50 protein-coding genes (2 of these 50 cut by a window edge) are annotated in these 57671 nt (G+C 59.3%); 18 read left to right on the plus strand and 32 right to left on the minus strand.

Annotated elements, in window-relative coordinates; genetic code table 11:
• The 4 genes in view from ACA044_RS30700 to hflK (ACA044_RS30715) are tightly spaced (each overlapping or abutting the next) and all read right to left on the minus strand, a layout consistent with a single transcriptional unit that may run on beyond the window.
• Nucleotides 1-864: the start of a cation-translocating P-type ATPase gene (locus tag ACA044_RS30700; protein ID WP_497444570.1), read on the minus strand. Its footprint begins 1047 nt before the window's first position; the window shows 864 of its 1911 coding nt (coding positions 1-864); its start codon is at nt 862-864; its stop codon lies beyond the left edge, outside the window.
• On the minus strand, nt 861-1919 hold the full coding sequence (hflK, locus tag ACA044_RS30705) for a protease modulator HflK (protein WP_497444571.1): 1059 nt from the start codon (nt 1917-1919) through the stop codon (nt 861-863). The genes ACA044_RS30700 and hflK (ACA044_RS30705) overlap by 4 nt, the downstream gene beginning before the upstream one ends.
• A complete protein-coding gene (hflC, locus tag ACA044_RS30710; protein ID WP_497444572.1) occupies nt 1916-2965 on the minus strand; it encodes a protease modulator HflC in 1050 nt (349 codons plus the stop codon). The genes hflK (ACA044_RS30705) and hflC overlap by 4 nt, the downstream gene beginning before the upstream one ends.
• Nucleotides 2962-4926: a protease modulator HflK gene (hflK, locus tag ACA044_RS30715; protein WP_497447335.1), complete on the minus strand. Its 1965-nt coding sequence runs from the start codon at nt 4924-4926 to the stop codon at nt 2962-2964. The genes hflC and hflK (ACA044_RS30715) overlap by 4 nt, the downstream gene beginning before the upstream one ends.
• Before the next feature lie 209 nt (nt 4927-5135).
• On the opposite strand from hflK (ACA044_RS30715), the gene lpdA reads away from it, so the two are divergent.
• Nucleotides 5136-6536 (plus strand): dihydrolipoyl dehydrogenase, encoded by a 1401-nt coding sequence (lpdA, locus tag ACA044_RS30720; protein WP_497444573.1) that lies wholly within the window; start codon nt 5136-5138, stop codon nt 6534-6536.
• Nucleotides 6537-6676: 140 nt separating this feature from the next.
• Here lpdA and ACA044_RS30725 read toward each other — a convergent pair whose 3' ends face one another.
• Entirely contained in the window at nt 6677-7150 is a 474-nt protein-coding gene (locus ACA044_RS30725) for an Lrp/AsnC family transcriptional regulator (protein ID WP_038980472.1), read from the minus strand.
• A 145-nt stretch (nt 7151-7295) separates the two neighbouring features.
• Between ACA044_RS30725 and ACA044_RS30730 the strand changes: the two genes are divergently transcribed.
• The gene (locus ACA044_RS30730; RefSeq protein WP_497444574.1) at nt 7296-7925 is read left to right on the plus strand and encodes a LysE family translocator; all 630 of its coding nucleotides are present in this window, start codon (nt 7296-7298) and stop codon (nt 7923-7925) included.
• A 9-nt stretch (nt 7926-7934) separates the two neighbouring features.
• On the opposite strand, the gene ACA044_RS30735 is transcribed toward ACA044_RS30730, so the two are convergent.
• The 7 genes from ACA044_RS30735 to ACA044_RS30765 form a co-directional block, all read right to left on the minus strand.
• Nucleotides 7935-10067, minus strand: a complete 2133-nt coding sequence (locus tag ACA044_RS30735) for a hypothetical protein (protein WP_497444575.1) — start codon at nt 10065-10067, stop codon at nt 7935-7937.
• Nucleotides 10054-11247, minus strand: a complete 1194-nt coding sequence (locus ACA044_RS30740) for a DUF3142 domain-containing protein (protein ID WP_497444576.1) — start codon at nt 11245-11247, stop codon at nt 10054-10056. The genes ACA044_RS30735 and ACA044_RS30740 overlap by 14 nt, the downstream gene beginning before the upstream one ends.
• A 65-nt stretch (nt 11248-11312) precedes the next feature.
• Nucleotides 11313-12140 carry a class I SAM-dependent methyltransferase gene (locus tag ACA044_RS30745; protein ID WP_497444577.1) on the minus strand — a complete coding sequence of 276 codons (828 nt, stop codon included), beginning with the start codon at nt 12138-12140 and terminating at the stop codon, nt 11313-11315.
• Nucleotides 12134-13288 carry an acyltransferase family protein gene (locus ACA044_RS30750; protein WP_497444578.1) on the minus strand — a complete coding sequence of 385 codons (1155 nt, stop codon included), beginning with the start codon at nt 13286-13288 and terminating at the stop codon, nt 12134-12136. Before ACA044_RS30750 ends, ACA044_RS30745 begins: the two co-directional genes overlap by 7 nt.
• Nucleotides 13285-14178: a class I SAM-dependent methyltransferase gene (locus ACA044_RS30755; protein ID WP_497444579.1), complete on the minus strand. Its 894-nt coding sequence runs from the start codon at nt 14176-14178 to the stop codon at nt 13285-13287. The genes ACA044_RS30750 and ACA044_RS30755 overlap by 4 nt, the downstream gene beginning before the upstream one ends.
• Nucleotides 14175-15479, minus strand: a complete 1305-nt coding sequence (locus ACA044_RS30760; RefSeq protein WP_497444580.1) for a glycosyltransferase — start codon at nt 15477-15479, stop codon at nt 14175-14177. Before ACA044_RS30760 ends, ACA044_RS30755 begins: the two co-directional genes overlap by 4 nt.
• Nucleotides 15473-17038: a glycosyltransferase gene (locus tag ACA044_RS30765; RefSeq protein WP_497444581.1), complete on the minus strand. Its 1566-nt coding sequence runs from the start codon at nt 17036-17038 to the stop codon at nt 15473-15475. Before ACA044_RS30765 ends, ACA044_RS30760 begins: the two co-directional genes overlap by 7 nt.
• Nucleotides 17039-17469: 431 nt before the next feature.
• Here ACA044_RS30765 and ACA044_RS30770 point away from each other — a divergent pair, with 431 nt between their 5' ends.
• From ACA044_RS30770 to ACA044_RS30805, 8 genes are read left to right on the plus strand one after another with little or no spacing between them, the layout of a single operon-like run.
• Complete coding sequence (locus tag ACA044_RS30770) at nt 17470-18384, plus strand: GDP-mannose 4,6-dehydratase (protein WP_497444582.1); 915 nt, start codon at nt 17470-17472, stop codon at nt 18382-18384.
• The gene (gene gmd / locus ACA044_RS30775; protein ID WP_497444583.1) at nt 18381-19352 is read left to right on the plus strand and encodes a GDP-mannose 4,6-dehydratase; all 972 of its coding nucleotides are present in this window, start codon (nt 18381-18383) and stop codon (nt 19350-19352) included. Before ACA044_RS30770 ends, gmd begins: the two co-directional genes overlap by 4 nt.
• A gap of 3 nt (nt 19353-19355) precedes the next feature.
• Entirely contained in the window at nt 19356-20798 is a 1443-nt protein-coding gene (locus ACA044_RS30780) for a mannose-1-phosphate guanylyltransferase/mannose-6-phosphate isomerase (RefSeq protein WP_497444584.1), read from the plus strand.
• Complete coding sequence (locus ACA044_RS30785; RefSeq protein ID WP_497444585.1) at nt 20799-21596, plus strand: ABC transporter permease; 798 nt, start codon at nt 20799-20801, stop codon at nt 21594-21596. It abuts the gene before it with no gap.
• Nucleotides 21596-22849 carry an ABC transporter ATP-binding protein gene (locus ACA044_RS30790; protein ID WP_497444586.1) on the plus strand — a complete coding sequence of 418 codons (1254 nt, stop codon included), beginning with the start codon at nt 21596-21598 and terminating at the stop codon, nt 22847-22849. The genes ACA044_RS30785 and ACA044_RS30790 overlap by 1 nt, the downstream gene beginning before the upstream one ends.
• On the plus strand, nt 22846-24210 hold the full coding sequence (locus tag ACA044_RS30795; RefSeq protein ID WP_497444587.1) for a glycosyltransferase family 4 protein: 1365 nt from the start codon (nt 22846-22848) through the stop codon (nt 24208-24210). Before ACA044_RS30790 ends, ACA044_RS30795 begins: the two co-directional genes overlap by 4 nt.
• Nucleotides 24194-25324, plus strand: coding sequence for a glycosyltransferase family 4 protein (locus ACA044_RS30800; RefSeq protein WP_497444588.1), 1131 nt, complete (start codon nt 24194-24196; stop codon nt 25322-25324). The genes ACA044_RS30795 and ACA044_RS30800 overlap by 17 nt, the downstream gene beginning before the upstream one ends.
• Nucleotides 25325-26467: a glycosyltransferase family 4 protein gene (locus tag ACA044_RS30805; RefSeq protein WP_497444589.1), complete on the plus strand. Its 1143-nt coding sequence runs from the start codon at nt 25325-25327 to the stop codon at nt 26465-26467.
• An 82-nt stretch (nt 26468-26549) separates the two neighbouring features.
• Here ACA044_RS30805 and ACA044_RS30810 read toward each other — a convergent pair whose 3' ends face one another.
• From ACA044_RS30810 to ACA044_RS30830, 5 genes are all read right to left on the minus strand, one after another.
• Complete coding sequence (locus ACA044_RS30810; RefSeq protein WP_497444590.1) at nt 26550-27539, minus strand: aspartate-semialdehyde dehydrogenase; 990 nt, start codon at nt 27537-27539, stop codon at nt 26550-26552.
• A 53-nt stretch (nt 27540-27592) separates the two neighbouring features.
• Nucleotides 27593-28522, minus strand: a complete 930-nt coding sequence (gene rarD / locus ACA044_RS30815) for an EamA family transporter RarD (RefSeq protein ID WP_497444591.1) — start codon at nt 28520-28522, stop codon at nt 27593-27595.
• The gene (locus ACA044_RS30820) at nt 28519-29265 is read right to left on the minus strand and encodes an iron-containing redox enzyme family protein (RefSeq protein WP_497444592.1); all 747 of its coding nucleotides are present in this window, start codon (nt 29263-29265) and stop codon (nt 28519-28521) included. Before ACA044_RS30820 ends, rarD begins: the two co-directional genes overlap by 4 nt.
• A gap of 93 nt (nt 29266-29358) precedes the next feature.
• Complete coding sequence (locus ACA044_RS30825) at nt 29359-30153, minus strand: HalD/BesD family halogenase (RefSeq protein WP_497444593.1); 795 nt, start codon at nt 30151-30153, stop codon at nt 29359-29361.
• A 73-nt stretch (nt 30154-30226) separates the two neighbouring features.
• Nucleotides 30227-31453, minus strand: coding sequence for a cation:proton antiporter domain-containing protein (locus ACA044_RS30830; RefSeq protein ID WP_497444594.1), 1227 nt, complete (start codon nt 31451-31453; stop codon nt 30227-30229).
• Between the two features lie 416 nt (nt 31454-31869).
• Between ACA044_RS30830 and ftrA the strand changes: the two genes are divergently transcribed.
• On the plus strand, nt 31870-32865 hold the full coding sequence (gene ftrA / locus ACA044_RS30835) for a transcriptional regulator FtrA (RefSeq protein WP_497444595.1): 996 nt from the start codon (nt 31870-31872) through the stop codon (nt 32863-32865).
• A gap of 616 nt (nt 32866-33481) precedes the next feature.
• Here the strand turns inward: ftrA and ACA044_RS30840 are convergent.
• Nucleotides 33482-34147 carry a GntR family transcriptional regulator gene (locus tag ACA044_RS30840; RefSeq protein ID WP_497444596.1) on the minus strand — a complete coding sequence of 222 codons (666 nt, stop codon included), beginning with the start codon at nt 34145-34147 and terminating at the stop codon, nt 33482-33484.
• A gap of 255 nt (nt 34148-34402) precedes the next feature.
• Between ACA044_RS30840 and ACA044_RS30845 the strand changes: the two genes are divergently transcribed.
• The 7 genes from ACA044_RS30845 to ACA044_RS30875 all read left to right on the plus strand — a co-directional run bounded on the left by ACA044_RS30845 (nt 34403) and on the right by ACA044_RS30875 (nt 44187).
• Complete coding sequence (locus ACA044_RS30845; protein WP_497444597.1) at nt 34403-35635, plus strand: NRAMP family divalent metal transporter; 1233 nt, start codon at nt 34403-34405, stop codon at nt 35633-35635.
• Nucleotides 35636-35663: 28 nt separating this feature from the next.
• A complete protein-coding gene (locus ACA044_RS30850) occupies nt 35664-36434 on the plus strand; it encodes a LamB/YcsF family protein (protein ID WP_497444598.1) in 771 nt (256 codons plus the stop codon).
• Nucleotides 36431-37237, plus strand: coding sequence for a putative hydro-lyase (locus ACA044_RS30855; protein ID WP_497444599.1), 807 nt, complete (start codon nt 36431-36433; stop codon nt 37235-37237). Before ACA044_RS30850 ends, ACA044_RS30855 begins: the two co-directional genes overlap by 4 nt.
• 9 nt (nt 37238-37246) lie before the next feature.
• On the plus strand, nt 37247-38866 hold the full coding sequence (locus ACA044_RS30860; protein WP_497444600.1) for a 5-oxoprolinase subunit B/C family protein: 1620 nt from the start codon (nt 37247-37249) through the stop codon (nt 38864-38866).
• Complete coding sequence (locus ACA044_RS30865) at nt 38863-40602, plus strand: acetyl/propionyl/methylcrotonyl-CoA carboxylase subunit alpha (protein ID WP_497444601.1); 1740 nt, start codon at nt 38863-38865, stop codon at nt 40600-40602. Before ACA044_RS30860 ends, ACA044_RS30865 begins: the two co-directional genes overlap by 4 nt.
• Nucleotides 40603-40755: 153 nt before the next feature.
• Nucleotides 40756-41997 carry an OprD family porin gene (locus ACA044_RS30870; protein ID WP_497444602.1) on the plus strand — a complete coding sequence of 414 codons (1242 nt, stop codon included), beginning with the start codon at nt 40756-40758 and terminating at the stop codon, nt 41995-41997.
• Between the two features lie 306 nt (nt 41998-42303).
• On the plus strand, nt 42304-44187 hold the full coding sequence (locus tag ACA044_RS30875) for a methyl-accepting chemotaxis protein (RefSeq protein WP_497444603.1): 1884 nt from the start codon (nt 42304-42306) through the stop codon (nt 44185-44187).
• Between the two features lie 749 nt (nt 44188-44936).
• Here ACA044_RS30875 and glmS read toward each other — a convergent pair.
• From glmS to ACA044_RS30945, 14 genes are all read right to left on the minus strand, one after another.
• Nucleotides 44937-46769, minus strand: coding sequence for a glutamine--fructose-6-phosphate transaminase (isomerizing) (gene glmS / locus ACA044_RS30880; protein WP_497444604.1), 1833 nt, complete (start codon nt 46767-46769; stop codon nt 44937-44939).
• Between the two features lies 1 nt (nt 46770).
• On the minus strand, nt 46771-47547 hold the full coding sequence (locus ACA044_RS30885) for a DeoR/GlpR family DNA-binding transcription regulator (RefSeq protein ID WP_497444605.1): 777 nt from the start codon (nt 47545-47547) through the stop codon (nt 46771-46773).
• A gap of 201 nt (nt 47548-47748) precedes the next feature.
• Complete coding sequence (glmU, locus tag ACA044_RS30890; RefSeq protein WP_497444606.1) at nt 47749-49116, minus strand: bifunctional UDP-N-acetylglucosamine diphosphorylase/glucosamine-1-phosphate N-acetyltransferase GlmU; 1368 nt, start codon at nt 49114-49116, stop codon at nt 47749-47751.
• A 118-nt stretch (nt 49117-49234) separates the two neighbouring features.
• Nucleotides 49235-49660, minus strand: a complete 426-nt coding sequence (locus tag ACA044_RS30895; protein ID WP_010465460.1) for a F0F1 ATP synthase subunit epsilon — start codon at nt 49658-49660, stop codon at nt 49235-49237.
• Nucleotides 49661-49705: 45 nt separating this feature from the next.
• The gene (gene atpD / locus ACA044_RS30900) at nt 49706-51085 is read right to left on the minus strand and encodes a F0F1 ATP synthase subunit beta (RefSeq protein WP_150630634.1); all 1380 of its coding nucleotides are present in this window, start codon (nt 51083-51085) and stop codon (nt 49706-49708) included.
• Nucleotides 51086-51112: 27 nt separating this feature from the next.
• Nucleotides 51113-51973, minus strand: coding sequence for a F0F1 ATP synthase subunit gamma (atpG, locus tag ACA044_RS30905; protein WP_007934344.1), 861 nt, complete (start codon nt 51971-51973; stop codon nt 51113-51115).
• A 50-nt stretch (nt 51974-52023) separates the two neighbouring features.
• Nucleotides 52024-53568 carry a F0F1 ATP synthase subunit alpha gene (atpA, locus tag ACA044_RS30910; RefSeq protein ID WP_008007884.1) on the minus strand — a complete coding sequence of 515 codons (1545 nt, stop codon included), beginning with the start codon at nt 53566-53568 and terminating at the stop codon, nt 52024-52026.
• A gap of 21 nt (nt 53569-53589) precedes the next feature.
• Nucleotides 53590-54126: a F0F1 ATP synthase subunit delta gene (locus ACA044_RS30915; protein ID WP_054594854.1), complete on the minus strand. Its 537-nt coding sequence runs from the start codon at nt 54124-54126 to the stop codon at nt 53590-53592.
• Between the two features lie 12 nt (nt 54127-54138).
• Nucleotides 54139-54609 (minus strand): F0F1 ATP synthase subunit B, encoded by a 471-nt coding sequence (locus ACA044_RS30920; protein WP_008073637.1) that lies wholly within the window; start codon nt 54607-54609, stop codon nt 54139-54141.
• A 57-nt stretch (nt 54610-54666) separates the two neighbouring features.
• Nucleotides 54667-54924, minus strand: coding sequence for a F0F1 ATP synthase subunit C (atpE, locus tag ACA044_RS30925; RefSeq protein WP_002555987.1), 258 nt, complete (start codon nt 54922-54924; stop codon nt 54667-54669).
• A gap of 133 nt (nt 54925-55057) precedes the next feature.
• A complete protein-coding gene (gene atpB, locus ACA044_RS30930) occupies nt 55058-55927 on the minus strand; it encodes a F0F1 ATP synthase subunit A (RefSeq protein ID WP_258618470.1) in 870 nt (289 codons plus the stop codon).
• A gap of 16 nt (nt 55928-55943) precedes the next feature.
• Entirely contained in the window at nt 55944-56351 is a 408-nt protein-coding gene (locus ACA044_RS30935) for a F0F1 ATP synthase subunit I (protein WP_497444607.1), read from the minus strand.
• A gap of 148 nt (nt 56352-56499) precedes the next feature.
• On the minus strand, nt 56500-57372 hold the full coding sequence (locus tag ACA044_RS30940; RefSeq protein WP_305424387.1) for a ParB/RepB/Spo0J family partition protein: 873 nt from the start codon (nt 57370-57372) through the stop codon (nt 56500-56502).
• 9 nt (nt 57373-57381) lie between these two features.
• Nucleotides 57382-57671 carry the 3' portion of a ParA family protein gene (locus tag ACA044_RS30945; RefSeq protein WP_497444608.1) on the minus strand. 508 nt of this gene lie beyond the right edge of the window, so only the last 290 of its 798 coding nucleotides appear in the window; its start codon lies off the right edge, out of view — the gene reads right to left on this strand; it ends in the stop codon at nt 57382-57384.

Here is a 57671-nt window from a genome sequence, read left to right on the forward strand (position 1 = left end):
CAGCGCACAAGGGCAAGCGGCCACCAACACCGCGAGCATCGCTTGAGCATCGTTGGTGATGAACCAGGTCACGGCGGCCAGTAGCAGCACCAACACCATGTAACTGCCGGCATAGCGTTCCAGCAAACGCGTGATCGGTGGTTTGGAACGCTCCGCGCTTTGCATCAACGCAATGACTTTACCCAAGGTCGATTCGTGGCCCGTGCGGGTCACTTCAATGCGCAGCAGGCCATCGAGGTTAATCGCCCCGCCGAACACCGACATGCCCACACCAGTATCTATTGGCACCGACTCACCGGTGATCGATGCGGTGTCGAGGCTTGCCTGACCAGACAGCACCCGACCATCCGCCGGCACTCGATCACCGGCACGCACCTCCACGAGGTCACCGGCCTTGAGCGTGCCGTTGTCGACTTCGACGACGGAGCCGTCAGCCTGGATCTTTCGCGCATGGCTGCGCGTCAGTTTGCCGAGGGCGTGAATCGCTTCCTGGGAACCGATCACGCTGCGCTCTTCCAGCACGTGACCGAATATCATGATGATCGGAAGCAGTGCCGCGGTGAGCAGATCGCCTGTGGCCCAGGCACCGAGCATGGCCAGGGCAATCAGCTGATCGGTGATCCCGTGCAGGCTCGGATAACGCAGGCTGTACCACGCCGAGCGCATGACCGGTACGGCCACCAGCAAAGAAGCAAAACCCAACAGCAATTGGCTGACACCGGTCTGCTCCGGTGACAACCAGCGCCAGGTCAGGCCCAACGCAAGCAAGCCCAGAGCAAGCATGGCCAAGGTCAACTGGCGCGCGGCGCTACGTTGTTCTGCCGAGGACAACATGCTTGGTGCGGCGGCGGTGTGGGCAGTCATTGTGCAGCTCCCTGAATGATCAGGCGCGAATCGTCTTTCGGATCGACCGTGGTCACCGAACCGGCCTGACCAAGAATCTTCGGCATTCGCTCACGGTAAATACGCAGCAGCATTTGCGGGTCGATGCCCTGCTGTTGCGCCTTGGTCAAACCCAGCACAGTGGCAGTGTCGGCGGAGGCTTTGGCCAGTCGTTCGCTGGCTTGAGCGTGAGCCACTTGCAGCGCGCGGTCGGCTTGTTCGTTGGCGCTCTGGGTCAGTTTCTCGGCTTCAGTGCGTGCATTGGCCACGGCTTTATCAGCTTGCTGGCTGGCGGTTAATACCGCGTTGAAAGCGTTCACCGCAGGGCCGGGCAAACTCGATTGCACATCGACCCGCGCCACTTCGACGCCCAAGCCCTGCCCGGTCGCCGTCAGTTCGGCCAAGCGTTGATTGATACCCCGCACCAGATCGCCACGCAGACGTTCGCGACGCTCCGCCGCCTGATTGTCGGCGCCGATCAGTTCCGGTCGAGCCACCAGAATGGTGTCCAGGTCTCGCGCGGCGGTGAGCGCCACGGCACTGCGGGTCACCAGCCGATCCAGTGCCGGCAACACATGTTCACCCTGAAGAACGAAGGCATAAGGCTCGGTGACTTTGTAGAACACCCGCACATCCAGTTGCACCACGCCCGCATCACCGGTCAACAGATAACCGGAACCGGCGAGCGCATCGCTGATGGGCGTGGCGAAACTCGCGACTCGATCCGCCTGCAATGCAGCATCCGTGCGCAGCAGATTTTCCACCCGACGCTCGATCACCCGATCCGCCGCAGGCAACAAGATTACCTGCTCGAACGGACGCGGCCATGCCAACAATAAACCGGCATTTTGAATGCGATCCAGTGCGCCGAAGTGCAGCACCACGGCACGATTTTGCGGGTCGATTTGCCGCACATTGGAAAATGCCCACGCCAACGCAGCCAGCACGGTCACGGCGTAAAGCGCCAAAAAAGCCAAGCGCCCGGCCTGAATCCAGGGGCTGCTCAACTCATTTGTTCCACGTGGAACTAAACTCATGGCTGCGACCCGGACTTGTTATCGAGCGTCGGCGGGCCGTCAACCAACACCCGAAACGGCGCGGCATCGGTGCGCAAGATCAGTTTGGTGCCCGGCGTGACGATGGTGCCCAAGGTGTCGAGAGAACGCAGCAAGTTGTAGAGCTGCGGTGAACCGGCGTAGGCACGGCCGTAAATCTGCGCAGCTTCGACGCGGGATTGGGCTTCGATGTCCGCGGCTTTCACCGTCGCATCGGCTTGCACGATTCGCGCATCACGCTCGGCCGCGGAGCGGATTTGCGCGGCTTCGCGCTTGCCGATGGCCGTGCGTTCAGTCGCGATGGTTTCACGCTCGGCGCGCATACGATCGACAGTCGCGGTGAGCGTCACCGACGGCAGGGTTAAACGCTCGATGCCGACTTGCAGCACTCGCACGCCATAAGTGGTGAGCAACTGTTGATCGATCTGCTGACGCAGTTGTGCTTCGAAATCGGCGATGTGCACCTGGTTGGCGTCGGTATTCACCAGGTTGGCCAGATCAAAACTGCTGGCGGTGGTTTCCAGCGCCGAGCCGACAAAGGTGCGGATCTGCCGCGCCGCTTCGTCCGGCTGGTTCTGGACGGCGCGCATAAAGCGTTGCACGTTGTCCGGATCACCCTGCACCTGCCAAGCCACGTAGGCTTGCACGATGATGCGCAGACCATCGCGCGTGCCCACATCCTGCAAACCACTGGAGGTGGTACGCAGCCGCAGATCCACCGGGATCGCCGCTTCGAATGGTGCCGGCCAGCGCCAGCCAAGACCCGGTTCCAGCAATACCCGCGATGGATTACCGAAGCGAGTGATCACCGTGGCCTCTCCCGAACGCACTTGCACCAGGCTCGCTGCCGCAATGGCAAACGCCACCAGCAACGCCGCCCAACCCATTCGCCGCCACGGGAAAGAGCCAGCTTCGTATGGATCACCGTGGTGATGATGGTGATGACCGTGGAGATGTCCGCCATGGCCGTGATCGTGGCCGGCGTGATCATCGTGATCGCGATTGTGTGTAGGCGTCGGCTGGCTCAATGGACGGCTCCTGGCAGAACGGTATTACGCGATGGCGCAGGGTCAGCCGGCAGCGTAAATGTACGTAGGTCGATGGTCGGCGCATTACCGCTGCCGCCCAGACGATGATCGAGAACCAGCAGCTTGGCGTTGGCCAAACCTTGGGTCAGTTGACTGAGGTATTGCTCCAGCACAAAGGCCTGGCCGGCGCTGGAAAAAGCCTTTCGCTCGGCGGCAAATTTCAGGTCGGCGGCCTGAGCGCTCGAGTTGATTTCATGCGCACTGGCCGTGGCTTGATCGCGAGCGATGCTGGCCTGCAACTGCGCCTGGTTGGTCGCCTCCGCCGCTGCACCGCGCTCACGGGAAATTAATGCCTGAGCACCAATCTGCGCCGCTTGCACGCCGTGATAAGCGTTGGCCGCCCCCGCTGGCGGGTGGATGGCTTCGACCACCGTGGCGAGAATTTCCACGCCGCTGTCGAGTTTTTCAAGGTCCACCTGCACGGCACGACCGATCTCTTCGGCAAGCCCTACCCTGTCCTCGCCGAGCAAACCATCAAGGGTTCGCGAGGCGAAGTCGTGAACCAGAATCCGGCTGGCGGTGCTGCGGATCAACGTTGGCACGTCGGCGCTGTTGTAGGTCGCGGCCAGCGCCGCCTGATCATTCAGGCCGATGCGATAGACGAAGCGCACGTCCATATTGACGATCTGAAAGCTCTGTTTGTCGGCGCGGCTGCTGGCGATGACTTGGGATTTGTCGTTCACATGGCTGGCGTCCCACAAGCGATTGGCAATCGCTGGTGCCGGGCCTTCGGCTGGTTCGGCCGCGACCTGTGCTGACGTTTCGCCCACGCTGGTAGCCAACTCGTGGACCACACCGTTTTCGACGCTCAGCACGCGGCCCAGCGGCCACGGCAAACCGGCGTGCAAACCAGGACCGAAAACCTCCACCGGTTTGCCGAAACGCTCATAGATACCGCGCCCTTGCAGCGCAATTTCGTGAATGCCGGTGAGCGACCAACCGACGATAGCCACCACCGCCAGCACCGGCAAAAACGCCCGGCGCATGTAGGTGAAGGCCCAGATTTGTCGCAGGTCGATACCGAAGCGGTTGTGCAGTTCGTGCTGCAATGCGAGCAAAGGCTGCGGCGGCCAGCGCAGCATGTCGGCGACGAAGCTTCGCGCCAGCAAGGCCGGTTCAAGTTGTTCACGACGGGGACTGAACAGCGACAACACGGCGCGCAGCAGCAACTCGATGGCGACCAGCCCCGGCAGCAAACCGATCAGCACCGCCAGACGCACCGGCCAGACCGATGTTTCGCTGCCGAACAATAAACACAATGCGCTGAGCACCAGACAAATAATCGCCACCCGCGTCAGCTGCGCCAACGGCCCTGCTTCCGGCCACTGGGCGGCGTTTTCCTGCGCCAGTTGCCGTTCCAGCACCAGCAAACCGAAAGCCAGCAGCAACGACAGCGCGGCGCCGACACTGGCCGACAACCCCAGCGCAGCGGGCGGCAAGGTCAGATTCCAGACTTGCCCGACGCTGTACAACGTCAACAACGCCCAGCCGCCAAGCCAAAGCGTCGGTGCACCGATCTGCCCCAGCAAGCGCAACCAACGCTGACTGATCCGGTCCAGCAACCGCTCGTACCAGCCTTCGCCGGCAACAACTTCTTCAGCGACAGCCACCGGCACCAACACGGCCGGATTCATCGCCCGTGCGCGCCACTGCGTTACCCACCAGGCCGATTGCAGGCCGGCAACCAGCACCAACAAACCGGCGCTCTGATTGACCAGCAACGCCGACCAAAGCGACTGCGGCGCAAACAGACCGACAAAAAACGCCAGCACCAACCCTGTGCCAGCCAAGGCACCCAAACCGATTGCCAATTGTCGCAATCGACGTCCTTGAACGACCGCCTGCTGAAAGCGCGGCAGCCCTGCTATCTGTGCTCCATCGCCATCGAGATCGACTTGCATACCACCCCAGCCATCGCTCACATCACAATTCGTTACGATATAACGAAAGTGGTGAAATATTCGTCGTAAATCGCTCTATCTAAAAGCGCTGAACCTGTCGCCAAGCTGAAGCCTTGACCGAAATGGCTCGAAACGCACATATTACGTTCGTAATTTTTATCAAAGGCTACTTTTTATCGATCCTGCCCCCTTTCACCAGGAGTACCACTATGAGCACCTATGACGTCGTGATTCTGGGCGCAGGCCCCGGCGGTTACAACGCAGCGATCCGCGCCGGCCAGCTGGGCCTGAAAGCGGCATGCGTGGAAGGCCGCGCCACCTTGGGCGGGACCTGCCTGAATGTCGGCTGCATGCCGTCCAAGGCCCTGCTGCATGCCTCCGAACTCTACGACGCGGCCATGGGGGCGGAATTCGCCAACCTGGGGATTGAGGTCAAACCTGTCCTCAACCTTGCTCAAATGATGAAACAGAAGGATGAAAGCGTTACCGGGCTGACCAAAGGCATCGAGTTTCTGTTTCGCAAAAACAAAGTCGACTGGATCAAGGGCTGGGGCCACATCGACGGGCCGGGCAAAGTCACGGTGACCGACAGCCAAGGCACCAAGACCGAGCTGAGCGCCAAGGACATCGTGATCGCCACCGGTTCCGAACCCACTCCCCTGCCCGGCGTGGACATCGATAACAAACGCATCCTCGACTCCACGGGCGCCCTGTCGCTGGACGAAGTACCGAAGCGCCTGGTGGTGATCGGTGCCGGGGTGATCGGCCTGGAGCTGGGCTCGGTATGGCGGCGCCTGGGCGCTCAGGTGACGGTAGTCGAATTTCTCGATCGGATCTGCCCCGGTGTGGATGACGAAGCGGGCAAGACCCTTCAGCGCTCATTGAGCAAGCAAGGCATCAGCTTCAAGTTGAGTTCGAAAGTCACCAGCGCCACGACGTCGGCGAGCGGTGTTCAGCTCAGCGTCGAACCGGCCGCGGGTGGCACCGCCGAGTTACTTGACGCCGATTACGTGTTGGTGGCCATTGGTCGACGCCCTTATACCCAAGGCCTGGGGCTGGAGAACGTCGGTCTCGCCACGGACAAACGCGGCATGCTCGCCAATAAGGGCCACCGCACCGAGGCCGCTGGCGTCTGGGTTATCGGTGATGTGACGTCGGGGCCCATGCTCGCCCACAAGGCCGAAGACGAAGCCATGGCCTGCATCGAGCAAATCGTCGGCAAGGCCGGCGAGGTCAATTACGACCTGATCCCCAGCGTGATCTACACCAAACCGGAGCTGGCCAGCGTCGGCAAGACCGAAGAACAGCTGAAGGCCGAAGGTCGCGCCTATAAGGTCGGCAAATTTCCCTTCACCGCCAACAGCCGGGCGAAGATCAATCACGAAACCGAAGGCTTCGCCAAAGTATTGGCCGATGAGCGCACCGACGAAGTCCTCGGCGTGCACCTTGTGGGCCCGAGCGTCAGTGAAATGATTGGCGAATATTGCGTAGCCATGGAGTTCAGCGCCTCGGCCGAAGACATCGCCCTGACCTGTCATCCACACCCGACCCGCTCCGAAGCCTTGCGCCAGGCGGCAATGGATGTGGAGGGGATGGCGACGCAGATGTAGGGCCGATGATTTGGTGGTGACTGAACTGACGCTTTCGCGAGCAAGCCCGCTCCCACAGTAGATAATCAGTGAACGCAGATTTTGTGTTCGACAACGATCTACTGTGGGAGCGGGCTTGCTCGCGAATGGGTCGACTCGGTCTAAAGCGGCAAATGCTCCAACGGCAATGCCCCCGGCGTCTTCACTGTGTGAATCGCAAAGTTGCTGCGGATGTCGCTCACACCCGGCAATTTCAGCAGTCGTCCGGTGAGAAAACGGTCATAGGCGCGCAAATCCGGCACCACCACTTGCAGCAGAAAATCTGATTCCCCTGACACCAGGAACGCCGAAATCACCTCAGGCAATGCCGTCACGGCCAAGCGAAAGGCTTCGGCCTGTTCATCGTTGTGTCGTTCGACTTTGACCCCGACAAACACTGTCAGCCCAAGGCCCACTTCATCTCGATCCAGATTGGCCTGATAGCCGCGAATCACTCCGGCTTCCTCCAGCATCCGTACCCGACGCAAACAGGGCGAGGCGGACAATCCGATTTCGTCAGCCAATTGCACGTTGCTCAGGCGACCGTCCCGTTGCAGCGCCGCGAGAATCTTGCGGTCATAGGCGTCCAGTTTCATGGTTTGGCAGATCCTGATGGTTCGATCATCAAAAAATGGCAGGTTATGCCAAATATGGAAGCTTTAGAAGCTGACTACGCAACCACCTGCCCTGCTTTTCAGCCATAGACTGATCCCACAAAATCGACAACGAATGGGGTGCAACATGGCAGGACTCTGGCTGTTTTTCATGGCACTGGCGGTGGTGTACCTGTTGCCCGGCCCGGACATGATTCTGTTGTTGCAGACCGGCGCGCGTCAGGGCAAAGGCGCGGCGCTGGCCACGGCGTTGGGGCTGGGCGTAGCGCGCGGTTGTCATGTGGCATTAGCGGCATTGGGTTTGGCCGCGCTGTTCAAGACAGCGCCCTGGACCTTCGACGTGGTGCGCCTGGCCGGGGCCGCGTACCTGCTGTGGATCGGCATTCAGTGCCTGCGCACCACGATGCTGCCGAGCTTGAAGGGTACAGACGCAACCACCGAAAAACCGCATTGGCGCGAGGCGATCCAACGCGGTTTGCTGACCAATCTGCTCAACCCCAAGGCGCTGCTGTTCTGCTCGGTGCTGTTGCCGCAGTTCATCGAGCCGCACGCCGGGCCAGTGCTCGCGCAATTTGCGACGCTGGGCATGATGCTGGTCGGTGTCGGATTGTTGTTCGACAGCGCCTACGCACTGGTCGGCGCCGCACTGGGCCGCTGGCTGCAACGCAGTCCATCGGCCCAGAGGGTGCAGCAGTGGTTGTTCGGCAGCCTGCTGATCGGCTTCGCGGTGCGGCTGACATTTGTGCAGCAGGCTTGAGGGTTGAGGTTATCGCGCTCTACGACGGCGGCGACTGATCAGCAGCAAAGCCGCCGCCGTGATCGCCACGATAGTGCCTACTTGCACCGGCTTCTTATAGGGCCGCAGCATCGAACGCGTAGCATCGGTGGCCTGGGTTACATAACGTTTGCTGGCGTTTTCAAAGTCGGGATAAGGGCATTGGTGACCGAAGTTCTCCGCCCAATCCACGTACGGCCCTTCTTTTACATACCGTTGATAGAAGGCACTTTCTTCTTCAAGACTGGTGTTCCACCCCGCCGCCGCACACAACACCGCCGCAAAAGCCTGGCTGGTATGAGGCAGATTATCGGCAGCACGACTGGCCAAAGCCGTTGCGACATAACGATAGTGATAGCGCTCATCGGGTTGAGCGGCACTGGTTTGCTGACGCAGGACTTCATCTTCAGCCACTAACGGGCCGACCTTTAGCTCACGGCTCTCAAGGCTGTAATTACCGCCGAACGTGGCGTAATCCGGCGCCATTTCGTAGCCGAGAAGCTCCATTCCCCATTGGCGTGCCGTCGAAGCGGCGTTGAACAACGCCGCGGCACGTTTGGTCGGCCACCAGGCCGCGTCCGCTTCCTGACGCAACTGTCCATACGCCTTGGCCTTGTTCTGCAGATCGACGTTGTCGAAGTAAGCCGGGGCTTCGTCATAACGCCCTTCACGCAGCAGGCGCCGCCCGAGCAAATTGCGCAGGTTCGCGGCTACCGACAACGGCACATAATTGTCGCGATCCTGCTGGGTGAGCGGCGGCGGTGCGGGCACCTGAGTGTCGACGTACTGCTTGAGTTCATCGAGGGTCAGCACCCGCTCGGCAACGGTGGCCGCGTCGAACCAGTAGATGCCTTGGCTGCGATAGAGCTGATCGAAGGCTTGCAGGTAATCCCCGCGTTGCAGCGCCAGGATCGCGCTTTCGCCGTCGACCCGGCACTTGGGCTGCACCGTTTCGTAATCCCAGTCCGGGGTCCGCCGTTCGCCCCAGGACTCATTTTGCGGGAAGGCCTGGGCTGCCTTGGCATAGGCCGCCGCGGCCGCGTTTTTGTCGCCATCACGCAACGCCAGCTTCGCCCGCAACCACCACGCGAGGCCACCGTCACCGGCCTGTTCAAGGAAGGCTTTGGCGCTGGCGTAATCGCCCTGTTGATAATTCATCGCCGCCAGGCGATCCGCGTTATCCAGGCTGCCGCGGGTGCTGGTTTGCAGCAGCTTGATCAGTTTCTGTTCGCTCGGTGGCTGATCACCAAATGACCAGCCCAGTCGACTGATCAACGACGCCGTCACCAGTTGCTGTACCGTTTTGCCCTTGAGCAACACGGCCAGTTGATCGTCGGGCATCGCGGCCAGATCGGCCGTCAACAACTTCAATGAGCTATAGCCCACTGCCGAACCGTGTAGGTTCTGCGTGGCGTAGAGTTCGATGGCACTATCCCAATCGCCAGCGGTGCGGGCCACTCGCGCTTCTTCACCGAGGCTGGCAACACCCAATTCCAACGGGTCGCTGAAGCCGTCGATACTCAGCTGACGAGTCTGCTCGAAGGCTTTGCGGGACTGGGTCAACAGGTCCGCGCCGGCATCCGCCTCTGAACTCATGGCAAACAGTGCCCGCCCCAACGAGTAAGCCGCCCAGGTGCTGCGCAACGCGCGTTGATCCGCCGGCAACGCCAGCACTTTCTGAAAGTATTCGGCGGCCAAGCCATGGTCACCGGCGTTGAACGCCACGGCACCCGCCAGATAGAGTTTGTGCTCGGCCGGCAGGCTCACGCCTTGTTCTTCAACCTGATGGGCATCGGTCAGGCTGCGCAGCTGTTGCACCAGCGCTTGCTGCTCAGGTGTCAAACCGGCCTGTTCGGCTGTGTTCCGCTGATCGGCATAATCAGGCGCATCACCGTAACCGTAATCCGGGCTATGAGTGGCAGCCGTGGCGCTTTTCAGTCCCGCGATGGCATGCCCGAGGCGGTTGATCTCAAAATTGAAGTTGCCTTCCGGCAGCTCCGCCAGTGACTGGCCACGGTTGTCCAGCAGACGCATGGGGAAGTCCGGCCCGCAGGCCAGCGCCGAACCCAACGGCAGGCTGAGGCTCAGGCAAAGCATATGGCGGGGCCAGTTACGGGTGAACATTCGAACCTCCTTGATCAATATTTGCGCAGCGTGCCCAACCGATGGCGCGCTGCCCGCCGGCCGGGATTCGACCCTCGCGCAGGCGGGTGAAGGTAAGCAGATCCGGGCGCTGTTGCAATGCATAACCGGCCAACGCATCGGCGCCCTCGCAACCCTGCACCGCCAGTGTCAGGCGTTCGGGCCAGGCGCTGTCGAGGTTGCCTTGGTTGCTGACGCTGATGTCGTAGAGTCCGTCCTGCGCCGAGAGCTTCAGCCCCACGCGGCTGTCGAGCGTATCGCCACGCGCCACAGCGATTAGCGTCGTCAGGCTCCAGGCCCTGCGATCATTGACTAGCGGCAGGCGAAACCAGATCAGCCCGACCAGATGAGCCGGAGGATCGGCGCGCAACTCGGCACCGAGTTCGCTCAGTTGCAGTGGGTCCGCCAGCAACTCCCGGCGTTTGCCGCCCCGCTCGATGGGCACTTCGCTTTCCACGACCGGCGCGCCACCGGCCACCGGCAACAACGCCACACCATAAGCGGGCAGCGCCAGATAAAACGGTTTCGACGTGATGCGGCTCCAGGCTTTGGCCCATTGCCGGGCCTGATCCGGGTCGAACAGCCCACGCCGTGGATCGCTCACCGCGTGCACCTGCAATACGCTGCTGTCGACCGTCGCCAGCAACGCCGGCAATTCAGGGCTGTCGAGCCAGGCCGGCAACGCGGTGATGCTCAGTGGCACAGAAGCCGGCAGAACAGTGCGCAGATGCGTGAGGAATTCGCGGTAGGCCGGTAGCCGGGCGTTGCCCGCATCGTGGTCGATTTCCACGCCGGAGAGGATCAGCCCCTGCCCTTGCCAATCGCTGAGCACCTGCTGGATGTGCGCCGTGACCTCGTCCTGATCCAGCTCCTTGAGCTGGCCATCCAGACGAATCACTGCAATCAGCGGTCGACCATCACGCTTGAGCAGCGCCGGATCGATCCGCGCCCGGCTCCAGCCGGCCTGCGGAAACGCCTGCAAGGCCAGTACGCGCAAGGTCGAGAAATCGGCACGGCTGTCGCGTAACGCGGCGTCATGGGCTGGCGTCCATTGCCGTTGCCAGATATAGAGTTGCTGATCGAGCGGCGGCGCGTCCGGTCGCTCGCAACCGTTGAGCAACACCGCTGCCAGCAAAACGATCAAGCGTGTGAAAAACACCATGAAAAACCTTATCCCTGAAATACAAAAAGGGCCTCTGAAGGCCCTTTGTCGCTCTGCTCGTTACCCTACTCAGCCATTGGCTTGCGGGCAATGATCACCTGACTTTTCGCCACCACCGCGTCCAGCGCCTGTTTGATCTGTGCGCCCCGTGGCGACGACAGCACGGCTTGCCAGGTGTCGGCCCAGTGGTTGAGCAATGGATGGTCGGCGTTGCTGAAATCGACCTTGGCTTCCCAGAACAACAGCATCCACATCGACCAATAGAACCCGTACTGGCTGTGGCTGATGACTTCCAGGCCGGCGTCGCTGACCATCGCCTTGAACTGCTCTTCGCTGATGATGCGAATGTGGTTAGGCTTTTGGAAATACTCCGGCGCGGCGATGTCTTTTTGCAGGTCTTCGGAACTCGGGTGCGGAACACTGAGCAAATACAGCGCCCCAGGCTTGCCGACCCGCACCAGTTCGGCGAGGAACTGCGCTGGATCGTCGACGTGCTCGATGACTTCGGTGGACACCACCCGGGTCGCGGTCGCGTCGGCAATCGGCAGCGGATTGCAGTCCGTGACGTGGCACTCGACGCCCCGCGCCGGCGTGTCGCTCAGGCGCTGACGAGTCGCTTCGACCTTGGCAGCGTCGATGTCGGCGATGATGATCTTCGCCCCGCGCATGCCGCAGAAATGCACGTTGCCACCGTCACCGCAGCCCACGTCCAGCAGCGTGTCCTCGGGGCTGACCGGGAAACCGGTGAACAGCTCGCCGGTTTGCTGGTTGAACCAGCCACTGAGCATCGCGTCGTGCAGGCCGAGCATGTACGGGTCGACCTTGTCGGCAACCGAGGGTGCCGGCGCGGCAACGGATGTGCCCGTTGTGAGTTTCTTCAAAAGGCTCAGCATGAGGTGGCTCCAGAGGATGGAAGGGCTGATCGGGACGCTCGCAAGCGATGCACTAGACGGGCACCCCGATTGCGCATGGGTAGCTCGATGAATCGGTAGTTGAGTTCGCTCAGCAGCACGATCAGGGTCATGGCGCAAAACAGCGCCAGTATCGGCTGCATCGCCACGTCCTGCGAACCGGCGGGCGCGAAACGAAACCAGCCTTCGCGCACGGCAAAAAACGCCGGGATGTGGATCAGGTAAATCCCATAGGAACGGGCGCCCAACCAGACCAGTATTTGCTTGAGCTTACCCTTGGGCAGCAGGTAATCGCGATTGTAGGAAGCGATCCAGACCAGCGCCGCACACAACATCGCAATCGCCCCGATTCGATAGTTCGCCAGATTGAACGGTGCGCTCGCCAGGAAGCTCAATGCAGCCCCCAGGCCGATCAGCATCAACGGGCCTGTCCAACGGCGGCGCAAAAACCGTGGCTCCCAGGTCAGATAGCTCGGCCTTGAGCTCCACATCGCCAGCAACACGCCCAACGCCAAGGCATCAGTCCTGATGCTCATCAACAAGGCTGAGCGCCAGGTGAACAGTTGCACGGCAACCAAGGCCAGCAACACCCAGACCAACCGCTTGCGGCAGACGAGGATCAATAACGGCAGCAGTAGGTAGAACTGCTCTTCAAGGGACAGGCTCCAGTAAACGAAGCTGGCGCCGTATTCGAAGCGCATGAAGCTTTCGGCAAAGCGGAAATTGGCAAACTGCAGAAAGCCCGCCAACGTCGCCTGCAAATTGGCCTGCACCGTGCCAAAGGCGCCCGAATGATTGAACAACAGCGTCGCCAACAACATCAGCAGCAGCCACAACCAGGCAGACGGCAACAAACGAAAGGCCCGACGAATCCAAAAGTCGCGGGTTTCCTGCCAGAAGGTCTGCGGTGTCTGGCATCCGCGCAGCAACGGAATCAGGCCACGGGCGATCACAAACCCCGAGATGACGAAAAACAGGTCCACGCCCCACCAGAATTGACCGTGGTCCATGCCCGACTCAAAGCCTGGCAGCCCCCCCGGAAACGGCATGCTTTGCAGGTGATGCACCAGCACGCCAAGCACGGCGATCCCGCGTAACAACTCGATGTCGAGAATCCGTCGACTACTCATGGCGCAGTCCCGGCCCTTGAGCCAGTCGTCATCGGTTTGCGTGCAATGATCACCTGGCTCTTGGGCATGAACTGATCGAGCATCTGCTTGATCGCCAGGCCATTGGGTTGCGCCAGCAGGTCTTGCCAGGTTTTCGCCCAGCTCTCCATCAGCGGCGGGTACGGCGCCTGAATCCGGTCGCGCACCGCGCCGCCCAGGTCGCGCCCGGCCGCGCGCTCGCTGGCCCAAAAAAAGATCATGCCCATCACCCAGAAAAACCCGGTGGCCTGCCGATGTTCGATCACCAGGCCTGCGTCCTCTACCAGCGCGGCGAAGCGTTCCGGGGTAAAAATCTGTACGTGATTGGGCGACTGGAAATAGCTGGCCGGGGCGATGCCTTGCTGCAGATGCTCGCCCACCGGCGCCGGCACGCTGAGCAGATACTGCGCACCGGGGCGGCCCATGCGCACCAACTCGGCCATGAACGGCTCGGGCTGGTCGATGTGTTCGAGCACTTCCATGCACACGACTTTGCTCGCGCAGCCATCGGCCAGCGGCAACGGCAGGCTATTGCTGACCAACCCCAGTCTTGGCTTGTCCGTCTGCGCGTCCACTTGCCGGGCCAGGTCACGGACCTTGTCGTGTTCACTGTCAGTGAAAATCACCGACGCGCCCTGACGCACCGCAAACAAAGTCGCCACGCCCTCGCCGCAACCGACATCCAGCAACGTGTCGTCCCCGGTGATCGCAAAGCCCTTGAGCAATTCACCGCTGTCGCCGGAAAACCAGCCGTCGAGCATGGCGTCGTGCAAGCCGATATCGCGCGGCGACACACTGCCTTGCGTCACTGGTGCCGGTACAGGTTCGGGTTTCGCCACTGGACGCAGCCGCCTCATCAATGCGCGGATCATGCCTCGGGGGTTTCCACAGCGGACGTGTTGCGGGTTTCGAACAGCCGGGCAAAAAATTCTTTCAGACGCTGTTCAGCGGTCGTCTGGCTGCAGAAGGTTTGCAGGCTGGTCACTGCGTGGGCGGACATCCTTGCATAGCGTTGCGGGTCGTCCCGGGCCACGTCATAGCTGGCCCGATAGGCCGTGCACAACGAGGCCCAGTTGGTGATGTAACGCAGGGTGCGAAACGCCTTGCGCGGGTCATGGGGCCAGGCCGTCAGCTCATCCGTGGAGTCGATGAGGAAAGCATTGTCGGCGTCCAGGTAATCGATCATCGCCGTGGTGCGCGGTGCCACCGCCGGTTTGCCGCACGACATGAATTCCATCAGTGGCAGGCACTGGCCCTCGCCGTAGGACGTGTTCACCACGTAACTCGTGGCCTGCACCAGACGCTCGTAGTCCGTATCAGCAAGGTAGCCATAAATCAGCACGATACGGCAGCGGTAGGACTGGTTTTTGTACAAGTGATGAAGGATATCGGTCAGCGCTTCTTCGGCATCGTGGTGCGTCAGTTTGAGCACCAGTGTTGCGTCTTCCACCTCGCGGAAGGTCACGCAGAAGGCACTGAGCATGTCTTCCCAATTCTTGCGCCCGTCACTGGGGTTGAACACCGAGGTGTAGATCACACCGTCGAGTACCAGCTCCTGTTCACGAGCAGGCGCCTGAAAGTCGATGCCCTTGCCGGTTCGCAAATGTACAGGACCAAAGGCCCGCAGATCGAGTTGGCGACTGTCCGCGAGCAAGCCTTTGATCTTCAATCGCACTTGGCGGGCCTTTGGCTGGCGCTGCAACTGCGCACCACGTTCGGCAAAGCGATCCCACACCGGCGCCGGTACCGCGACGATCGGATAGTCGGCGCCCATGGCTTCGCGCACGGCATTGACGGTGTAGCTGGAATGGGTGATTGCCGCACCGCACGCACGCAACACCGTGCGCCAGTCATTGCGCGGTTCACCGGCGAACGGCTCGTTGGGAATGGTGCTGAATTCCCACGCAAACACCGCCAGAGTCGGACAGGCGAAATGCACCGGCGTGCGATGGGGCGGCGAGAACGACAGGAACACACAGTCTTCGCCATGGGACAGGCAGTCGAGGTACAGGGCGTCGACTTCAGTCTGCGGGTCGCTGACTTCCACTACCCGACCCAGTCGCTCCAGCACCGGCCGATACTCCTTGAGTACGAAGTAGTAGCTGTACTCCGAACGGCCCAGGTTCTGAGCAATGGTGCGCTGGTTGGTTTCCGAATGAATGATGATCAGCATGAGGCGTTATCCGTCACGGCCGCTGCCGGCACAACCTGTGGCGCCAGCCCGAAAAACTCCGCCAGGCGCTGTTGCACCGCAGCGAAGGCGCAGTAATCGTGCATGCGCTCGACTGCGGCGTGAGACATGCGCTGGTATTCCAGTGGCTGCTCCTTGGCGATCCGGTAGCTGTTTTCGTAGGCCGTTTTCAACGACCCCCAGTCCGGTCGATAACGCAGGGTCCGATAGATGATGCGGGTGTCCTGGGGCCAGATGGTCAGCTCTTCGCTGGACTTGACCACCCATGCCACATGCTCATCGATGTAATCCTCCATGGCCGTGTGGTCCGGGGCGATCACCGGTTTGCCGCTGGCCATGAACTCCATCAGCGGCAGGCACAGGCCTTCGCAGCGCGAGGCGTTGACGTAATAACTCGCCGCCTCATAGAGCCGGGCATACTGCGGATCGTCCAGGTAACCGTGCATCACCACCACCCGACAGGCGAACGGCGACAGCTGCGCCAGCAAGGTCATCAGTTCGGTGTAGTAGGACGACAGGTCGCTCTGGGTAATCTTCAGCACCAGCGTCGCGTCCTCGGTTTCCCGGAACGCCCAGCAGAATGCGCTGATCAGTTGATGCCAGTTCTTGCGTCCGTCCCGAGGGTTGAACACGGTGACGTAGACCACGCCGTCGACTTGGGTCTGGACCTGAGCAGTGGTATCCGGCAAATCCATCGGTGCCGGTACGGGGACCGGGACCGACTGCCGACCGGCAATGGCCGGGAGGTATTTTGCGACTCTGGAGTGAGCCGGGGTTGACAACAGATCGCGAATCCCTTCCCAGTACCACTGGCTCAGAAAGTGAGTGCGATGGACCGGTACCGGCTGCGCCTTGCCCAGGTCCAGCGCCCACAGGCGCAGGTAGTGCCTGGCGATGACGAAGCGGCGTTTCAGGGTCAGCGGCGGCGGTCGCAAGGCATCGAGTTCCGCCTGCTGTTCAGGGGTCAGTGGCGGTGGAATCAGCGAGTCGGCGGACAGCCCAAGCGTGCGGGTATCGAGGATGCAACCCCTGATGTCGAGGGTCGAGCCGGCATTGACCGGCACGCTGGTATGGCGACTACGAATGGCCGCGAAGTTTTCCCACAACGGGGTTGGCAATACCAACACCGGAAAGTCTTCGCCCATGGCCCGACGGATCGCCCGGGCGGTATGGCTGGAGAGTGTGATCACCCGGCCCTGGCGCGCTAGCATGTGAGTCCAGTCCTGTCGCGGATCGTTGTCCCACTGCTCGTCAGGAATCGAATCGAACTCCCAGGCCACCACGCAGATCGTCGGGCACTCAAGGTCGTTCGGGGTTTTCTGCGGCGGAGTGAAAGACAGGAACAGGCTGTCTTCGCCAGCGGCAAGCAGTTGCCTGTAGAGGGGATCGACCTCGGCCGTGGAGGACACCACATGCACCCGCCCAAGGCTTTCGAGCACCGGGCGATAAGCCTTGAGCACGAAGTAATAACTGTATTCGGGACGACCGAGGTTCTGGCTGATGGAGCTGTCGTTGACGTCCGAGTAAAGAATGAAATTCATGGCATCCCACGATGAGGCCGCCATCCCGGCAACCTCACTCTATGACGGCGAAACCACGGATCGAGTCGGCGTTTGCCCGCCCTCGTCCATTGTCTTCGTACCCGTCTACGTTCTTGTTTTAGTGGTCAGGTTCTCGGAGTTTCGGAACAACCCTGCCGAACCCCGGGCGATCGTGACGAGGGGCATTCTAAACACATCCGTTAAGGGTTCGTGAACCGTCCGGCGAGAATAAATAGAGCTGCAAAAACGAGAACTGACCGGTCACGGTGGGACGTGTTGAAATTGCTGCGTAATTGGCACAGATTGGCGACCAAACAACTACAACAACGACTTCGCCTGTCTTTCGACCCAGTAATCCACCCGGTCTGTCAGACATCTCCGTCAAGCCTGTGGGGAATGGACGAGGTTTTATGATCAAGGGGTTTCGCTGCTTGAAAAAGCGTCTGTTCGTAACGGGTCTGAGTGGATTCGTAGGACAACACATCCAATCTCGTCTGAAGGCTGATGCCTCGGAATGGGAACTGCTGCCTGCCCCTTCCCGGTACGATCTCGCACAGCCAGAAAGCCTTGAAGGCCTATGGCCGGAGATGCCCGATGCGGTCATTCACCTGGCCGGTCAGACTTTCGTCCCCGAGGCCTTCCGTGATCCGGCGCGCACGCTGAACATCAACCTGCTGGGCACCCTCAACCTGCTTCAAGCCCTCAAGGCCCGCGGCTTCAACGGCACCTTCCTGTACGTCAGCTCCGGGGACGTCTATGGCCAGGTCAACGAAACCGATCTGCCCATCACCGAACTGCAGCCACCCTGCCCGCGCAATCCTTATGCCGTGAGCAAACTGTCGGCGGAGTTCCTGAGCCTGCAATGGGGCCTGAGCGAAAGCTGGCCAGTATTGGTCGCTCGCCCGTTCAACCACATCGGCACCGGGCAGAAGGACAGCTTCGTCATCGCCAGCGCTGCGCGGCAGATCAACCGGATCAAGCAAGGCCTGCAAGCACCGCAACTGGAAGTCGGTGACATCGATGTCACTCGCGACTTCCTCGATGTGGGCGACGTGGTGTCGGCCTACCTGGCGTTACTGGAAAAAGGCACGCCGGGGCAGGTCTACAACATTTGCTCGGGGCGCGAGCAGAGCATTCGCAGTTTGATCGAACAACTGGGAGACCTCGCCCAGGTCGATATGCAACTGATTCAGGATCCGGCGCGTCTTCGCCGCGCGGATCAGCGTCGCGTTTGTGGCAGCCACGCCAAGCTCGCCCAGACCACAGGATGGACGCCTGACATCACAACACAACAATCCCTGCGGGCGATCCTGTCCGACTGGGAGAAGCGAGTACGACAAGAATGACCAAAAGTGCACTGATCACAGGTATCACCGGCCAGGATGGCGCGTATCTGGCCAAACTGCTGCTCGACAAGGGTTATAAAGTCCACGGGCTGGTGGCGCGGCGCAGCAGCGATTCGCGTTGGCGGCTGCGCGAGACGGGGATCGAGGGTGATATCGTCTATCTGGACGGCGACATGGCCGATGCCTGCTCGGTGCAACGTGCGGTGATCAAGTCGGCGCCCGATGAAGTCTACAACCTGGCGGCGCAAAGCTTTGTCGCCGCCTCCTGGGATCAACCGGTGACCACCGGCATCGTCGATGGCCTGGGCGTGACTCACCTGCTCGAAGCGATCCGCCAGTTCAGTCCGCACACCCGCTTCTATCAAGCGTCCACCAGCGAAATGTTCGGTTTGATTCAGGCCGAGCAGCAGGACGAAAACACGCCGTTCTACCCCCGCAGCCCTTACGGCGTGGCCAAGCTCTACGGCCACTGGATCACGGTGAACTACCGCGAAAGCTTCAACCTGCACGCCAGCAGCGGGATCTTGTTCAACCACGAATCACCGTTGCGTGGCATCGAGTTCGTGACCCGTAAGGTCACCGATGCCGCCGCCCGCATCAAGCAGGGCAAACAGCAGGAGCTACGGTTGGGCAACATCGACGCGAAGCGGGATTGGGGGTTCGCCGGCGACTACGTCGAAGCCATGTGGCTGATGCTGCAACAGGACAAGCCTGATGATTTCGTGGTCGCCACCGGGGTGACCACCACTGTGCGCGATATGTGCCGCATCGCCTTTGATCACATCGGCCTCAATTACCGCGATTACGTGAAGATCGACCCGGCGTTTTTCCGCCCGGCCGAGGTTGAGGTGCTGCTTGGCAACCCGGCCAAGGCCCAGCGCGTTCTGGGCTGGAAGCCAAAAACCGATCTGGGCACCTTGATCCGCATGATGATGGATGCGGACATGAAACGCGTTGCCAAGGAGTAGGCCGTGCTGATTCCTGTGATTCTCTCAGGTGGGGCCGGGACCCGTTTGTGGCCGGTGTCCCGCGAAGGCCATCCCAAGCCGTTCATGACCCTGCCCGACGGTCAGTCGCTGCTGGGTAAAACCTATCGGCGTGCGGCGGGTTTGCTCGATGGTTGGGGCGATATCGTCACGGTGACCAACCGCGACTATTACTTCCAGAGCAAGGATCACTATCAGGACGCGCGCCTGGAGCGCCATCGCGGGCATTTTCTGCTCGAGCCGACAGGCCGCAATACGGCCCCGGCCATCGCGGCGGCTGCCCTTTCGCTACAAGCCCTGCACGGCGACCAAGCGATCATGGTGGTGATGCCTGCCGACCATTTGATCCTCAACGAAGACGCCTTGAAAATCGAAGTCGAGCACGCTGTGACTCTGGCCAAGGCCGGTCATCTGGTGACGTTCGGCGTCGTGCCGACAGCCCCGGAAACCGGCTTCGGCTACATCGAAACCGGTGCCCCGCTGGACGATAAAGGCGCCGCCAAGGTGCAGCGCTTCGTCGAAAAGCCTGACTTGCAGACCGCCACGCATTATCTGGAGAGCGGTAATTTCCTGTGGAATTCGGGGATGTTCTGTTTCTCGATCGCCACCCTGCTGGCCGAGTTGCACCTTCACGCCCCTGCACTACTTGAACAGGCTCGGGCCTGCATGGCGGCCAGTGCGCCGGTGGAAACCGGCGGTTGCCTGCAACAGGAGTTGTCGCCGACGCATTTCGCCGAAATCACCGATATCTCCATCGACTATGCCTTGATGGAGCGCTCCGACAAAGTGGTCGTGGTGCCGGTCGGTTTCGACTGGAGCGACATCGGGTCCTGGGGCGCCGTGGCAGCATTGGTGCCCGCCGATGCACAGAACAATCGCGCCAGCGGCGACGCGATCTTCATCGACAGCCATGACAACTTCATCCAGAGCGAAGACCGGTTGGTCGCCGCAGTGGGTGTGGATAACCTGATCATCATCGACACCGCCGACGCGGTGCTGGTGGCCCACGCCGACCGCGCCCAGGATGTGCGTCGCGTAGCCCGGCAGCTCAAGGACGAAAGACACGAAGCCTATCGCCTGCACCGCACGGTCAGCCGTCCCTGGGGCACCTACACCGTGCTCGAGGAAGGCCCGCGCTTCAAGATCAAGCGCATCGTGGTCAAACCCGGCGCCAAGTTGTCGTTGCAAATGCACCACCACCGCAACGAACACTGGGTAGTGGTCGAAGGCATGGCCAAGGTCACCAACAACGGTGCCGGTTCGCACCTGGTGGCCAAGAACGAGTCGACGTTCATTGCCGCCGGGCACAAGCATCGCCTGGAAAACCCCGGCGTGATCGACCTGGTGATCATCGAAGTGCAAAGCGGCGAATACCTGGGGGAGGACGATATCGTTCGCTTCGAAGACCAATACGGCAGGACGGTTTGAATGCTGCTTTCCCTGTATCGCTCGCTGCGGGGCTATCGAGGTTTCATCCTCGGTAGCGTCAAGCGAGAGTTTCAAGCGCGTTATCGCAATTCGCTGTTCGGTGCCCTCTGGACCGTGCTCAACCCGCTGTCGATGATCGTCGTCTACACGGTGATTTTTTCCCACGTCATGCGTGCACGCTTACCGGGTGTGGATGACGGCATGGCTTACAGCATCTACCTCTGCGCCGGGTTGCTGACCTGGGGCCTGTTCTCGGAAATCACCCTGCGCAGCCAGAACATGTTTCTGGAAAACGCCAACCTGCTGAAGAAAATCAGCTTCCCGCGGATCTGCCTGCCGGTGATCGTGCTGTTCAATGCCGGCATCAACTTCGCAATCATCATCGGACTGTTCCTGGGCTTTCTGCTGATCACCGGACGCCTGCCGGGCATCGCCCTGTTGGCGTTGCTGCCGTTGATGGCGTTGCAAGTCATGTTCTGCGCCGGGCTGGGGATGATCCTCGGCGTGCTGAACGTGTTCTTTCGTGATGTCGGGCAATTCTTCGGCATCTGCCTGCAATTCTGGTTCTGGCTCACACCGATCGTGTACCCGTTGAGCATCCTGCCCGAGTGGGTGCAACGACTGTTGCAACTCAACCCCATGACCAACCTGATCGGCAGCTACCAGAACCTGTTCCTCTACGGCCAATGGCCGGTCTGGAGTTCCCTGCTGCCGATCTTCGTGATCGGTGTGTTGTTCTGCGTGATCGGGCTGCGGCTGTTTCGTCAGCGGGTCGGCGAAATGGTGGATGAACTCTGATGGGGCACATACGCGTGACCGGCCTGGGCAAGGCCTACAAGCAATACCCCACGCGCTGGAGCCGACTGGCCGAGTGGCTGATCCCGTTTTCGCCGATCCGTCATCGCCAGCACTGGGTGCTGCAAGATGTGGCGTTCGAGATCGCTCCCGGTGAAGCGGTGGGCATCGTCGGGGTCAATGGCGCCGGAAAAAGTACCTTGTTGAAGATGATCACCGGCACCACCCAACCCACTTGCGGGCAGATCCAGCTTGAAGGCCGCGTCGCCGCCCTGCTGGAACTGGGCATGGGCTTTCACCCGGATTTCACCGGCCGCCAGAACGCAGTCATGGCCGGGCAATTGCTGGGCATGCAGGTCGAAGAAATCGAAACCCTGATGCCGGAAATAGAACACTTCGCGGAAATCGGCGAAGCCATCGATCATCCGGTGCGCACCTACTCCAGCGGCATGCAGATGCGCCTGGCGTTCAGCGTGGCCACCGCCCGGCGCCCGGACATCCTGATCGTCGACGAAGCGCTGTCGGTGGGCGACGCCTACTTCCAGCACAAGAGCTTCGACCGCATCCGCAGCTTCCGCAAGGCTGGCACCACATTGCTGATCGTGTCCCACGACCGCTCGGCGATTCAGTCGATCTGCGACTCGGCGATCCTCCTGGAAAACGGCCGCATGGCCATGCATGGCAAGCCCGAAGCCGTCATGGACTACTACAACGCCCTGCTCGCCGAACGCGAAGGCCAGACGGTGCGTCAGGAAATGCTCGCAGGCGGCCAGGTGCAAACCGTTTCCGGCACCGGTGAAGCCGGGATCCTCAGCGTGCGCATGCTGGATGAGCGCGAACGCGCCATCGATGCCGCCGAGGTTGGCCAGCCGGTGGTGCTTGAGGTGCAAGTCGAAGTCCGACAAGACATCGAACGCCTGGTGCTGGGTTTCATGATCAAGGATCGCCTGGGCCAAGCCATGTACGGTATCAACACCCATCGTCAGGACCTCGCCCTCACCGACCTGCAGGCCGGCGAGCGGGTGACCTACCGCTTTGCCTTCGTCATGGGCCTGGGCAAGGGCAACTATTCCGTGGCCCTGAGCCTGTCGCGACTGGACTCGCACCTGGACCGCAATTTCGAGTGGCGCGACTACGGTCTGGTGTTCCACGTGATCAACAACCGACACGAAGACTTCGTCGGCTGCTCGTGGCTGGGGGCGAAAACCACCATCACCCGCACAGCCGAATCGATTGCCTCGGAGAACACGCCATGACCCGTCTTCTGGTGGAATGCACGTACGTGTTCCAGCACCCCAAGGTCAATTCGGGCATTCAGCGGGTAGTGCGCAACGTCATCAATCAGTTGCCCGAACGCGTCGACGGCGTTGAGTGCATCCCGGTGGTGATGCTCAAAGGCAAGCTCTACCGGGTTCTGAAGCTCAGCCCTTCGGGCATACCGTTTTTAGATGGGTTGATGGAATTTGGTGGGCGTCTGGAGCGTTTGGCCCATCGTTTCTGGCAACTGCACCAGCGCCTCGACAAACGCTGCACATCGCGATGGACCCGGCATGCGCTGTACGTGGCCTACCGCTTTATGGCGCTGGCGGGTTTCAGCGTACCGCTGCGCCTGATCGACCGGATCAACCAATATCATCTGCCCAAACGATGCTCGCCGTTGCAGCATCAACCGGGCGATCAATTAGTGCTGCTGGATTCGTCCTGGCACGCCGATTTCTTCCCGTTGGCCGAACAACTCAAACGCGAAGGCGTGGGCATTGTCTCGGTGATTTACGACCTGATTCCCCTGACCCACCCGCAGTTCTACGACACGCGACTGGTGCAGATTTTCAACGAGTGGTTCGACTGGATCGCCAAAACCGCCGACGGCTATGTGGCGATTTCCGCCACGGTGCGCGATCAGGTGCGCGAGGAGTTGAGTCGTCGAGTCGGTCCTGCCAAGGCCGACACATTATGGTTCGACTACTTCCACCTGGGCTCCGAGCTGGACCTGTGCGAAGAAACCGCCACCGTCGAAGCACGCCTGACACGGCTGTTCGATACCCCGGAACCGGTGTTCCTGATGGTCAGCACCATCGAGCCGCGCAAGAACCACGACTATTTGCTGGACGCCTTCGAACTCGCCTGGGCCGCAGGCTCCAAAGCCCGGTTGTGCATTGCCGGGCGCATTGGCTGGAAGTGCGATGCCCTGCTCGCCCGGGTGCGCAATCACCCGGAACTGAACAAACGCCTTTTCATGTTTAACGACTTGAGCGACACCAGTCTCGAACACGCCTATTCCCACGCTAGCGCGCTGGTGTTTGCGTCTTACGTCGAAGGCTTCGGTCTGCCACTGGTGGAAGCCATGCAGCGCGGCTTGCCGGCCATGGGCAGCGACATCCCGATCTTCCGTGAAATAGGCGGCGAATTCATGGCGTACTTCGATCTGGCCGAACCACAAAGCCTGGCCGATCTTGTTGCTCGATTGGAGAGCAGCGGTCAATTCCCGGCCGCCCGCAACGTGGCAGACTGGCGCTGGATCGGCTGGCGTGAAGCCAGTGCGCAACTGGCCGAACGAGCCCTGCGCAACCTGGAAACACCCGTGGTGCAAGAGAGGCAACATGCGAATTGCCCTTAACGCCCGAATCCTCCAGGCCCCACGCACCGGCATCGGCCATTACGTCGCCGAGCTGGTGAACGCCTTGGCCAGTGAACCGGATGTCGAGTTGTCGCTGTTCCATGGCTGGGGCTGGAGTTCTTCACTGCCCAATGCGGCCATGCCGGGTTACTCGCGACTGACACCATTGCTGCGGCAAATACCCGGGGCGTACCAGGCGCGACGCTGGCTGGCGCAAAAACGCTTCGATCAAGGCCGCTCCCGGGCGATCGATCTTTATCACGAACCCAGTCTGTGGCCGCTGTCGTTCGACGGCCCGACGGTCATCACCCTGCATGACCTGACGCACCTGCACTATCCCGAGACGCAACCACCGGCACGCTTGCGAGAAATCGAGCGGCGACTGGCCGACGGCGTGCAGCAGGCGCGGCTGATTCTCACCGACTCGCAGTACATCGCCGACGAGGCCCAAGCCTATTTCGCACTGCCGGCCGAGCGTTTTGTGGTTGCACCGCTCGGTGTGGCCTCGCGTTTCCACCCACGCGAACCCGAGGCCATCGATGCGGTGCTCAAGGCTCATGGGGTCGAGGCACGGGAATACTTCCTCTGCGTCGGCACTCTGGAGCCACGCAAAAATCTGACCCTGGCCCTACGCGCCCACGCCCAACTACCGGAAGCGTTACGTCAGCGCTTTCCACTGCTGATCGTCGGCATGGCCGGCTGGCAGCGCGAGCAATTCAGCACTGAGCTGCACCAGGCATTGGCCAATGGTCACGTGTGCTTGCTCGGTTATCTGCCCGACGAGCAGGTCGCACAGCTGTTGGCCGGCGCTCGGGCGCTGATTTTTCCGTCGCTCTATGAAGGCTTCGGCCTACCGGTGCTGGAGTCCATGGCCAGCGGCACGCCGGTCATCCTGACTCGACGCTCGGCCATGCCCGAGGTTGCAGGCAGTGCGGGCAACTATATCGAACCTGACGATCCAGACGGCTTGCGCGATGCCATGCGCCGCCTGATCGACGATCAAACACATTGGCAGGCATGCTCGGACGCCGGATTGCAGCAGGCAAGGCTTTTTTCCTGGGAGCGTTGCGCGAAGGTCACGGCCCGCGCCTACCGCCAGGCTATGGGAGGTTGAATGCGAGTTCTTCATTTTTTCAAGACGTACCTGCCTGACTCGGTCGGCGGGATCGAACAAGTGATCTTCCAGTTGTGCGAAAGCGGCGCCCAGCATGGCATTGAAAGCCAGGTGTTGACCCTCAGTACCGATCCGACACCGCCGGTGGTGCAGCTCGGGCAGCATGAAGTCCATCGGGCCAAACTCGACATTCAGTACGCTTCCACAGGCTTTTCTTACAGCGTCTTCAAACAATTTCGCGAAATGGCGGCTGAGGCGGACGTGGTCAATTACCACTTCCCTTGGCCATTCATGGACCTGGTGCATTTCCTCAGCCGCGTGAACAAACCCAGTGTGGTGACCTACCACTCGGACATCATTCGCCAGAAGCACCTGCTCAAACTTTACCGGCCACTGATGAACCGCTTCCTCGCCAGCGCTGACCGGATCGTCGCCGCCTCCCCCAACTACCTGCACACCAGTGATGTGTTGCAGCAGTTTCAGGACAAGACCCGAGTCATTCCCTATGGCCTGAACAAGGCCGGTTATCCACAGGCCGATAAGGAACGCATGGACCATTGGCGGCAAACGCTTGGGGATAAGTTTTTCCTGTTTGTTGGCGTGATGCGCTATTACAAAGGCCTGCACATTCTGCTCGATGCCTTGAAAGACGTGGATTACCCGGTGGTGATCGTCGGCGCCGGACCGCTGGAAGCCAAACTTCACGCCCAGGCCGCTGCGTTGGGTCTACGCAACATTCACTTCCTCGGGCGTCTGGGGGACGAAGACAAAGTCGCACTGCTGCAACTGAGCTACGCCATCGTGTTTCCATCGCACCTGCGCTCCGAAGCGTTCGGCATCTCGTTGCTGGAAGGCGCGATGTACGGTAAACCAATGATCTCCAGCGAAATCGGCACCGGCACCAGCTACATCAACATTCACAACGAAACCGGGCTGGTGGTGCCGCCAAGTCATCCACAAGCGTTCCGTGAAGCCATGCGCACCCTGTGGGAAAACCCGACGCTGGCGGCGCAAATGGGTGTCAAGGCTGAAGCTCGTTATCGGCAGTTGTTCACGGCTGACGAAATGGGTCGCAAGTGGACGGAGTTGTATCAGGAGTTGTTGGAGGAAAAAGCGCTGCCTTATGGGCTGACGCAGCGCTGATCCATGAGTTATCCAGCACCAGCGGCTTCTTCCCTGCACCTTTGGCGCAGTGTCAGCCGCTGTAGCAACTGCGGGATCGCCCTCAGTCCTTGATCAATTGCATGATTTCGAACGCGTTCAACGCCGCGCCGCGCAACAACTGGTCGCCGCTGATGAACAGGTCCAGGCCGTGCTCTTTGTAGATCAGGTTGTAGCGTATCCGTCCGACTTCCACCGCGTGTTTGTAGGTCGAGGTCATGGGCATCGGGTAACGGCCCTGTTCGGGCACATCGACCACTTCGACCCCCGGTGCGGCACTGAGCAGTTCGCGAACGTGGGCCAGAGACCGGATCGGTTTCTTGAAGTGCAGGCTCAGGCTCTCGGCGTGGGAACGCAAGGTCGGCACTCGTACGGCCGTGGTGCTGATGGCCAGGTCCGGTTCACCGAGTACCTTGCGCAACTCCCAGACCACTTTCATTTCTTCGCGGGTGTAGCCGTTGTCTTCGAAAGAGTCGACCTGGGGAATCACATTGAAGGCCAGGTTATGGGCAAAATGTTCGGCGCCGTTGTGATCACCATAATCGGTAAAGGCCTTGGCCCGTTCCCGCAGCTCTTCCATGGCCGGTTGACCGGCGCCGCTGGCGGCCTGGTAAGTGGAGATGATGGCGCTGTCGAGCTGGTATTCGTTGTGCAGCGGACCCAGCACCATCAAGGCGATGGCTGACGAGCAATTGGGGTTGGCGATCAGTTTTTCGCCGGCATAGCGTTGACCATTGATCGGCGGTACCAACAGCGGCACGTTGTCGGCATAACGGAACGCCGAGGAGTTATCGATCACGTAGGAAGACTGGGCCAGGCGCTCGCCGTACTCCAGGGCAAACGTCCCCGAAACGCACAGGAATACGATATCGCAGGTGGCACAGCCCTCGACCGAGAACGGTTCGATCACGTATTCGGTGTTGCCGGCCTTCAGGCGCTTCCCGGCGGACCGGGACGAGGCCATGCATACCACCTCGTACGCGGTATTTTCAAGCAGTTGGAGCATGGTCATGCCCACTGCACCGGTACATCCGACCACAGCAACTTTTTTCATTTCAATCTCCTTGTTCGCCAGCCGCGCCGCCGGTGGGCGGCGCGCTGGTGGGGTCATGCGGTACGCAGTTGAACGGACAATTTGGCAGCGGCCGCCGCACGTTGCACCCGAATGGAATTCCAGGTGAACAAGGTCAGCGCCAGCCAGATAAACGAGAAGGCCGCCAGTTTCAATGACGAGACTGGCTCACCGTACACGAATGCCGCCAACACAAAGTTGCAAATCGGTGGAACAAACTGCAGAAAGCCCAAGGTAATCATCGACAGTTGCTTGGCAGCCAGGCTGTACCACCACAATGGCAGAACAGTAATCAGGCCCGTGGCGACCAACAGCAAATCGTGGCTGGTCGACAGCAGGAACTGATGACCTTGCCCCGCCGCATGGGCCAGCAGTAGAAACACCGCCGCAAACGGCAATAGCACCATGATTTCCAAGGTCTGAATCACCACTGGATCGCCAGGCACCTTCTTCTTGAATATCCCGTAGAAGGAATAGCAGAAACCGATCACCAGCGCGATCCAGGGGAACGAGCGCAGGTTCAACAGTTCGAAGGCCATCAGGGTAACGCCGGTGACCGCCAGGAAGATTGCCCAGGTCTGCAAGGTACTCAACCGCTCCTTGAAGATCACCCGAGACACCACCATGCTCATGATCGGGCTCAGGAAGTAGCCGAAAGCGACTTCCAGCACGCGGCCCGTCATGATTCCGTAGATGTACATCAGCCACCACAGTCCCAGTACCGCCGCCACGACCAGCACGTTGGTCGGGCGAACGGTCTTGAGGGTCGAACGCAGTACCGGCAGGCGCCCCGTCAGCAGCAACAGGCCCACCAGGAACAGTTCAGCGAACACCACCCGCCACGACAGGAGGTGGTAGGCGTCCAGCCCGGCCAGCGGTTTGTACCACAGCGGGTAGGACCCCCAAAGCAATGTGGCGCCGAGGCCGAAGGCCACGCCATTGCCCGATTCGTTTTTCACAGTCATTGGCGTGCCTCGGAGTTGAGTTTACGTTCGATACCGTCCCAGAACACTTCCATCAGGTGCAGGTACTGTTCAATGCCTTCAGCGAACAGACGACGCTGTTCTGCGCTTTGCAGGTGTTTTTCCATGACGTTGAACACGGCGTTGGAATGACCCACCTCCACTTCCATGTGCAGGGTCCAGAAGAACCGACCACGCTCATCCACGCCTTCCTGGATCAGGCCATCGTTGTATTTGGAAACCATCGACGCCGACATGGCTTCATCGGCAAACAGCCCACCGAGGGCCTTCTGCAGCGGTGGCGTGCTGTACAGCGCGCAAATACCATCGTTCAGCGCCTGGGTGCTGGGCAGGCATTTGTACGCTTCGATCTGCGCTTCATCGATGCCCTTGTCGTGCAGGAATTTGCGATACAGGTCCGAGTGCGAACGGGTTTCGCCCAACTCGTCACGGGCGTTGAATGCAATGGTGCGCAACACCGCTTCGTCACGGGTAATCGTGGAAATACCGCAGACGTAGAACGGCAGGAATTTGAAGTAGTGCAGGGTTTCCAGGTACAGCACCTTGCTCTGCTCAGGGGTCAGGCCCTTTTGCGCATAAGCATTGAGGAACGGGTGCTCGGTCGCGCGATGCTTGAGGATGTAGTCAATCTGCTCATCCATGAACAGCTTGAGTTCGAGATCGACACCGGTATCACGGACAACATAGGCGGATTCGGACTGGAACGTTTCTTGACTGATGGACATGGCACTTCTCCTTGTATATACGAATGGCAACGGCATTTCAGTTGCAAGCCGCGCGGGCGGGTCGGTGCCCACCCGGCGGTATCGGCCGGGTGATCAGGCTTCTTCGGGGGTGCGGGCCTCGGTGCCCCAGATCACATCGATGCTCTCGTGAGCGACATCGGTACGACGGTCGTGAGCACTGGCCCAGCAGGTGTTGAGAATGATTCGGGTGGTTTCCTGCTGGATCGGCACCACGTGATGCAAGGTGGTGTCGGACTTGAGGAAGTACACGTCACCCTTGAGGTGGTGATATGACTTGATGTCGTTGTTGAGGATGTATTGCCAGATCTGCGGGTTTTGTTTGTCCCATTCACTGTGGGGCACGCACTGCAACACACCACCGATCGCCGGGTCTTCGGGCGCCTCGATGATCCAGATCATGGTGTAAGGGTAGTCGCCCCAGTGCCAGCCATGGGTGTCGCCTGGATGGCTCAGCTTGGTGACCAGGTACTGTTCCTGCTCCCAGCAGGACGCAAGGTCGTCACCGGCAATGTTGCCAAGGAAACGACGCAGAGCCTGAGACTCATAGAGCGCAGGGATCAACGTACCGCCTTCGGCGATTTCCGGTTGGTTGACGTTGTACATCTTGCGGTAGGTATTACCGGTAGACGGTACGGTCACATCACGACGGACCGAGTATTCATCGAGCAGTGCGTGCACTTCTTCATGGACACTTTCCAATACTTTGCGCGGCAGGAAGGTGAAATCCTTGAAATTGAAATAACCGTCGCGACGAAACTCATTGCGAATTTTCTTCATCCGGTTTTCATCGGACAGTATCGCCTGAAAGTGTCGCTCAAGTTGTTGTTCAAGTACGTCCACAACCAGGCTTGGCTTTTTATTTTCCATGCTAACTCCCTTTCCTTTTCTTATTGATTGGTATGAAAAATCCATCACGAATAGAAAACTTTCTGCTGTGCGTTCAAGACCGGCGAAGCACCCAGAAAGAAGGCCAGCGTCGGTGTTTCAAACTTAATAACGGTCCCGTCATCAATGTAGTGACAATGGTCATCACCACCAGCGCAGTAAACAGTTCATTGCCGATGATGCCCAGGTCCAGGCCGATCTTGAGCACCACCAGTTCCATGAGACCCCGGGTGTTCATCAAGGCGCCAATGGTCAGGGCCGTCGACCATGGATAGGCCATCAGACGAGCGCCGAGCGCGCTGCCGGCCACCTTCCCGACAATGGCCACCAGCAGAATCACCGCCAGTACGGGCAAGCCCAGGCTGGAAAATGCCGAGGCGCTGGTACTCAGGCCGGTCAGGGCGAAGAAACACGGCATGAGGACAATCAGCGAAACGTGTTCCAACCGTTCGATGATCATCTCCAGCAATTGCTGCTCCCGAGGCAAGCAAAGCCCGAACAGAAACGCCCCGAACACCGCATGAACACCCAATGCATGGGTCAGGCTGCCGTAGATCAGCACCCCTGCCATCAACAGTATCAGGACCTTGGGCTGGGCCAGACGACCTTCCCCCGCCAGCCAGACCTTGAGCAGCGGTTTGAGCACCAGAAAAGACGCCGTGACCAGCAACAATAAGCCGCCGATACGCCCGGCAAGAACCAGCCAACTGCTGTCATGGCCGTTGACCATCGCCACCACCGCAATCAGTAGCCAGGCGACGACATCGGTCATGGCCGCCGCTACCAGGGCGATCGAACCGATTTCACTGCCGAGCATGGCGCGCTCCTTGAGAATCCGCGCCAGCACCGGAAAGGCCGTGACCGAAAACACCGTACCGATAAACAGAACGAAGCCGAGCCGGGATACACCAGGCATCGCAAAGCGCTCGTACAACCAGGGGCCAATCGCTGTGCCCAGTGCAAATGGCACGGCAATGCTGAAACCGCCGATCACCAGGGCCTTGATCCCACTCTTGCTGTCCTTCGCGGGAAAGCGGAATTCAGCACCAATCACAAACATGAACAGCAGCAGTCCCAGTTCACTCAGCACTTTCAATTGGCGGGTGGCGTCGGCATCGAACAACTGTTGATGAAAGCCTGGGAACATTTGCCCCAGAATGACCGGCCCCAGCACGAAACCGGCGATCATTTCTCCGACAACCTGGGGTTGCCCAAGGCGAGCCAGCGCAGCGCCCAATAACTTGGCGGTCAACATGACAAACAATATTTGAACAAACAACATAGTCCCTCCTTCACAACGTCCCAGTTAATCCAGATACAACTATCGGTGTTTAATAAGCACCCACACAACCAACTGTCGAACCTCTGTCATATGCCCTCAGAGTTATTCGTCAGTCCATACCCGAAAGTCAGCAATTATTTTAAAAAGCAGGAAAGTAAAGATCAGGAAAGCTTGACCAAATCATTCATATAGGGCGACACGACTCGCACACTTGCTTATAGGGCAAGTTAACCTATTCGTCGTTTGGACAAGTGGGCAATCGTATGTCGGCGTCATGGTGGCTGCCGACAGCGCGACTGTCGCTTGGGTAAAGCTCAGTCGTCTGTTCTTGTCTTGATTGCCTGGCAATGATTGTAGGGGGGTCAAGGGGTGGGCTACAGTGCAGCACACGACAATAAACGGTAAATTTACGCCAAATGCTTGATCACCCCGGAGCTGTCGCCATCCTGGCGTACCAAGGTCTTTGCGTATTCGAATTTGGCATCGCGCTGGAGATCTTCGGCCTTCCGCGCCCCGAACTTGATGTCCCTTGGTATAAATGCCAGATCGTAGCCGTTGAACCCGGCCCCATGTACGCGCTGGGCGGCCTTCAAATCAGCGTAGATGCCGGACTGGAGCTGCTCGACAGCGCCCAGACCATCATCATTCCAGGCTGGCGCAGCCGCCACGAGCCACCGCCGGAAGCCTTGCTGCAGGCGTTGCGCAACGCCCATGCACGGGGCGCTCGATTGCTGTCGATCTGTTCGGGGGTATTTGTCCTCGCCGCCACCGGGTTGCTCGATGGAAAAACGGTGACGACTCACTGGCAGTTTTCCGATGAGTTGGCCAAACGCTTCCCCCTGATCAAGGTCGACCCGAATGTGTTGTACGTCGATTCGGGGCAACTGATTACCTCGGCCGGCAGTGCCGCAGGCATTGACGCTTGTCTGCACTTGATCGCCCGTGATTTCGGCACCCATATTGCCAACTCGGTGGCCCGTCGTCTGGTGATGGCACCCCAGCGCGCGGGAGGCCAGTCACAATTCATCTTGACCCCCGTGAGCAAATCGCCGCGCAATGAACTGACCCGTGTCCTTCAATGGGCCCGTGAACATCTGGATGAGCCGTTGAGCGTTTGTGAGATGGCCAGTCAGGTGGCAATGAGCGAACGTACCTTCCTGCGGCGCTTCGTCGAAACCACTGGGCTGTCACCCAAGGCCTGGTTGCAGCAGGAACGTCTGAGCCGCGCACGAGATTTACTGGAGAGTACCGATCAGAGCACCGCGAGCATCGCGCAAGTCTGCGGCTATCGCTCGGTGGAAAGTTTTCGCGTGGCGTTTCGCAACACCGTCGGCCTGCCGCCCTCCGCCTACCGTGAACGGTTTGGCAATGGCATGACCTGTGAACAGGCCGCGTGGCTGGCAAGCTGCTGACAGAGCTAAAGCAGGTCGCCAAGGTGACGATGTCACCACCGCCCCACACATGGACGTTGTTGCGGCAAGCCATGGCGGGATCGTGGTTCCCGCCCGGCTAGTCCATTATTTTTTAGGCCACAGGTGATCCCAAGGAATAAAACTGTCGCAGCGGCTGCCCAGAATCTGGGCCTCCGAGCGGACGCGACGGGAATCTAAAAACTGTCGCAACCCTTAAAAACCGGAAATTGTCAGAATGGCGAAGTAATAAAAACTGTCGCAACCGTTCAACAGATCGATCATCCATACACATAAAGCATCGCAGTGCTGGAACCGCTTCGGAACTGCCTCTCATTATAGGCACTTTAGATCTATGGCGGACGTTGGTAAAAATCACTAAAGCACTCCGCTTTTACCGATCATTGCCGGCTTGACGCTGAGCATATGATTTCTGGCCCACATCGCCGGCAACCAAAATCGCTACCTTCGAGGCCGTATTGGCGAGGGTACTGAAAAAAGGGACATATTTCTTTTCTATCCCAACGTCCGTTATGAGTCGAAAGCCCCCATTTTCGTAACTAGTCGGACGTCCGAGAGTGATGTGATGCTGGCTTACCTGCACCGCATATCAAGGCGACTATCGGTTCATGCTGCGCTCATAGGCTGCCAAGACAGTTCGCTCCGATTGGACCAGGTAGGCATCTAGCATAATAGTCGCCTCGTCTGCGCGGCCTTCCTCAAGGCATCGAAGTATCGAAGCGTTCATATCGAGAAACGGCAAATGTAAGAATTTTGGATCGTTGAGCAGTCCAAAGGCCAGCCGCAATTCAGCCGAGATCTGCCCATAAAAAACGAGCAGGCGCGGACTGTCGGCCAGTTCAACGATTGATTTGTGGAACATCATGTTGGCAGTGCCGACCGCTACCCAGTCTTTCGCTTCGCGCGCGCGTACGCCTAATTCGACCGCCTCATGCATGTGCAGGGTGCCTGGGTGTTGGGGGTAGCCTTGGGCGATCGCCTTGCATTCGATGAAACGGCGCACCCTGTAGATGTCGATAATCGACGCCATGTCAGGCTCCGCAACCGTTACTCCGCGGTTGGGTTCGTGTTTGAGCAACCCTTCACGCGTCAGGACTCTGAATGCCTCTCTCAAGGTGTTCCGCGAGATGTCCAGGTTTTCGGCCAGTGCGGCTTCTGAAAGGCGTTGGCCGGGCACGAGTTCACCCTCGACCAACATTCTGCGTATTTCTTGGGTGATGGATTCTCCCAGTGTTCGAGGAAGAGCGGGAGAGGCGTCGTTCATAAAAAATCCAAGGTGAGAAAAACCGCTCCATTATTCCATCAGAGCTTAGTGCATGGCACAAGGACGAAGCGTGTAGCGTGCTTCATTAAGTAGCACTTTTATACGATGAGGTAACAATTTGGTGCCAATAGCTCAATCAGAATAATAGGATTGTTCAACAACAAAGCCTTAATCCACCTACAGTACATGGGGATTGCTTGATTCTTGGCATGCTCATTGCTCAGTCAAGATATCTCTCACCGTAGGAATGATGCCGTGACACAGACCACTCAAGATTTTACAAAGGCGCGGCGCGCTTCTTTGATCGCCGCGATTTTCATGATGGCGACTTCTGCCATCGGTCCTGGATTCATCACCCAGACCGCCACGTTCACGGCCAAGATGGGTGCGGCATTTGCGTTCGGTATCCTGGCGTCGATTCTGATCGACTTCGTGGTTCAACTTAACGTCTGGCGTATCGTCTCCCTGACCCGAATGCGTGCCGCAGACGTGGCCAACAAAGCGATTCCAGGCAGTGGTTACCTGCTAGCGGTGCTGGTGATCTTCGGCGGGCTGGTATTCAACGTCGGCAACATCGCCGGTGCCGGGCTGGGTCTGAACGCACTGATGGGGCTTGATGCAAAATGGGGCGGCGGTCTAAGCGCCCTGCTGGCCATCGGCATCTTCCTCTCCCACCGCGCCGGATTGGCCGTCGACCGGCTGATCGTCGTGCTGGGTCTGGTGATGATTGGCCTGACACTGTTCGTGGCCTTTGCCTCTAACCCGCCACTGGGTGAAGCCCTCTACCAGACCGTACTTCCGGACCAGATCAACTTCGCCACCATTACCACCATTGTCGGAGGCACGGTCGGCGGTTACATCACATATGCGGGGGCTCACAAACTGCTGGACCGCGGTACTACCGGGGTAGAAAATCTCCAGGCAGTGACCAAAGCAGCCCTGAGCGGCATCATGGTCACCGGCCTCATGCGCTACATCCTGTTTCTCGCCATCCTCGGCGTTGTTGCCAGCGGCGTAGTCATCGACACCTCGGGTCAGGGCGCCAATCCGGCCGCACAAGCCTTCCAGGCAGCGGCCGGGCAGATCGGCCTGCGCGTCTTCGGTCTCATCCTCTGGGCCGCCAGCATCACCAGCGTGATCGGCGCCGCTTACACCTCCATTTCCTTTATCACCGTGTTCAAGCCGAACATCACTGAGCAGGGTCGCAACCGCGCCACAACAGTGTTCATTGCCGTATCGCTGCTGATCTTTGTACTGATGGGTACTGCTCCTGCCGCACTGCTGCTCTTCGCGGGCGGTTTCAACGGCCTGATACTGCCAATCGGCCTGAGCATCTTTATCTACGTCGGCTGGCGCCGGTCCGACCTCATGGGCGGTTACCATTACCCACGCTGGCTGCTGGTGCTGGGCGCCCTGACCTGCCTGCTGACTTGGTACATGGCAATCAAATCCGTTGGGCCGATATTCGCCTTCCTCAACGTCGCCTGAGCCCGATAACGAAAAAGGAGTCACGTGAATGCCAACGATAGATATCAACAGCGACCTAGGCGAAAGCTTTGGCGCCTGGAGCATGGGCGACGATGCCGCCATGCTCGATGTGGTGACCAGCGCCAATGTCGCCTGTGGTTTTCACGCCGGCGACCCGGCTGGCATCCTGCGGACACTGAAAGCCGCAGCAGCAAAAAACGTCACCATTGGCGCCCATGTCGCCTACCCGGACAAGGTCGGCTTCGGTCGACGGAACATGGACCTGGCCAGCGATGAACTGACCGCCGACGTGATTTACCAGATCGGCGCGCTTCAAGGCCTGGCCAAGGCCGCGGGCACCTCGGTGCGCTATGTGAAGCCCCACGGCGCCCTGTACAACACCATTGCCCACGACCGTCGCCAGGCGCTGGCGGTGATCGCAGCCATCCGCGCCATCGACCCCACGCTGATACTGGTGGCTTTGGCCGGCTCGGAGCTGATTGAGTTGGCGCGTAACGAGGGCTTGCAGTGTGTCGCGGAGGCCTTCGCCGACCGTGCCTATACACCGCAAGGCACCCTGGTTTCGCGACGCGAGCCGGGGGCCGTGCTGCACGATCCCCAGATAGTGGCCCAACGCATGCTCCGCCTGGTTGAAGACGGCACCATCGAAGCCATTGATGGCAGTCGAACCCGAATCCAGGCTGACTCAATCTGTGTTCATGGCGACAGCCCCGCTGCCGTAGAAATGGCTCGCGAACTGCGCCGAGTCCTAGAGCACGCCAACCTGTCCCTGCTGCCTTTTGCTGGAGATCGTCCATGAATGCTCTCGCCCGCGCCCGCCAGGCGGCCATTGCCGCTGCCCAAGAAGCACGCAAAACCTACCGTGGCGGACTGGTAACCCCCACGGCCGGTATTGCCCCGGGCATGACCCAGGCCAACCTGATCGCCTTGCCGCGCGAATGGGCCTACGACTTTCTGCTGTACGCCCAGCGCAATCCGAAAGCTTGTCCGATCCTCGACGTCAGCGATGCGGGCAGTCCGAGGACACTGCTGGCTGAAGGCGCAGACCTACGTACCGACATCCCCCTGTATCGCATCTGGCGGGACGGAAAAATGGTCGAGGAAGTCAGCGACGCAACCCAAGCCTGGGCTGAGCACGACGATATGGTGGCGTTTTTGATTGGTTGCAGCTTTACCTTTGAAACCGCCTTGCAAGAAGCGGGCATCGAAGTGCGGCATATCGCAGATGGCTGCAACGTCCCCATGTACCGTACCAACCGCGCCTGCCGTCCGGCGGGACGCCTACAGGGTGAAATGGTCGTGTCCATGCGCCCGATCCCGCCCGATCGCGTGGCAGAGGCCAGTGGAATCTCCGGGCGCTATCCCTCCGTCCACGGCGCTCCGGTGCACATCGGCGAGCCCGCGCTGCTGGGCATCCAGGACCTGAACCGCCCCGACTTTGGCGACGCCGTGCGCATCGAACCGGGCGAGATCCCGGTGTTCTGGGCCTGCGGTGTGACGCCCCAGGCGGCCGTCGTGGCCTCGGGCGTGCCCTTCGCCATCACCCATTCGCCCGGCCACATGTTCATTACCGATGTGCCTGACAGCACCTACCACGTCTAGGAGTCTCCCGTGCGCTTTCTACCGGTCAACCTGGACACCCTGCTCGTCGAGTTGAACGACCTCGACGAGACCTTGGCCTTGTTCGACGCCCTGATGGCGGAGCCTATTGCGGGCGTGGAAGAAATTGTTCCTGCCGCGCGAACGCTGCTGATCCAATTTCGCCCCAGCGCCATCGAGCGCCAGGCGCTGGTCGACCGTATCGCCGGCCGGGACCTGAGCCAGCGCCGCGAGGGCGAGCAGCGCCGGGTGGAAATCCCGGTGCACTACAACGGCGAAGACCTCGACGAGGTCGCCACGCTGCTGAGGATCAGCCGCAACCAAGTGATAGAGCGCCACACCGCCCATGACTACAGCGTGGCCTTTTGTGGTTTCGCGCCGGGTTTTGCCTACCTCACTGGCGGCGCCGGTTTCCAGGTGCCGCGCCGGCAAAACCCACGCACCCGCATACCGGCGGGCGCCGTGGCCCTGGCCGGGGATTTCAGCGGCGTCTATCCGCAAGCCAGCCCAGGTGGCTGGCAGATCATCGGCGTAACGCCATTGCAAATGTGGGACCTGAACCGCGCTGAACCGGCGCTACTGCGCCCCGGCTACAAAGTGCGCTTTACCGATGCCGGACCTCTCCCCGCCAGCGGCTTGCCTGCCCCCAACCCGCCTGCATGCGCCGCCGTATCCAGCGGCCCCTACTTGGAAATCATCACCCCCGGATTGCACAGCGTATTGCAGGATATGGGGCGTCCCGGCCAGACCGGCCTGGGTGTCTCCAGGTCCGGCGCACTGGACTTCGGTGCCCTGCGGGCGGCCAACCGCGCGGTCGGCAACCGCTCGGACATGGCCTGTGTGGAATCGGTACTCGGCGGCCTGAGCTTTGTTTGCCATGGCCGCGCCGTGATAGCGATCACTGGCGCACACACCCCGGTCACCATCACTAACGCCAGCGGCCTGCAATGGCCGGCCAGCAACTACCAGCCCATCGAGCTGGACGTGGGTGACCGTGTCAGCCTGGGTTCACCCCTTGCAGGGCTGCGCAGCTACCTGGCGATTCGCGGTGGCTTTGAAGTCACGCCGGTGCTCGGCAGCCTGTCCACAGACACTCTGGCCCAGGTCGGCCCTCCGGCGCTCGCCGTCGGCGACCGACTGGGCTTTACCACACTGACCACGGGCACCAGTGTATCGCTGAACGAAGCCCCGGCCTTTGAACTGCCGACGGCGGCCAACATCGTCACCCTTGACGTGGTCATGGGGCCGCGCACCGACTGGTTTACCGAAGACGCCATCCAGCGCCTGAGCAGCCAGCTCTGGCGCGTCACCTCACAGTCCAACCGGGTGGGCATTCGCCTGGCCGGTGACACGCCGCTGACGCGCAGCAATCACCAGGAGCTGCCCAGCGAAGGCACTTCCGTCGGCGCCATCCAGGTACCGGCCAGCGGCCAACCCGTGCTGTTCTTGGCCGACCACCCATTGACCGGCGGTTATCCGGTGATCGCTGCGGTGGCCAGCCACCATCTGGACCTGGCTGGGCAGATACCGATCAATGCGCAGATTCGCTTCAAACCTCTGAACGGATTCAACGAAATCCAACCCAGCACAGACGCCTCTTTTTCAACTGCCGATGCGAAGAAAACCCCATGAAAAAATTACTGATCGCCAACCGTGGTGAAATTGCCGTACGCATCGCCCGCGCCTGCCGCGACTACGGTGTGCAGTCTGTCGCGGTGTATGCCGACGCCGACATCGACGCCCTGCATGTGCGCCAGGCCGACGAAGCCTTTTCTCTGAACGGCCAACGCCCGGCAGAGACCTACCTGGATATCGAAAAGCTCCTCGCCATCGCCAAACGCAGCGGCGCCGACGCCGTGCACCCAGGCTATGGCTTTCTGTCTGAGCGAGCCGACTTCGCCCGCGCGGTGATCAACGCCGGGCTTATCTGGGTCGGCCCCAACCCAGAGACCATCGATGTGCTGGGGGACAAGGTCGAAGCGCGAAAACTGGCCCAGCAGGTCGGTGCGCCCCTGGTAGCCGGCACGCCTGGACCTGTCGAAAGCGCCGCCGAAGTGCTGGCCTTTGCCGAGCAGCACGGCCTGCCGATTGCCATCAAGGCCGCCTTCGGTGGTGGTGGACGCGGCATGAAAGTCGCCTGGCGCCTGGACGAGGTCGCCGAGCTGTTCGCCTCGGCCGTGCGCGAAGCTGAAGCAGCCTTCGGTCGTGGCGAATGTTTCGTAGAGCAGTTCCTCGACCGCCCTCGGCACATTGAAGCGCAGATACTGGCCGACAAACACGGCAAGGTGGTGGTGGTCGGTACGCGTGACTGCTCGCTGCAACGACGCAATCAGAAGCTGGTGGAAGAGGCGCCCGCACCGTTTATCAACGACACACAACGCCAACGCATTCATCAGTCGGCCCACGATATTTGTGCCAAAGCCGGCTACGTCGGCGCCGGCACGGTGGAGTTCCTGCTCAGTCAGGATGGCACGCTGTCGTTTCTCGAGGTCAACACGCGCTTGCAAGTCGAGCACCCGGTGACCGAAGAAACCACCGGCGTCGACCTGGTGATTGAACAGCTACGCATCGCCGACGGTTTCCCGTTGTCGTTCAGCGAAACGCCGACTCCGCGCGGCCACAGCTTTGAATTTCGCATCAACGCCGAAGACGCGGGCAAGGGCTTTTTGCCGACCCCCGGACAAATCACCGAGTTCCAGCCACCCTCTGGCCCGGGCGTGCGCCTGGACAGCGGCGTGACCAGTGGTTCAAGCGTGCCCAGCACCTTCGATTCGATGATGGCCAAGCTGATCGTCAGCGGCGCCACCCGCGAACAGGCTATCGCCCGCGCCCGCCGCGCTCTGGCTGAATTCAACATCGAGGGCATCGCCTCGGTGCTGCCCTTCCACCGTGCCGTGATGGACCATGCCGACTTCACCGGAGCTGACCGATTCGCCGTGCACACCCGCTGGATCGAAACAGACTTCGCCGAACAAATCACCATCGCTCCGCGCAGCGCCGTGTCGGCCGACCCTGAGGTGCTGCGCACGTTCGTCGAGATCGACGGCAAGCGCCATGAACTGGGCCTGCCTGCCGCGCTGTTGCGGGGCGTCAGCCTGAGTGCAGCGGGCCCCGCCAGCGAAAACATGGCCCCCATCGAGGTCGCTGATCCACAGGCGGTACTGACCCCCGTGGCGGGGAATCTGCATACCTGGGTCGTCGGGGACGGCGAATCGGTGAGCACCGGGCAAGTGATCGCGGTGGTAGAAGCGATGAAAATGGAAACATCGATCCTGGCCCCCTGTGCGGGCGAAGTTCATATTGCCAAACAGGCAGGTGCCTACTTCGAAGCCGGTTCCATGATCGGCCGTATCAAAACAGCTAATTGATTTAAACGCTTTTCTTTTCGCAGACGGTACGCGCAACGGGCTAATAACCCGGTTGCCGCGTGCTGCCCGCAGAAATCTGTAGATGTAAATTTACACTCAAAATAACGATAAAACTCAACCAATAAATCTGCCGTTATCTGGAGCATAAAGAGCATGTTGATCAAAAAGACTTTCGCTATTGCGGGTACTTGCGCGTTGGTTTTCCCATTCACGGCATCTGCAGATTTTATTGCCGACAGCAAGGCTAGCGTGGAACTGCGCAACTTCTACTTCAACCGTGACTTTCGTAACGGGCCGCCCACCGCCGAGCGTGATGCAGCCGCAGAGTGGGCGCAGGGCGCCATGTTGCGATTCGAGTCGGGTTATACCACAGGGACTCTGGGCCTGGGCGTCGACGCCGTCGGCATGCTCGGCCTCAAGCTTGATGGCGGCGATGGCTCTGGTGGTACGGGCCTGTTGCCAGCTGACCTGAGTTCAAAGAACGGCCGCGGTTCACAGGACGAGTATTCAAAACTTGAGCTGACGGCCAAGGCCAAGGTGTCGGAAACCGTTCTAAAGGTGGGCTCACTCGCCTTCCGTACACCCGTAGTCTCGAGTAATGACTCGCGCCTGTTGCCGGCCACTTTCGAAGGCGCACTGCTGAGCTCAAAGGACATCGATAAGTTAGTGTTGCAAGGCGGCAAACTGGAGCAAATCAAGTTCAACAGCTCCTCAAACTATGAGGACTTCACGGGCAACCGCATCGGCGGCGTCAGCGATGACTTTCGCTTTGCCGGCGGCACCTACAGTTTCAACAAGGCCCTGAGCACCAGCCTGTACTACGGCAACCTGGAAAACGTCTATCGGCAGTTCTTTGGCGGCGTGGTCTACGAGATCCCCCTCGCCGCGCAACAGTCGCTGAAGTTCGACCTGCGCTATTCGAAAAGCACCGACGACGGCAACTTCCGCCCACTCGATAACCGGGCGGCGAACGGCCTGGTGTCCTACACCCTGGGCTCCAACGTATTCACCGCTGCCTATCAGCGCATGAGCGGTGACGACCCCTTCCCGTACATTGCCAATAGCGACCCCTACCTGGTCAACTTCGTCCAGATCAATGACTTTGCCAACACTCAGGAACGCTCCTGGCAGCTGCGCTATGACTATAACTTCGCCGCGCTGGGCATCCCTGGGCTGACGTTCATGAGTCGTTATGTCCAGGGTGACAACGCGTTAGTCGCCGGCAGCAACACCGGTAAAGAGTGGGAGCGCGACACCGACATTGGTTATGTCATACAGACGGGTTCGCTGAAAAATCTCGGCCTGAAAGTCAGAAACGCAACCGTCAGGTCAAACTTTGGTAATGATCTGGATGAAACCCGCCTGATCCTTAGTTACACCTTGGCATTGTGGTAACAGCGAAACGCTCAGGTAACTTTCAGCCATAACCTGTATTTGGCCCTTTAAAACTTTATCAATCAATAACGCAAGGCAAGGTGTTTCGTACGCCTTGAAGTTAGCTGCAGCAGGGACTTTTTTATCCTGACCCCATATTTTGGCAGGCGCTGCAAAGCAAACTTCGGACAATTAATAGCTCCGGTTTATACAAGGCGGCAATTGCGCTCTTAAATAACAAGGCCCCGGGGCTGATAACCCAGCCCCGGAATCCCTCAGCCGCAACCGTGATACATGGTTTACCGATTTATACCTGGAGAATGAGCGATGGGACATCTCAAATTTAATCAGAAGATATTGCTGATCGCCTCCTTGGTGATCATGGCGGTGTTTTGCGCGTTTTCCGTGTTGAATGACTTTCGCCTTCGTGAAGACAGTTCGCAGAAAATCGAACAAAACACACGCGCCCTCGCCGCCTCCATGGCACATGACATCCAGAGCTGGCTGGACGGCCGGCTGATTTTAATGAAGAGCGTCGCCGAATTTATCGGGCAGAACCCTACGGCAGAAAACGTCCTGGCCAAGTTACAAAACCAAGTGCTTATGGAGCAGTTCATTGCCACGTATGCCGGCACCCGTGACGGCAAATTTCAGATCTATCCGCCACGGGAAATGCCTGCGGACTACGACGCCCGACAGCGCCAGTGGTACAAGGACGCCATCGCCAACGGTGCGGCGATGACCGAGCCCTACGTGGGCGCGGGGATCGATTACAGGATCATCACCCAGGCAGTCGTTATCCCTTCCGGGCAGCAAACACTCGGGGTTCTGGGCGCCAGTCTGAAAATCGAGACGATCTCGCAAACACTCAATGCCCAGGCGTTCGATGGCAACGGCTACGCCTTTCTGGTGAGCAAGGAGGGCAAGATACTGGTTCACCCTGACCAGGCGCTGATTGGTAAAACCCTGGCCGATCTGTTTCCGGGCAACACCTTGATGCTGAACGATCGGCTGGTCGAAGCCGCGTCGGTTGATGGCATGAAATTCACCCTGTTCTCTGCGGTCAAGGGCCTGCCCTCGCAGGATTGGTACATCGGTATCGTCCTCGACAAACAAGCGGCCCTGGCCAGTGTCTCCGCGTTCCGCAATTCCGCGATCATCGCGACGATTGTTGCCGGCCTGGCCACGTTGCTGCTGCTCGGGCTGCTGATTCGCGTGCTGATGAGGCCCCTGCATTCGATCAGCCACGCGATGGAAGATATTGCCCAGGGCGACGGCGATTTGACCCGTAGATTGTCGATCTTGTCGAAGGACGAATTCGGGCAACTGGCCATTAGCTTCAATCGCTTCGGCGATCGGATCCACGCCTCTATCACCGAGGTATCGTCGACGACGAATGCTTTGGGTGAAGCCACGCGCCGGGTGCTATCGGCGTCCAATTCCTCGGTGGAGAAATCGGAACACCAATCGGGTTACACCACCAGTGTGGCTGCCGCGATCGAAGAGCTGGGCGCGGCGGCGCAGGAGATCGCTTCAAGCGCCTCGGCAGCGTCCAAAGGTGCTTCCAGCGCCAGGTTACAGATCGAGTCGACCTGCGACCTGGTGGAGAATACGGTCACGGCCATGAGCCGCCTGCAGGAAAATATCGAACTGACCCGCTCGCAGATCGAAGACCTCAACGCCAAAACCGTCAACATCGGAAAAGTCCTGGAGGTCATTTCGACTATTTCCGGAAAGACCAATCTGCTGGCCCTGAATGCGGCTATCGAGGCGGCCAGAGCCGGAGAGGCGGGACGCGGCTTTGCCGTCGTGGCGGACGAAGTCAGAAGCCTTGCCCATCATACCCAGAACGCCACCGAAGAAATTCGCCAGGTAATCGAAGCGTTACAGGCCGGCGCCACCCAGGCTTCCCGAACCATGCTTCACAGCAATGAAATCGGCAGCCAAAGCGTGCTCGTCGCGAAACAGGCTGGGGCCAGCCTTGTAAAAGTAGTCTCAAGGATCGGTGAGATTGATGAGATGTGCCTTACAGTCGCTGCCGCGACTGAAGAGCAAACAACAGCCGTCGATCAACTGACCAAGGATGTGCATGAGATCAGCCAGTTGAATCGCCAGACCACTGACAATCTTAGCGCTACCCTCAGAGCCTGTGCAGAGTTGGATTCCGAAGCTGGGCGACTCAGAAATGTGGTCGATACTTTCAAGTTGTAGGCGTATTAGTTAAAAGCGAACAATCTGTGCTGGCCCCGGCCTGATTTGATCGCCAGAGTGGTGGGACTCACTTCCGCCACTTTTCACCAAGGCCATGGCCTGCCTGAGTAAGTAAAACTTCGAATCCTGACAACGGGACTCACTGTCAGCCCATGGTTAGGTAACTGTCCCATCATGCTGTGTGATCCGCGCCAGCCAATGCAGAGATTTTGCCGCAGACCAGACTAGGTCTACCGTCAGGAACTGCCACAGGCTTCATCGGCTACCTCGCTATTGAGGCACATCAAGCCACTGCGCGGTCTTTCACCGTTTAAATCTCTGCCAACCACAGAAGAAGCGGCAACCTGCTTCATTAAATGCCTCACTCGTAAGCCCCGAGGACATTACCATCCCCTCAAGCACCTCGTGTGATGGTGCAGTAAACGATTAAAACCATAACAACCTTTCCCGTTAAGAACTGAAGCTATAGCTTTAACATCCGCCGCCCCAATGGAATACTTTGAAAACTGTTCGAATAGTTCCACATGTGGCTGTTTCCAGCCCACGTATATACTTCTTTCAACGTACGAACGTAGTGATTCTTCATTTTGTATTTGGAGCAGCATATCAGGGCACAGGAGGGAACGATTTGACGGCACTGGCTGACCGGGTCAAGCGCAGGCAGGCATGAGGCTTGGAGACCCTGCGGGTCTCCAAGCTGCGACAGTTTTTATTACTTGAGACCACAGGCCGATCAGCCTGTGGATAACTCACTCTACGGTGACCGACTTCGCCAGGTTGCGCGGCTGGTCGACGTCGGTGCCCTTCAACACCGCCACGTAGTACGACAACAACTGCAACGGAATGGTGTAGAGGATCGGCGACAGGATGTCGTGGATATGCGGCATCTGGACGACATGAGTGCCTTCACCATTGGTCATGCCGGCCTGCTCGTCGGCGAAGACGATCAGCTCACCGCCACGGGCGCGGACTTCCTGAAGGTTGGACTTCAGCTTCTCCAGCAACTCGTTGTTCGGCGCCACAGTGACCACCGGCATGTCGTTATCCACAAGCGCCAATGGGCCATGTTTCAGTTCGCCCGCCGGATAGGCTTCCGCGTGGATGTAGGAGATCTCCTTGAGCTTGAGAGCGCCTTCCATCGCCACCGGGAACTGCGCGCCGCGGCCAAGGAACAACGTGTGGTTCTTCTCGGCGAACAGCTCGGCGATTTTCTCCACGGTGCTGTCCATGGCCAGGGCTTCGCCCAAGCGGGTCGGCAGGCGACGCAGTTCTTCGACCAGTGTGGCTTCGACACCTTCGGCCAACGTACCGCGAACCTGACCCAGAGACAGGGTCAACAACAGCAGGCCAACCAATTGAGTGGTGAAGGCTTTGGTCGAGGCGACGCCGATTTCGCGACCGGCCTGGGTCAGCAGCGTCAGGTCCGATTCACGCACCAGGGAGCTGATGCCAACGTTGCAGATTGCCAGGCTGGAAAGGAAACCCAGCTCTTTGGCATTGCGCAGGGCGGCCAAAGTGTCGGCGGTTTCACCTGACTGGGAGATGCTCACGAACAGGGTGTCGGGCTGCACGACCACCTTGCGGTAGCGGAATTCGCTGGCAACTTCGACCTGACACGGAATGCCGGCCAGTTCTTCGAGCCAGTAACGAGCAACCATGCCGGCGTGATAGCTGGTGCCACAGGCGACGATCTGTACATTGCGCACCTTGGCAAACAGCTCGGCAGCTTGTGGACCGAACGCCTGGACCAGCACCTGATCGTGGCTCAGGCGACCTTCCAGGGTGCGTTGCACCACGGCCGGCTGCTCGTGAATCTCCTTGAGCATGTAATGCCGGAATTCGCCTTTGTCAGCGGCTTCGGCACCGTCACGATACTGAACGCTTTCACGCTCGACGAGTTCGCCGTTGATGTCCCAGATCTGCACGCTGTCGCGGCGAATTTCGGCGATGTCGCCTTCTTCCAGGTACATGAAGCGGTCGGTGACCTGGCGCAGGGCCAACTGGTCGGAAGCCAGGAAGTTTTCACCCAGGCCCAGACCGATCACCAGCGGGCTGCCACTGCGGGCCGCCACCAGGCGATCAGGTTGGCGGGCGCTGATCACGGCCAGACCGTAAGCACCGTGCAGCTCTTTGACGGTCGCTTTCAGGGCCGCAGTCAGGTCGGGCTGCTCATTGAGTTTTTCGTTCAGCAAATGCGCGATGACTTCAGTGTCAGTGTCCGACGTGAACTCGTGGCCCAGAGCCTTGAGTTGCTCGCGCAGGGCTTCATGGTTCTCGATGATGCCGTTGTGCACCACCGCCAGATCACCTGAAAAATGCGGGTGAGCGTTGCGTTCGCACGGCGCGCCGTGGGTCGCCCAACGTGTGTGGGCGATGCCCAGACGGCCGACCAGAGGCTCTTGGGTCAGCGCCTGTTCCAGTTCGCTGACCTTGCCTGGACGACGCACGCGCAAGAGTTTTTCATCATTGGTGTACACCGCCACGCCGGCGCTGTCATAGCCCCGGTATTCCAGACGCTTGAGGCCTTCGAGCAGGATGGCGGTAATGTTACGTTCTGCGACTGCACCGACAATTCCACACATGCTAGTTCTCCTGACTGACAGCGGCGCAAATCAAATTGATGCCGCGGGCCTGAATCTGATCGCGTGCCGCAAGCGAAAGGCGATCATCGGTAATGAGGGTATGGACGCTGCTCCATGGCAGCTCCAGATTGGGAATTTTGCGACCGATCTTGTCGGCCTCGACCATCACGATCACTTCGCGGGCGACCTCAGCCATGACGCGGCTCAGGCCCAGCAACTCATTGAAGGTGGTGGTCCCGCGCACCAGATCGATGCCATCGGCACCGATAAATAACTGATCGAAGTCATATGAGCGTAGTACTTGCTCGGCCACCTGACCCTGGAAGGACTCGGAATGCGGGTCCCACGTACCTCCGGTCATCAACAGCACCGGCTCGTGCTCGAGTTCGCTCAAGGCGTTGGCAACATGCAGGGAGTTGGTCATCACCACCAGACCCGGTTGTTGGCCGAGTTCCGGGATCATTGCGGCGGTGGTACTGCCACTGTCGATGATGATCCGCGCATGCTCGCGAATTCGCGTGACGGCGGCGCGGGCAATGGCCTGCTTGTATTTGGAAACCGGTTGGCCGAGGTCGGCGACCAGCTCCTGAGGCATGGTGATCGCCCCGCCATAACGACGCAGCAACAGACCATTGCTCTCAAGCGCTGCAAGATCCTTGCGAATCGTAACTTCCGAGGTTTCGAAGTGCTTGGCCAGCTCGTCCACACTGACTTCCCCCTGCTCATTGAGCAAGGCGAGGATATTGTGGCGGCGTTGGGGCGTATTGCGTTTCGACATGGTCTGGTAAGTTTCGATTCGAAAGATAACGTAAGCAATCAAAACCTATCAGCGAAACTTCGTCAAGCCGGAACAAGAAAAATTATCTGTGGATAAAAGCATCGCGGGCAAACCTCGCTCCTCCGGACGGTGATATCCGTAGGAGCGAGGCTTGCCCGCGAAAGCGATCTCATGAGCGCCAAATCATGCGCTGTGGATAACTTAACTCTTCTTGATCTTCTCCGGCCGTTTCCAGCCATCGATGTTTTTCTGCCGAGCGCGACCAACGGCTAACTGAGCCTTATCCACATTCTGGGTAATGGTCGAACCCGCCGCCGTGGTCGCACCCGCTGAGATATCCACAGGCGCCACCAACGAGTTGTTGGAACCGATGAACACATCTTCACCCAATACGGTTTTCCACTTGTTGGCGCCGTCGTAGTTACAGGTAATGGTGCCCGCGCCGATGTTGGTGCGCGCACCGATCTCGGCGTCGCCCAGATACGTCAAGTGCCCGGCCTTGGCGCCCTCGCCCATGTGAGCGTTCTTCAGCTCGACGAAGTTACCCACATGCGCGCGAGCTTCCAGCACTGTGCCGGGACGCAAACGAGCGAATGGGCCAGCATCGCTGCCTTCGCCGAGGATCGCGCCTTCGATATGACTATTGGCCTTGATCACTACGCCTTTGCGCAGGGTGCTGTCCTTGATCACGCAGTTCGGACCGATCACTACGTCGTCCTCGATGACGACTTTGCCTTCGAGGATCACGTTGATGTCGATCAGCACGTCGCGACCGACGATGACCTCTCCACGCACATCGAAACGTGCCGGGTCGCGCAGGGTCACGCCCTGAGCCATCAAACGACGAGCAGCGCGCAGCTGATAGTGACGCTCAAGCTCGGCCAGTTGCTTGCGATCGTTGGCGCCCTGCACTTCCATGGTGTCATGGGGGTGTTCGGTAGCCACCACCAGACCATCACTGACCGCCATGGCGATCACGTCGGTCAGGTAGTACTCGCCTTGGGAATTGTTATTGGAGAGACGACTCACCCAATCACCCAGACGTTCGAAAGGTAGCGCCAGAATGCCGGTATTGCCCTCAGTGATCGCACGCTCGACGTCGTTGGTGTCTTTATGCTCGACGATGGCGGTAACTTTGCCGGCGGCATCGCGGACGATGCGGCCGTAACCAGTCGGGTCATCCAGCTCAACGGTCAACAGGCCCAGTTGCTGCGGTGCAGCCAGTTTGAGCAACCGTTGCAGGGTTTCGACTTCGATCAACGGTACGTCGCCATACAGAATCAGCACGGTGTCGGACTTAATGAACGGCACAGCCTGGGCCACCGCATGTCCGGTACCCAGCTGTTGATCCTGCAGGACGAAATTCAGGTCATCGGCCGCCAGACGCTCGCGCACCGCTTCGGCACCATGGCCGATCACCACATGGATACGTTGCGGATCAAGTTGCCGGGCCGTGTGGATAACATGGCCAAGCATTGAGTTACCGGCAACCGGGTGCAGAACTTTCGGCAAAGCCGAACGCATGCGCGTGCCTTGGCCGGCAGCGAGGATAACGATTTCAAGAGACATGACAGGCTACTAATCCTGGGAGGTCAGCGGCTGCGACCGGGTGATGAAAGTCAGAAAAGAAAAAAGGGTAGCCGAGGCTACCCTTTTTAATCAATCACACAATAAGTCGACGGCCGAATTAATGGCCGAACTTCTTGCGGATCTGCTGGACGGTGCGCAGCTGAGCTGCAGCCTCGGCCAGACGTGCGGCAGCAGAACCGTAATCGAATTCCGCGCCTCGCTCATGCAAGGCCTTCTCGGCAGCCTTAACGGCTTCCTGAGCGGAGGCTTCGTCCAGGTCGGCAGCTCGTTGCACGGTGTCGGCAAGAACCTTGACCATGTTCGGCTGAACCTCGAGGAAACCGCCGGAGATGTAATACACCTCCTCTTCCCCGCCCTGCTTGATCAGTCGGATCGGGCCGGGCTTGAGATTAGTGATCAGCGGCGCGTGACCCAGAGCGATACCAAGATCACCCAGTGCACCGTGCGCAACCACCATCTCGACCAGGCCGGAGAAGATTTCCCCTTCCGCGCTGACGATATCGCAATGGACTGTCATAGCCATCTGATTGCCTCAACCTAAATTAGCGCCCGTTGCCGGGCGCCGGGATTACAGTTTCTTGGCTTTCTCGATCGCTTCTTCGATGCCGCCGACCATGTAGAACGCTTGTTCTGGCAGGTGGTCGTAGTCACCGTTGAGGATGCCTTTGAAGCCAGCAATGGTGTCTTTCAGGGAAACGTATTTACCCGAAGCACCGGTGAAGACTTCAGCCACGAAGAACGGCTGCGACAAGAAGCGCTGGATCTTACGAGCACGGTTTACCAACTGTTTGTCGGTTTCCGACAGCTCGTCCATACCCAGGATCGCAATGATGTCCTTCAGTTCTTTGTAACGCTGCAGAACATACTGTACGCCGCGAGCGGTGTCGTAGTGGTCCTGGCCGATCACGTTCGGGTCCAGCTGACGCGAAGTCGAGTCGAGTGGATCGACCGCTGGGTAGATACCCAGGGAAGCGATGTCACGGGACAGAACGACGGTAGCGTCCAAGTGGGCGAAAGTGGTCGCTGGCGACGGGTCAGTCAAGTCATCCGCAGGTACGTATACCGCCTGGATCGAGGTGATCGAACCGTTTTTGGTCGAAGTGATGCGCTCTTGCAGAGTACCCATCTCTTCGGCCAGGGTCGGCTGGTAACCTACTGCAGAAGGCATACGGCCCAGCAGCGCGGATACTTCAGTACCGGCCAGGGTGTAACGATAGATGTTGTCGACGAACAGCAGAACGTCGTTACCTTCGTCACGGAACTTCTCGGCCATGGTCAGGCCAGTCAGTGCTACGCGCAGACGGTTACCCGGCGGCTCGTTCATCTGACCGTAAACCAGTGCCACTTTGTCCAGAACGTTGGAATCCTTCATCTCGTGGTAGAAGTCGTTACCCTCACGAGTACGCTCACCCACACCGGCGAACACGGAATAACCGCTGTGCTCGATGGCGATGTTACGGATCAGTTCCATCATGTTTACGGTTTTGCCTACACCGGCACCACCGAACAGACCGACTTTACCGCCCTTGGCGAACGGGCAAACCAGGTCGATAACCTTGATGCCGGTTTCCAGCAGGTCGTTGCCGCCAGCCTGTTCAGCGAAGGTTGGCGCAGGACGGTGAATGCCCCAGCGCTCTTCGGTGTCGATCGGGCCAGCTTCGTCGATCGGGTTGCCCAGTACGTCCATGATCCGGCCCAGAGTCGCTTTACCGACCGGTACGGAGATGGCTGCGCCAGAGTCGGTGACTTCCAGACCGCGCTTCAAGCCCTCGGTGGAACCCATTGCAATGGTACGAACCACGCCGTCGCCCAGCTGCTGCTGAACTTCGAGAGTGGTGCCTGCATCGCTTTTTACACTCAAAGCGTTGTAGATGCTCGGTACGCTGTCGCGTGGGAATTCCACGTCGATAACGGCGCCGATGATTTGAACGATACGTCCGCTACTCATAGCTGGATCCTCTGAATATTTGAACCGTTAAACCGCGGCAGCGCCGCCGACGATTTCCGAGATCTCTTGGGTGATCGCAGCCTGACGCGCCTTGTTGTAGACCAGCTGCAAATCGCTGATCAAATCACCGGCGTTGTCGGTAGCGTTCTTCATCGCGATCATCCGCGCAGCTTGTTCAGCCGCGTTGTTCTCGACCACCGCCTGGTAGACCTGCGACTCCACGTAACGGACCATCAAGCCGTCAAGCAGCTCTTTGGCGTCCGGTTCGTACAGATAATCCCAGTGGTGCTTGAGTTCTTGATCCGGGGTTGCCACCAGTGGAATCAACTGCTCCACGGTAGGCTGTTGCGTCATGGTGTTGATGAACTTGTTGGACACCACGGACAGGCGGTCAATACGGCCGTCCAGGTAGGCATCCAGCATCACCTTGACGCTGCCGATCAGATCATTGATCGACGGCTCTTCACCCAGGTGGCTGATAGCTGCAACGACGTTACCGCCGAAGTTGCGGAAGAAAGCCGCACCCTTGCTACCAACGACACACAGATCAATCTCGACGCCGTTTTCGCGGTTTACCGCCATGTCCTTGACCAGAGCCTTGAACAGGTTGGTGTTCAAACCACCACACAGACCACGGTCACTGCTCACCACGACGTAACCGACGCGCTTTACTTCACGGTCGATCATGAAAGGGTGGCGATATTCCGGGTTGGCGTTGGCCAGATGGCCAATAACCTGGCGGATGCGCTCCGCGTAAGGACGGCTAGCAGCCATGCGCATTTGTGCCTTGCGCATTTTGCTGACCGCCACTTTTTCCATGGCGCTGGTAATCTTTTGCGTGCTTTTGATGCTCGCAATCTTACTGCGAATCTCTTTTGCGCCTGCCATGTAACACCTATCAGGTTAGCAAGCGGGAGCCTTGCGGCTCCCGCTGCGGCTTACCAGGTTTGGGTGGCCTTGAACTTCTCGATACCGGCTTTCATGCCAGCGTCGATTTCGTCATTGAAGTCACCCTTCACGTTGATCTTCGCCATCAAATCGGCGTGATCGCGGTTGAAGAAAGCAATCAGCGCTTGTTCAAAGCTGCCGATCTTGGCGATTTCGACGTCAGTCAGGAACCCACGCTCAGCGGCATACAGCGACAGCGCCATGTCAGCGATCGACATTGGTGCGTATTGCTTCTGCTTCATCAGCTCGGTAACGCGCTGACCATGCTCAAGTTGCTTACGGGTCGCTTCGTCCAGGTCAGAAGCGAACTGGGCGAATGCCGCCAGTTCACGGTACTGAGCCAGAGCGGTACGGATACCACCGGACAGCTTCTTGATGATCTTGGTCTGAGCGGCACCACCCACACGGGATACCGAAACACCGGCGTTCACAGCAGGACGGATCCCGGAGTTGAACATGGCCGATTCCAGGAAGATCTGACCGTCGGTGATGGAAATCACGTTGGTCGGAACGAACGCGGAAACGTCGCCAGCCTGGGTTTCGATGATCGGCAGTGCGGTCAGGGAACCGGTTTTACCGGTCACTGCGCCGTTGGTGAACTTCTCTACGTACTCTTCCGAAACGCGGGATGCGCGCTCCAGCAGACGGGAGTGGAGATAGAACACGTCGCCTGGGTAAGCTTCACGGCCTGGTGGACGGCGCAGCAGCAGGGAAATCTGGCGGTAAGCCACTGCTTGCTTGGACAGATCGTCATAAACGATCAGCGCGTCTTCACCGCGGTCGCGGAAGAATTCACCCATGGTGCAACCGGAGTACGGAGCCAGGAACTGCAGTGCTGCAGATTCCGAAGCGCTCGCCGCCACGACGATGGTGTTAGCCAGTGCGCCGTTTTCTTCCAGCTTGCGAACAACGTTGGCGATGGTCGATTGCTTCTGACCGATTGCTACGTAGACGCAGAAAATGCCGCTGTCTTTCTGGTTGATGATCGCGTCGATCGCCAGAGCGGTTTTACCGATCTGACGGTCACCGATGATCAGCTCACGCTGGCCACGGCCGACAGGGATCATGGCATCGACAGCCTTGTAGCCAGTCTGTACAGGCTGGTCTACCGACTTACGCCAGATCACGCCTGGAGCAACTTTCTCGACCGCATCGGTCTCGGTGTTGTTCAGCGGACCTTTGCCGTCAACTGGGTTACCCAGTGCGTCGACTACGCGACCCAGCAGTTCCTTACCAACCGGAACTTCGAGGATGCGGCCAGTGCACTTGGCGCTCATGCCTTCAGCCAGAGACTGGTAGGAGCCCAATACAACGGCACCTACAGAGTCTTGCTCCAGGTTGAGAGCCATACCGAAGACACCGCCCGGAAACTCGATCATCTCGCCGTACATGACGTCGGCCAGACCGTGAATCCGCACGATACCGTCAGATACGCTGACGACAGTGCCTTCGTTACGGGCTTGGGAGGTCACATCGAGCTTGTCGATGCGGCCCTTGATAATTTCACTTATTTCGGAAGGATTGAGTTGCTGCATTGCTCTGCTGCCCCTTCAAACTCAAGATTTCAATGCTTCGGCAAGGTTCGCGAGTTTGCCGCGAACCGAGCCATCGATAACCAGGTCGCCGGCGCGGATGACAATGCCCCCAATCAGGGATTTGTCTTCCTCGACTTGCAGGCGCACTTCCCGGTTGAGTCGTGCACTGAGAACCTTGGCGAGTTTGTCTTGCTGTTCTTGGTTCAATGCAAAAGCACTGGTCACTTCAACGTCTACCGACTTCTCTTGTTCAGCCTTGTACAGGTCGAACAGAGCGGATATCTCCGGCAAAAGCGGGAGACGGTCGTTTTCGGCAACGACGTTAATGAAGTTCTGTGCCTTGGCATCAAACTTGTCGCCGCACACGTCAATAAACGTGGCGGCCTTGTCTGCGCTCGTCAGTCGCGGGGCCTTGAGCACGCGCTGCATGGTGTCGTCTTGCGACACTGCTGCAGCCAGGCCGAGCATGGCTGACCAAGAGGCCAGTTGCTGGTGGGCCTGGGCGTGCTCGAAGGCTGCCTTAGCGTAAGGTCGGGCCAACGTGGTCAATTCTGCCATGATCGCCCTCGCTTAAATTTCAGCAGCCAGTTTGTTTACCAGCTCCGCGTGCGCGTTTTGATCGATTGTGGCACCCAGGATCTTCTCGGCGCCGCCGACAGCCAGTGCACCCAGTTGGGCACGCAGCGCGTCTTTGACACTGTTCAGTTCCTGCTCGATCTCGGCCTGAGCCTGAACCTTCACACGGTCAGCGTCGAGACGGGCTTTTTCAACAGCCTCGTCAACGATCTGATTACCGCGTTTCTTGGCTTGCTCAATGATTTCAGCTGCCTGAGCTTTCGCTTCGCGCAGTTGCTGACCCACTTTCTCATGGGCCAACTCCAGGTCGCGAGCTGCTCGGCTGGCAGCGTCCAGTCCATCCGCGATCTTCTTCTGACGTTCGTGCAAAGCCGCGATGACCGGAGGCCACACGAACTTCATGCAAAACAGTACAAAAATGAAGAACGCAACGGACTGGCCAATCAGGGTTGCATTAATGTTCACGCCAACACCTCGCTCGTTCGTTGCACATCACACCAATCAACTCGAAGGTTCGAGTGATTAGCCAGCGAGTTGACCAACGAATGGGTTCGCAAAGGTGAAGAACAGAGCGATACCAACACCGATCATGGTTACGGCGTCGAGCAGACCGGCAACGATGAACATTTTAACTTGCAGCATTGGAACCATTTCTGGCTGACGCGCTGCGCCTTCCAGGAACTTGCCGCCCAACAGGCCGAAACCAATTGCGGTACCCAGTGCGCCCAGGCCGATCAACAGTGCAACAGCGATAGCGGTTAGACCAACTACAGTTTCCATCTTTCCTCCCGACTTTTACGTCGTATGGTTTAGGTTTTTTAGATTTTAAAGCGGTAAAACAAATCGTTTCATAGCCCTGTTCGGGCACCCTCTCGTTTGACCGAGAGGGACATCAGACTAGTCGAGACTGGTCTTAATGGTTCTCTTCGTGCGCCATCGACAGGTAGACGATGGTCAGCATCATGAAGATAAACGCCTGCAGGGTGATGATCAGGATGTGGAACACAGCCCACGCCCACTGCAGAACTACGCCCAGGCCGCTAAGCCAGAGCAGACCGCTGCCGAACATCACAGCAATCAGAATGAAGACCAGCTCGCCGGCGTACATGTTGCCGAACAGACGCAGTGCCAGGGAGATTGGCTTGGCCACCAGCGTCACGAACTCCAGCAGGAAGTTCACCGGAATCAGCAGGGCTTGAACGAAGATGTTCTTGCTGCCGAACGGGTGCAGGGTCAGTTCGCCAATGAAGCCGCTGATGCCCTTGACCTTGATGCTGTAGAAAATGATCAACGCGAATACCGACAGGGACATACCCAGGGTCGCATTCGGGTCAGTGGTAGGAACGGCACGGAAGACCAGATGCGGGTCGCCGGAAATGATGGCAGCCAGCTTCGGAATCCAGTCAACCGGTACCAGGTCGACGGCGTTCATCAGGAACACCCAGACAAAAATCGTCAGGGCCAATGGCGCGATCAATGGATTACGGCCGTGGAAAGTATCTTTCACGCTGCCGTCGACGAACTCGATCAGAACCTCGACGAAGTTCTGCAGGGCGCCAGGCTGACCGGAAGTCGCCTTCTTTGCCGCCATGCGGAAAAGAAGAACGAAAATCAGACCCAACGCGACCGACCAGCCGAGAGTATCGACGTGGAAAGCCCAGAAGCCCATTTCTTTGGCTTCTGCTGCGGTGTGGGCAAAACCCCACCCGCCAGTTGGGTGCTGACCGAAGGTCAGGTTCTGCAAGTGGTGCTGGATATAGCCCGAAGCGGTTGTCTCTGCCATGGTTGCCTCAAACGCCCTAAGGTCTCGAAAGTCTTGTTCTCATTAGCAGGGGAGCGAACCAGCTAACCAGTTGGGTCAGCACGAAGACGCCGAATACTGCTAACGGCGCCAATGGCTTCACACCTGCAAACGTCAATGCAAACAGCACTGCCGTCAAAATCAGTTTGCCCGCCTCGCCGGCATAAAAAGACCGGACGATGGCTTGAGCTGCTCGGGCGCCGGAAAACCGAAATGCCCTGTGAGCGAAATAAATATTGGGAAGCAAGGCTATCAGGCCTCCGCAGAGTCCTGAGTACCCGGCAACGACTCCATGCCATTGCCAGAGCGCCAAAGCGCCAATCAGCAAAACGACAAATTGAGCCATTAACACCGGAAAAACTGCCAGGCGATGGAACGGCAAGCGGTCTGGCGTGCGGTTTTCCATCTCTTTTGCTCCCCAATGGTCGGCTGCCAGAATTCAATAACCTGGCATAATTTGTGCCGACAAAATGCGCGCAGAGTATAGGGGCGGTTCTGCCCCTATTCAACTGTCAGGTAGTGATTTCCGACTTCACGCTACATGAGGAATTGTTTCAGCGGATGTGTGCAAGCACACCTTGAAGCTCATCAAGAGAGTTGTAGCCGATCACCAGCTGCCCCTTACCCTTCTTTCCGTGGCGGATCTGCACCGCAGAGCCTAGGCGCTCGGCCAGGCGCTGCTCGAGTCGGGCAATATCCGGGTCCGGTTTTGCAGGTTCCACAGGCTCCGGTTTGCCACTCAACCACTGGCGAACCAGTGCTTCAGTCTGGCGCACAGTCAGCCCCCGTGCGACAACGTGTCGCGCCCCTTCAACTTGTTGATTTTCCGGCAAACCGAGCAAGGCACGGGCATGACCCATTTCCAGGTCGCCGTGAGACAGCATGGTTTTGATGACTTCCGGCAGCGCAATCAGACGCAACAGGTTGGCGACGGTGACGCGGGACTTACCCACAGCCTCGGCCACTTGTTGCTGAGTCAGCTGGAATTCCTGCTGCAAACGCTGCAAGGCCACCGCTTCTTCGATCGGATTGAGGTCTTCGCGCTGAATGTTCTCGATCAGCGCCATGGCGATGGCGGTTTCATCCGGCACATCGCGAACCATCGCCGGGATGGTTTCCTGGCCAGCCTGCTGGCTGGCACGCCAGCGGCGTTCACCGGCGATGATTTCGAAGCGCCCGCTGCCGATTGGGCGAACCACGATCGGCTGCATCACGCCCTGGGCCCTGATCGATTGCGCCAGCTCCTCCAGCGCTTGAGGATCCATGTCCCGACGCGGCTGGTACTTGCCACGCTGGATCAGGTCCAGGGGCAGGTGCTGCAGCTCACGCTGATCGGCTTGTACCGCTTGCTCTTCCAGCGAGCTGACAGTCGGACCACTCAGAAGTGCATCCAGTCCACGTCCGAGACCTCGTTTCTTGACGGCCATGGGGATTCCTTAAGTTGCCTGGACAGCGGCGGTGCGTGAGTTTTTGCGCTGACGGCGAACCATCTCGCCAGCCAATGCCAGATAGGCAATCGCGCCCCGCGATGATTTGTCGTACGCCAGCGCCGGCATGCCATAGCTTGGCGCTTCGGCCAGGCGGATGTTGCGCGGAATCACGGTGTCGTAGAGCTGATCGCCGAAGTGTTCCTTGAGCTGCGCCGATACGTCGTTCATCAGGCTCAGGCGCGGGTCGTACATGGTCCGCAACAGGCCTTCGACTTTCAGGTTCGGGTTCAGCAGTT

This window comes from Pseudomonas sp. LBUM1673 (genome assembly GCF_059695645.1).

Bases quoted from the DNA above. Each gene is read 5' to 3' on its own strand.
- hflK (WP_497444571.1), bottom strand. From the start codon at position 1,919: ATGAGTTTAGTTCCACGTGGAACAAATGAGTTGAGCAGCCCCTGGATT.
- hflK (WP_497447335.1), bottom strand. From the start codon at position 4,926: ATGCAAGTCGATCTCGATGGCGATGGAGCACAGATAGCAGGGCTGCCG.
- lpdA (WP_497444573.1), top strand. From the start codon at position 5,136: ATGAGCACCTATGACGTCGTGATTCTGGGCGCAGGCCCCGGCGGTTAC.
- ACA044_RS30725 (WP_038980472.1), bottom strand. From the start codon at position 7,150: ATGAAACTGGACGCCTATGACCGCAAGATTCTCGCGGCGCTGCAACGG.
- ACA044_RS30730 (WP_497444574.1), top strand. From the start codon at position 7,296: ATGGCAGGACTCTGGCTGTTTTTCATGGCACTGGCGGTGGTGTACCTG.
- ACA044_RS30735 (WP_497444575.1), bottom strand. From the start codon at position 10,067: ATGTTCACCCGTAACTGGCCCCGCCATATGCTTTGCCTGAGCCTCAGC.
- ACA044_RS30740 (WP_497444576.1), bottom strand. From the start codon at position 11,247: ATGGTGTTTTTCACACGCTTGATCGTTTTGCTGGCAGCGGTGTTGCTC.
- ACA044_RS30745 (WP_497444577.1), bottom strand. From the start codon at position 12,140: ATGCTGAGCCTTTTGAAGAAACTCACAACGGGCACATCCGTTGCCGCG.
- ACA044_RS30750 (WP_497444578.1), bottom strand. From the start codon at position 13,288: ATGAGTAGTCGACGGATTCTCGACATCGAGTTGTTACGCGGGATCGCC.
- ACA044_RS30755 (WP_497444579.1), bottom strand. From the start codon at position 14,178: ATGATCCGCGCATTGATGAGGCGGCTGCGTCCAGTGGCGAAACCCGAA.
- ACA044_RS30760 (WP_497444580.1), bottom strand. From the start codon at position 15,479: ATGCTGATCATCATTCATTCGGAAACCAACCAGCGCACCATTGCTCAG.
- ACA044_RS30765 (WP_497444581.1), bottom strand. From the start codon at position 17,038: ATGAATTTCATTCTTTACTCGGACGTCAACGACAGCTCCATCAGCCAG.
- gmd (WP_497444583.1), top strand. From the start codon at position 18,381: ATGACCAAAAGTGCACTGATCACAGGTATCACCGGCCAGGATGGCGCG.
- ACA044_RS30785 (WP_497444585.1), top strand. From the start codon at position 20,799: ATGCTGCTTTCCCTGTATCGCTCGCTGCGGGGCTATCGAGGTTTCATC.
- ACA044_RS30790 (WP_497444586.1), top strand. From the start codon at position 21,596: ATGGGGCACATACGCGTGACCGGCCTGGGCAAGGCCTACAAGCAATAC.
- ACA044_RS30795 (WP_497444587.1), top strand. From the start codon at position 22,846: ATGACCCGTCTTCTGGTGGAATGCACGTACGTGTTCCAGCACCCCAAG.
- ACA044_RS30800 (WP_497444588.1), top strand. From the start codon at position 24,194: ATGCGAATTGCCCTTAACGCCCGAATCCTCCAGGCCCCACGCACCGGC.
- ACA044_RS30805 (WP_497444589.1), top strand. From the start codon at position 25,325: ATGCGAGTTCTTCATTTTTTCAAGACGTACCTGCCTGACTCGGTCGGC.
- ACA044_RS30810 (WP_497444590.1), bottom strand. From the start codon at position 27,539: ATGAAAAAAGTTGCTGTGGTCGGATGTACCGGTGCAGTGGGCATGACC.
- rarD (WP_497444591.1), bottom strand. From the start codon at position 28,522: ATGACTGTGAAAAACGAATCGGGCAATGGCGTGGCCTTCGGCCTCGGC.
- ACA044_RS30820 (WP_497444592.1), bottom strand. From the start codon at position 29,265: ATGTCCATCAGTCAAGAAACGTTCCAGTCCGAATCCGCCTATGTTGTC.
- ACA044_RS30825 (WP_497444593.1), bottom strand. From the start codon at position 30,153: ATGGAAAATAAAAAGCCAAGCCTGGTTGTGGACGTACTTGAACAACAA.
- ACA044_RS30830 (WP_497444594.1), bottom strand. From the start codon at position 31,453: ATGTTGTTTGTTCAAATATTGTTTGTCATGTTGACCGCCAAGTTATTG.
- ftrA (WP_497444595.1), top strand. From the start codon at position 31,870: ATGCTTGATCACCCCGGAGCTGTCGCCATCCTGGCGTACCAAGGTCTT.
- ACA044_RS30840 (WP_497444596.1), bottom strand. From the start codon at position 34,147: ATGAACGACGCCTCTCCCGCTCTTCCTCGAACACTGGGAGAATCCATC.
- ACA044_RS30850 (WP_497444598.1), top strand. From the start codon at position 35,664: ATGCCAACGATAGATATCAACAGCGACCTAGGCGAAAGCTTTGGCGCC.
- ACA044_RS30855 (WP_497444599.1), top strand. From the start codon at position 36,431: ATGAATGCTCTCGCCCGCGCCCGCCAGGCGGCCATTGCCGCTGCCCAA.
- ACA044_RS30865 (WP_497444601.1), top strand. From the start codon at position 38,863: ATGAAAAAATTACTGATCGCCAACCGTGGTGAAATTGCCGTACGCATC.
- ACA044_RS30870 (WP_497444602.1), top strand. From the start codon at position 40,756: ATGTTGATCAAAAAGACTTTCGCTATTGCGGGTACTTGCGCGTTGGTT.
- ACA044_RS30875 (WP_497444603.1), top strand. From the start codon at position 42,304: ATGGGACATCTCAAATTTAATCAGAAGATATTGCTGATCGCCTCCTTG.
- glmS (WP_497444604.1), bottom strand. From the start codon at position 46,769: ATGTGTGGAATTGTCGGTGCAGTCGCAGAACGTAACATTACCGCCATC.
- ACA044_RS30885 (WP_497444605.1), bottom strand. From the start codon at position 47,547: ATGTCGAAACGCAATACGCCCCAACGCCGCCACAATATCCTCGCCTTG.
- glmU (WP_497444606.1), bottom strand. From the start codon at position 49,116: ATGTCTCTTGAAATCGTTATCCTCGCTGCCGGCCAAGGCACGCGCATG.
- ACA044_RS30895 (WP_010465460.1), bottom strand. From the start codon at position 49,660: ATGGCTATGACAGTCCATTGCGATATCGTCAGCGCGGAAGGGGAAATC.
- atpD (WP_150630634.1), bottom strand. From the start codon at position 51,085: ATGAGTAGCGGACGTATCGTTCAAATCATCGGCGCCGTTATCGACGTG.
- atpG (WP_007934344.1), bottom strand. From the start codon at position 51,973: ATGGCAGGCGCAAAAGAGATTCGCAGTAAGATTGCGAGCATCAAAAGC.
- atpA (WP_008007884.1), bottom strand. From the start codon at position 53,568: ATGCAGCAACTCAATCCTTCCGAAATAAGTGAAATTATCAAGGGCCGC.
- ACA044_RS30915 (WP_054594854.1), bottom strand. From the start codon at position 54,126: ATGGCAGAATTGACCACGTTGGCCCGACCTTACGCTAAGGCAGCCTTC.
- atpE (WP_002555987.1), bottom strand. From the start codon at position 54,924: ATGGAAACTGTAGTTGGTCTAACCGCTATCGCTGTTGCACTGTTGATC.
- atpB (WP_258618470.1), bottom strand. From the start codon at position 55,927: ATGGCAGAGACAACCGCTTCGGGCTATATCCAGCACCACTTGCAGAAC.
- ACA044_RS30935 (WP_497444607.1), bottom strand. From the start codon at position 56,351: ATGGAAAACCGCACGCCAGACCGCTTGCCGTTCCATCGCCTGGCAGTT.
- ACA044_RS30940 (WP_305424387.1), bottom strand. From the start codon at position 57,372: ATGGCCGTCAAGAAACGAGGTCTCGGACGTGGACTGGATGCACTTCTG.